Here is a 46630-nt window from a genome sequence, read left to right as displayed (position 1 = left end):
ATTCTAGTAAATATTAATCTAGGAAATTAGTTATAAAAACTAAGCATAGTATAATTGTCAATAGAAATACTTTCTAAAAATTAAACACTAGTGATGATAAATAAATCTTATAAAGAGTTCAAAACACACTATAGAACTAACCATAACAAACATTACTTAAATATTAAAATTAGCTTTGGTACATAAATAACTGCTTTAAAAAACATTCCTTAAAGTTATTTATTGTACCTTTTTTTATAATTTTACATAATTTTTTGAATATTTTCTGAAAACGGGGTTTATTTTGTTGAAATATATGTTAAAATAAACATAAGTGGTAATTTTTATACAAAAGGGGGATTAGAAATGAAAAGAAATTTAATTTCTAAGTTATTAATTACAAGTATGATAACTACAACTTCATTATTTTCTTTACCTATAATTACTCATGCAGGAACTATAGCACCATCAACTGATATTGAGGAACCAATAGTAGCTCAACATTTCCAAGGTACCACAAGAACTGCTTATAATTGGACTGTTCATAATCTAGGTGTAAGTGGATTTGAGAACTCACAAATCAGAGGACCTTTAGCTGATGGATGCTTCAATACTGAAGGTTTATTTGGTGCAAATAGAGATTTTATAATAAGATGGAGTGGAGCACCTTCAAGATCTCATTTTTTTGTAAGAGCTGATGGTCAAGAATCTCATAATAGACATACAATTATTTATGGTAATGCAACTTGTTATGGAAGATCTGGAACAACTAAAATAAGAATTCCTGATAATAAAGGTGGATTATACAAATTCTATGTATGTGAGAAAAGCGGTAAAGATACAAATATAGGTTCCATAACTGTAGACAGTAGATAAGATTATATAACTTTTAAATTTATTTAAGGTATGGTAATATTACCATACCTTAAATCTTTATTATAAACTTTAGGATTTACGTTTTAAACCTTTATAAATTATTTTATAAATTATAAAAAATACTAATACTAATAATCCTATGTTTATAATAACTATGGATTTATTAATGTTCATATATAAAAAATTTTTAGTAAGTGTTTTTATATCTATATTAAAAAATTTACATACAATTAATTTAAATAAGTAAAATCTATTAGGAAAAAGAAAATATAGTAAATTTAACAGTATACTGAAAAATAAAATAATTATATCTAAAATTGACATACTTATTTTATGCTTAAATTTCTTATTAGAACATACTGTTAATAATATGGTAAATATTATTATAAGTATATACATAGCTATATTCTTAATTTTAAATATATATATACTATAAATATTTATATATACTTTATTATAAATTGTTTTATATAAATAACTTATACTAATTATATTTATTTTTTCAAGAAAGAAGAAAGAAAAAGCTACTAACGTCATGTTTTTTACTATATCTTTTTTACTTTTAAAACTTATAGTTGCACATATATAATTTAACAATAAAATAAATGTAATTATACATATATAAATTATATTAAATTTTGAAACTTTTTTTACCAGCGAAAAACTAATAACATTTAAAAATAAATAAACAATAATTAGTATTAAATTAGTTCTGATAAAATAAGAAAGATTAAAACCATTTACTTGTTTATCATTAGAAAAATTATACTTGTTTTTAAAGTATCCTGATCCTTCAAATTCTTCTATGGCCTTTTGTATAGCTTCTCCTTCTAAAAAACCTTTATTTATATATTCACATTTTAAGCTTTTCAATTGTTCCATTAATTCTTTTTTTAATTTTTCTTGTTCCTTATGTTTAAGATTAGTGTCTTTTAATAAACTCACTACATATTCATTAAATTCATGCACATCTTAACCCCCTTAGCCTTTTCTCCAGACCTTAGTTTTTTATCTTTATATTTATATTCATTATATATATTTCTAATATTTTTATAAAATTTTTATAAAATTTTTCTTTATATTTGAAAAAAAAGTATTCTATGACAATATTATAAAATAATGTGTAATATATTTCAATATATGAATATTTTATTTAAACAAGAATTTTAATACCATTATATCTATAAAAAATATATTGCATTTGTATTATGTTTGTATTCTCAAATTAAAATAAATTCCATAAAATGGATAACCTTTAAAATCTTTTCTATAGACTATTTCTCTATTTATTATAAATTCACTAATACAAGGATTAACTGAGTAATAAAACCAGCAAAAATATTATATTGGTCTAGATTATTTTCATATTCATTTAATATGGTAAAATATAATAAAACTTAATTATTTTTGGGGGAGATATTTTGGACTTTAATTCTATAAATCAATTTATACGTGGCATTGAACTTAGACGAGATAAAATAGATTCTTTTTCGAAATATCCTTTCTGTATTCCTGTTATAAAAAACTTAAATTATTTAAACTTACATCCTAATGTTACATTTATAGTTGGGGAAAATGGTTCTGGAAAATCTACCATTTTAGAATCTATTGCTGTAGCTTATGGTTTTAATCCTGAGGGCGGTACTAAAAACTTTAATTTCTCCTCTGTAGATACTCATTCATCTTTACATAACTATATTAAAATTATTAAAGGTGTTAGAAAACCTAAGGATGGTTTCTTTCTAAGAGCTGAGAGTTTTTACAATGTAGAAAGTACTATAGATGAGTTAAATTTCGATGGAAGTCCTAGTTTCATTCAAGGTTATGGTGGAAAATCCTTACATGAGCGATCTCATGGTGAAGCTTTTTTAGCTTTAATCTTAAACAGATTTAATGGTAATAGTGTTTTCATATTAGATGAGCCTGAAGCTGCGCTATCCCCTTTAAGACAGATGACCTTAATTAGTAGAATACATCAATTAGCCTTAAAAGGATCTCAATTCATAATTGCAACACATTCTCCTATAATCATGGCCTATCCAAATGCAAGTATTTATGAAATTAGGGAAGGAAATCTTCAATTAGTTAATTATAAGGATACTGAAAGTTATAAAATCACAAGCTCTTTTATAAATAACACTAATAATATGTTGGATATCCTATTAAATAATAAGGAATAAAAGGACATACAAACATAATACAAATGTATTACATAAAAAACACCAAGTATCTATTTAATTATATACTTGGTGTTTTAATTATTTTAAATTCTAGATTTCCCTTACTAATATTGAAATTTTAAAAAATAAAGAAATAAGAATGATATATATTAAGCATTTTGCTATCATTGTAACATCTAAAAAAAATACACTACATCCAATAATAAATAATATTATAAAGGTACTTGTAAGAATAACTTTATTTTTTATAGATGGATTATCTAATTTTTTTATCTTCCCCCAAAAAACTTTGTTAAATAAGTTCTTTAAATCCTTTGATATTCCCATTATATTAATTACTTTATGTATTATATATATTGCCATAGGAATAAAGAATACTATAAAAAATATTACAAGTGCATTATGAATTACATCTATTGATTTAAATATCATATCCATTTTAATTTACCCCTTTGTATTTATAATAATTTCAATAATTACTATAATTTTATCTTGAAATTATAAAAACATCAATATCGTATTGTTAATTTCAATCAATGTATTTGTATTTATGTAAATTATTCTATTTTTTAGCAAAGCTTTAAAGATCCTTATAAATCACTTTTTATTATGATTCAACGGATATATGTTTTTTTAACCATTGTTTGAAATACTGTAACTGTTCCTCAGTATGGAAATAGTGTTCACCATTCTCCATTACTTCTAAGTTACAATCAAAACATTTAGCAAACTCGCATACAACATCAAACTCACATAAATTATCTTTAGAACCATAGAGAATTGAAGTAGACTTATTCCAGGTAACAATAGGATGCTCTTTTACATAACAATAGTAATCCCAATATAAAGTTTGTCCAATAGATGTTGAAATTTCTTTTTCTATTTTTAATCTACTTTCACTTATATTAAGCCATGTCATCATATTATTTATAATACGCTCCATATCTACCACAGGAGAAAGAAACAAACACTGATTTAATTGCTCATTACCATATTCTAATAAACTAAAATAAGCTCCCATACTACAAGCAAAAACACTTATATTACTTGATAAGGATTTTGCATAGTTCATAATTGTATTAAGATCCTGAACACAGTTTTGAACTTTACAAAGATAAGTAGTATCATTCTTACGATCACCATGTTCGGGCAAATCGAAACTAAGGACTTGGTACCCTAAGGCTGTTGATTCTTCTGCAAATACCCTAATGATATCATCTTCCTTATTTGACATATTACCATGTACTGCTATAAATAACCTATCTGATTTATCGCCCCATAAAATTGCTGGAATATTTGCTACCTTAAAATTATGTTTTATCATTTGACTTTATCCCCCATAAAATATAAACAATTTGTTATTTCTATTAAAAATCTTATTTTAAAAACTTCCTATGAATTTTTACAAAGCTATCATACTAGTATCATCACTTTAATGTATTGTACTTAGATTTTATTTTTAATTTTGATCCTTCTTATTTTAAATCTATCATTAACACAAATTATATTTTTGTTTTTTATTTTAATTATACCCAAAAAGGAAGATAAGTATACATTATAACCACTTAAAATAGTAATATTTACGTTTTATTATTTGATTTTACTATATAGTCTCAGTAATACCTATTAAAATATAGAATTAAAACTTAAATTAAATCTATTTTTTACTATTCTCATTCCTTTTTTGGTACCTTTAAAACATATTTTTATAAGAAAATTTATATAATATATTATTAAACTCCCTATAGATATTTTAAAAATTATTATTTTTAAGTAAACTTTAATTAAGATCTAAGTGTTTTTCTCTTTAAATTTAACTAAAACTCATAAAAAATCAGTATTAAAATTTTATATGTACCCAAAAAGGAATATAAACTGATTTTTTATCCTTAAACTGGAAATCTTTTTGATCTTAATTCTAAATGTACCTTAAAAGGAATGTAAATTTTATTTTTATTTCTCGTACTATTAAGATTCCTGTAAAATAAACTTATTTTTTACGATATTTTTTAATTTATACCTTATTTTAACTTCTTACATTCCTTTTTTGGTACCTTTACTTTATTTTATTCTTCACATGCATAGTTAAATTGCTGCTGAAGTAGCTTAGATTCATACTCTTTTAGCTTTTCTACTGTAAGATTAGATTCAATATTAGTAAAACTAGATTCCTTTTTATTAAGCTTCCAATTTTGTTTTAAACCGTTAATCAATGCTCCAACATAATTATCTATAACTTTTCCCTCAGACCAGTTATCTATAACTTTTTTTTCATATTTTATATAATCAAAACAACTCATATCTAAATCAAAGGTATCGATTCCTGATAAAGCAGCATCAAAGATTCTATTAGCTTCATAAGGCGTTATAGAAATGTTTTTAAATAGATCCTTTAATGTATAAAATGCAGATAGCTCTTGACTTGTCATATCCGTTTCACATATTTTAATTTGTTCAATTTGTTCACCTGAAGCTAGAGCTTTTTCTTTAACTTTTATAGTAAATACAAGTTTTTCAACGGCTCTTTTAACTTTAATTTCTTCAAAATCTACTGTAATATCACTGCTTTTATTTATAAGCTTTATAGATGGATTTAATATTTTTTGTTTAAAACTTGAATAACGACTATAACATTTATCCTCAATAGCCAATATATATCGAAGTTCTTCAAAGGAAAATAGTCTTTTACCTAGATTTGCATATTGTTTCAAAAGCTCATAAATTCTGTATGTATATGTGCTGCGTATATGAGATGATATATCAAATTCTAATGGTGTAAATTTCTTTGAAAATACAAGTAGTTCCATAATTAAATCTGGGTGAAATTGAAGAAAAACAGACTTTCTGTTCTCGTCATATTTGCATGTTATAACCCATCTTTTTTTAATTAAGTTATCATTTTCATCATATAAAATAACACTGCGATTATATAGCTTATTAGTTATCTTTGATAGATCTTCATATAAATTATTACTTTTTATATTAAAGGCCTTTTTAAATTCAAAAACATTAATTTCTATTAAATCGAACATATTAACCATTATCATCTTTCTCATTTCTTCTGGAGTTAAATTTGAATTAATAAAAATAGGTTTTAGCTTTCTAGCGCCAAGCCATATTAATCTTTGCTCATTTAAACTTAAATAATAACTTCCTTCAATTAAGGTATTAGATTTATAAATTATACTTTTAGAAAATTTAACTTCATATTTATTTTTTAAGTTATCCACAGCTTTTTTTCTCCTTAATTTTTTGCTTCCTTTTAGGGTACATATAAATTTTTTTTGCTTCCTTTTAGGGTACATTTTATTCCTTTTAAGGTACATTTACAACTTTCATTTTCCTTTTAGGGTACCTTTATTCCTTTTAAGGTACCTTCATCTGCCCTTAGCCCTTTATTTTCAATGCCTCTCATGTCAATAAAATATATATTTAAAATATATGTTTTAAATTATATAAATAATAATACGACAATGTTATTGTTTTTAGTAAAATTTTCTAGTTTTAATATTAAAAATTACGTTCTTTAAGTGAAAAAAATAGAGTATACTTTATTTAGAAATAAGAACCAATTTTGGCTATTATTATTTTAAACATACCTATTAAATAAATATCTAAAAAATACAAGGTTTATCTTTAGGAGGGTTTATATGAAGAATCAAAAGTTTAAGTATGTATTTATTACTTTTAATTTACATATTTTTGCCATGATACTAGTATTATTATTTTCTAGGATCTATTATCATTTAGATAAGCTAACAAGCACATATGCTAATAATCCTACCACATACATTTATAAATGTCCTATAATAATAATTGTACTATCTTTAATTATTAATTTAATCTTTATACTAGAAACAGATCAGAATTAAAAAGTTCTGGTCTGTTTTTTATTTTCTCTAAGTAAGGTACTTTTACTTATACCTGTAATTTTTTCTGTTTCATTGTAACTATACTTCCCACCATTTACAGAAAGAAGTTTTAGAGCTTCTTGTATTTTTTCATTATTATATTTTTTAGGTCTACCTTCCTTATAGTTAGGTAAATTTCTTGCTAAGGCTTTTCCAGTTTGTATTTTTTCCATTTTTATTGTTTTGTTAAATTGAAGTATAGAAGTAATAGCTTTTAAAATAGGCTCAGATTCCTTTTTGTAGTCAATTAAGCCTATATTGAGTATAATGATACCTATTTTTCTTTTTATAAGCTCTAAAATGAATTTATAAGCACAATTTAGATTATGAGAGATCCTATCTAGTTTAGTTACAACTAATATATCTCCTTCAACTAAATTTATCTTTAGTTCATTAAGTCTAATTCGAGGTTCCTTAAGTACGTATTTTTCTTCAATAACCTTAGTACATCCATTACAAAATAACATTCCTATTTGCTCGTTTAGTTTATCTTCTAAATTTTTATCATAAATGTTTACACTGGCATATCCATAAATCATTATACTTTTGATACCACCTTTGAATATAACTTTTGACACCATTAAATATATTAATTATACAGTTTTATTACATAAGTGTCAAAAATTACAAGAGTTATGATACCAAAAAAAGTAAATAGTATAGTTTTTAAAAACATTTATCTTAAGTATAATCTTAAGTTTATATTTAAAACAAAGAGTCATTACAATAAATTTATTTAAGAAGCATATTAATAGAAATCTATTGAAAAACCAATAAAAAGCAGACGTACATTAAAATTTTGTTTAGTACTCAATAGATATTCAATAGAATTTTATTGTATATCTATTGAGTTCATTTTCTTATTTTGCTCTTTATTAGAAACCTAATAGAAAATCAATAGTTCTCCAATAAAAAATAACTCAGCAAAGGAACTTAAAATTTAATCAATGGATATCTATTATAAATCCAATAGATATCCATTGAAAAACACAAAGAAAATTTCACCACAAGAAAATTTAATAGAAATCTATTATAAAAACATTAGAAAATCAATAAAAACCGAAAAGTAAATTAATGTAATTTAAAATTTTAATAGAAAACCATTGAAAAACTATTGAAAACTATTAAAAATTATTGTATAATTATTCCAGTATGGATTTTACGAGAAAATTATTAAAAATGAAATATAAACCCAAAGTAGGAGGAGTTTAAAATGGAAAACGATGTACAAATCATAGGTATGGACCTTGGTAGGGGTTACACTAAAGCTTATAGTGAATATAATGAGCAAAAGAAAAGTTGTTTATTTAAAAGTGTTATAGGACTTGGCAGAAATTTAGATTTTTCTTTATATGATCAACCTATTTTTATAGAACACAATAAGGAAAGTTACTTTGCTGGAATGCTTGCAGAAAAAGAAGGGTATACTCCAACTAGAAACAGTAAAGATAGTAAAACGACAACTACAGCAGAAAAGCTTTTATATGCTGCTTTAAATGAAGTTGCCATAGCCGATAAGGTTAAATTAATGTTAGGTGTTCCTTATAAAATATTTAAAAAATCAACTTTAAGTGAAGTTACAGAAAAATATAAAGATAAAGAAGTTACAATTAAGGATAAAATTAATGGTGGATATAAAAATATTAAAATAGTAGACGTTAAGATCTTCCGTGAAGGTGACGCTGCACTTATGTGGGAAGTTAAAGATAAATGTGCTACTGAAAAACCTACAGGAATTGTATCAGTAGGCTTTAGAACAACTGAAATTAGTTACTTTGATAAGGGCTTAAAATTTAATGATAAAAGATCTAAAACTATAGAACTTGGTAATAGAAGTGCCTTAGAGTTTGTCCAAAATAAATTAGAAGATCAAAACATAATGAAGGACTTAAACGAAATAGATACATCTAATGACTATGAGGCTTTAAAGAAAAATGCTTATGAATCTTTAAGTGAAAGAATAAGCCAAGAAATTGAAGATAACTGGATCAACCTTGATGAAATGGATGTATATATTTCAGGTGGTACAGCTTTAAACATGGAATTTGATAAGGATTTTAAACTTGTAGATGACCCTCAAATGGCAACTGCTAAAGGCTTATATCTAGTAGGAACTAGAATTTTTAAGTAGAAAAGGTGATAGTCTATGAAGAAAACTATTAGTTTTAATCTAGAAGAAGATATTATAGAAAAAATAGAGGAATATCAAGTTAAAAATAAATTAAGTTCAAGAAGTGCAGCACTTGAGAGAATGATATTAAAATTTGATGATTCCCATATGGATAAGTCTTATATAGAAGAAATGATTAAAAAACTTATGAATGAGTGTAGTGTTACAAGTAATGAATCTTCAATTGAGGAATCTCCTAAAAAAGTTGAGGATGTAAGAAATAAAGATTTAGATAATAGCATTCAAGATGCCTTTTTAGATATGCCAGAATAAATTAAAGATATCTTTAATACCATAGAAAGGAGGAACCTATGAGTAATTTATATCTTATGAATAAAGATATACCAGTATTAATATTTAGTGATGAATTAGATATAGATGGGAAATATCCTGTTATACACATATTTGATAAAAAAGCAATTCCATATATACTAAAACATAATATAGGTGATTTGAATACATGGTTTAAAAGTAGGGTAATTCCTACTAATAGAAACCATTTAGAAAAGTTAATAGAATCCTTAGATTTTAAAGAAAATCCAAGTGCACTTGATTATCTAAAGTTAAATAACGGATTTAGCTTAAATGATAGTTATTGGATAAAGCCTTTAGAGGGCAAGGATACATATCCTTTGGATCTATGTTGGACTAAATATAACTTATATGACAATAACTTTGAAGAAGCTTTAGGTATTATAACCTTCTTTGGTAATAATACAAGTCTGGGCGGTACAGTAAACACTCCAAAGGTATCTTCACCTGAACTTACAACTCAAGGAGTTATGAATAAGGCATGGAGAAGAATAGATAATAAACTTTTATTGTATAAAAGAGGCAATATAGGAGCCGCTAATTTAGATAAAGAACATTTTGCAGAAGCTATAGTAAGTGAGTTGGGAAGAATTTTAAAGGTAAATTGCATACCATATCTGACTGATAAATGGCATAATCAAAATTGCTCAGTGTGTGAGATCTTTACAAGCAAGGATAAGGGATATTTACCTGTTAGGTATTTTTTAGAATCTATAGAACCTAATAAAAATAAATGGAAGTTTACCAGTGTTATAAGTTGGATACCTAATGAATTTAGACAAGACTTTTTAGATATGATAGTTTTTGATTATATAATAGAAAATAGAGATAGACATCTAGGAAACTTTGGATTTATTATAGATAATGACTCCCAAGAGCTACTATGTTTTGCTCCATTATTTGACCATGGATATTCTTTAATGTCAAGTGCTATGCCTGATGACTTTAATAGGGATTTAGTAGAGTATTCAGAACCTCATCCAAGTTTTGTATCAAAGAATAATGTTTTAGCAAAGTATGTTATAGAGAATTATAAATCACGATATAAGCATTGGACTAAAATTTTAAGATTAAAATTAGATAATATAAATTGGTTTCACTGTCCTGAATGGTATAAAGAAGGTATAAAAAAACTGATTTTAAGTAGATGTGATGTTATAGATTCCTTATAAAGAAATAGAGAGCAGTTGTATTTGCAGATACAACTGCTTTTTTCTATGAGTGCCTTGATATTTTCCGTAATTTTTATAAATGTATTAAGTTAACCATAGTATACTTACAAAAGTAGGGATATATTGAATAATAATTTAATATAGTATGTATTTATATGGGTTATATAAAAATTATAAATATGGAGGATATAAGAATGTTTTTAGAACTATTAGTAGAGTCATTAAAAGGAATTATACTTTTCTTTATAATAAAATATGCTGTTAAATCAGCTATTGAAGATACAAAGTAAGATATAGTTAATCTTTATTCTAATCTAGTATTTTTTTCTGTTTACTGATGTTCTGATTTATATGAGAAAAATTTTAATAAAAGTAATCAATAAATAAGATTTTAGTGAATTTATAGTATATTGTATTTAGATAAATAGCTTATAAAAGTTAGATATATCAAAAACTACAGTTATTTTTTCTGCGAACTCCTTGATATTTTAGATAAATATACATATATAGATTAAATAAAGTGAAGTTATATAATGATAAAAGTATAGAAAGTTGTTATAAAGTTAGATATATCAATGGTTACAGACATTATCTTCTTTTCTGTTCCTTGATATTTTTTTTCTATTCCCTGTTATTTATATTTTGTTCCCTGATATTCTTAAGTATATTTTATTTAGGTTAATGTTTCATAGAAGTTAGGAGTATCAATGCTTATATGGTTTTTTATGATATTTTTAAATAAGCTTAGATTTTTCTATAGTATAAAAACAGTATAATATATAGTATAAATATAGTGTTGTTGTAAACATTTTTTCAAGGACAGTTGTACCAATGGCTACAGCTGTTTTTTTTCTGTGAACTCCTTGATATTTTCTGTGAACTCCTTGTTTTTTTCTGCGAACTCCCTGATATTTTCTGTGAACTCCTTGTTTTTTTCTGCGAACTCCTTGATATTTTCGTTGAACTCCCTGATAATATATGATAGGATTTTTATATAAGTTTACATACTTAAAATAAATTTATATAATTTGTGTACAAATGAGATAACGCTAGAAAAATCAATGATAAAGGGTGTGAATATTCTGTGGACAAGGGTGTGGATAACAAACCTAAAATGCTAAAATCGGCTACTATTGCAGATGTAAATATAGTAGAACAACCCTTATTTATATCTAGTAAAAAAGAAGTTGAAACCATTGAAAGTTTAGTTAGAACGAAAGAGTTAAGTGAAGAAGTGGAAGATGTATTAAGAAGAATTGTAGAAGATTTAAATAAAGGAAATCCTAAGTTAAATGCTATGCAGTTTCCTGTAGTTTATAGGATGTGGTATGATAGTAAAGGCATTAAAAGAGAACTTTTAATAGCAAATTCTATGCCAAATCTCCAAAGTTTAGATGTTTGGAATAGTTTAATAGGATTATACTTAGAAAAACTTGGACCTATATCCTTCGATAACATGAAACAATGTTATAAGATAGATTCAGATGAACTTAAATTTACTTTAAATGAGTTATTAGATTATATGGGAAAATCCCATGGAGGAGATGCTATTAAAAAATTAAAAGAAGAAATATCAAGACTAAGGAATGCTCAATATTATAGTTTTACTAATGGTGTTATTTATGATAAAAAGAATCAAGAGTATGTAATAAATAACGTAGATATGTTTTCGTTGTTAACGGATGTTAGATTTAGATCTAAGAAGAAAAAGAAAGATGAAGTATACAATGATAATAGATGTACTGTAAACTTTAACAAAATTATAATAAATAACATTAGATATCAATTCTTTAAATATTTTAATAAAGAGAAATATTATAATCTGCCTTCTAGGGGATTTTACAGAAGACTTTATTTATATGTCCAAGGAAATCAATACATAGGAGATAAAAAAGCTCAATACATTAAGAGAAGTTTTAAAGTTTTATCCCAAAAACTTCCCATATATCCATATCAACCTTCAAAAATTAAAGAGAAACTACTAAAACCATTAAGGAGTTTAAGAGAAATAGATGTAATAAAAGACTTTCTTTTTTCTGATGAGTTTCCAAATAATGATCAAGAACCACAATTATACATATTATTTTCAATTTCCAAAGAGGACTTTTTAAGAGAAGTAAATAAAAAGATAGGGAAAACATCGAGGGATAGTAAAAAAGCTCTTAAAAAGGCTAATAAAGGGCAAAATGACCTATTTATACCTGAGGACATGCATGCATATTTAGTTAATATAGTAGGATTTAGTGAAAATAAGGCAGAAAGTGTTCTAAAGGAACATGATATATGGGAAATTACTAAATATGTTTTATGGCTTCAAGAACAGGCTAATGATAATAAAATTAAGACAAGCTTTGGAGCAGTTCTAAATTGGGCATTAACTTCTGGTTTTCTTAATTTAGATGAAACTCATAAACATATAATAAAAATTGTGGAAAGTGCTAAAAATAAACAAAGTAAAACAGCGGAAGAATTAAATATGGAAATAGATAATGCCTATGAAAAATATCTAGAAAAGGCTATTAAAAAATATAAAAAAGAAGATCAATTTGGATATGAAATTATTCATAATTCTATTCTACAACAATTAAATGTGGAGTATGAAAGCAAAATTAGGGAATTTGGAATTATATTAAATCAACATATTTCAGATGATGAGAGAGAAAAGGTTATAGAAAAGCAGGAAGAATGGTTTCAACTTAAAGAAAAGCAAGTTAAATCCAAGTTATTTAAATACTTCTTATATAACAATCTTGCAATGGCTTTAGGACTGGATAATAGGGAAGATTTCAAGATAAAGTATTTAAAGAAAAATTCATAGTATAAAGAACATGAACTTTAAAAAAACAAGAAATAAAAGAGTAATTTTTTATTTCTTGTTTTTTATATTTAGGATACCTTTAAAATTTCATTTTAACTTTAGGATTTTTTTATTTTCAAATATAAGGATTAAACTAAACACAGTTTCTATTAATATCATCATAATTGCAAGAATATAGGGTTGAAAGTTTATACCGACTATGAGTGCTAGAATTGGTATTAAAATTGAGAAGATGAAGTATGCCTTAGATTTGTATAACCATCCATATGGTAATAAATGTGCACCAAAAATTATTGTTATTATCATTAGCATTTTATTAGGAATTGTAGGATAGATCCACATGGCTATTAATAAATATAGCATTTGATTTGCAGAAAAAAGGATACCTAAATTAGTTAGTGGGTTTTCTTTATTTTTAAAATCAATATTGATTATTTTTGATATGAGAAAAGATAATGGTATCAATGGTGCTGTAACACAAAATGTAAATAGATTCTTTGTTAAAATAGGTAATGATGTTAAATGAATAATTAATAAAGCACACCAAATAAGGATTGATGCTAGTATAAAATGTAGTCCCTTCTTTTGTTTAATTGCACAATCTATTCGTAATTCTTCTAAGTTCATGATTACCTCCACAATATATTTATAAAATTAATTCATTCAAACATTTATGATGTTTTCAAAGATGAATAAAGTGTAACGAATAATCCAATTAAAAGTCCAGATATTATATTATGTATCATCTGAGAAACATTTAACTTATTACTAAAATGTGAAAGTATAACAAGTAGAAAGGAATATGCAAACGTAATAATATTCTTCTTAGCAGAAGAAAGCTTTATCTTACTTAGTTTTTCTTTTAATACAAAAGTTCCAATTACATATGTTATCAGGGCAATTATTATAATAAATATATACTTCATATTTTGTCCCCCTAAATTAAATTTATGTTTAAATTATATCATAATATATAGTTAATATGAAATATTTAACTATATGAACAAATATATTACAAATGTATTTATAAAATAAAATTAATTCATTGAAACCTTTATGATGTTTTTAAAGATGAATAAACTATTCCAAACAATGCAAATAAAAATCCAAATATTATCTGATTTAAGGGTTTATAAACAATTAACTTATTATTTAATTTTAAAAGTCCATAAAGAACAATGAAATTTACAACAACAATAATTACTTTCTTAGAAGGAGAAACCTTTATTTTACTAAGTTTTTCTTTTAATAAAAATTTATGAAGTACAGATGCCAAAATAGAACCTATCAAGCAATGGATAAATAAATATAGAAAATTCATATCTTATCCTCCTAAACTAAATTTATCTTTAAATTATATCATAATATATAGTTAATATGGAATATTTAAGTTATAGAAACAAATATATTACAAATACATTTATTCATATATCAATGAATTGTTTTTAAGTTAAAAATAAAGGTAATTAAGTGTACCTGTATTTTTTATGTTATTTTCTTAATCCCTTATTTGAGAGATGGGAATATACATATATTTTATACAAATTTTAGTGGTGTATTTTTGTATAGTAAAAAGACAGTATAAATAACAATAGTAGTATATATATAGTGTTGTTGTAGTAAAATTTTTGGAAGTATTGATATAACTAGTCTGGATAGGTGAGCATTTGTAAAATACTACGAGAAAACTTGTAAAACTTTACGAGGAAGTTTGTCTAGATGAACGATATATGAGTTGTATAAATGAACGATAAAATTTGTAAACGCTGACGAGGAAGTTTTAATGATATTTTGAATAATAAATTGGTTTTGCAAAATACTACTAGGAAAATAACATAAAAAGATTTACAAGAGGTAAAAATACTCATATTATTAAAATATAACGAGGAAAAAGAAGATTTTTATATAAAAAATTTAATTTTATCGTAAACTAGGTCAAGGAGTTAAGAGAGTATAAGGATTTTCAGAGATATTGAAGGTATTGAGGAATTTACAAGAAAGTTTAAATTTTAAGTCATAATAATCCCAGTAATAAAAATTTTATTACTGGTTTTTTACTTTGTACATGTTTACATAATAATAAAAAAATAGTATTATCTAATTGATGTCAGAATATTATGACTATGTGTCGAAATATAGAAAATATAACTGATAAGTAAATTTAAAACAAGTTAAATAGAATAAGTTAAGTATTAAAGTGAGGAAGTTCATATGAAGATCAAAAGTAAAACTTATAATCAACTAGAATATATAAAAATACCCCTGAAAATTTCACCTATGTTAGCTATAGGTGAGATTGTACTTAGAACATTAATTGGATTTCTTCCCAGTATACAGGTGGTCACAACTAAAAAGTTTATTGATATGGCCATTGAGATTTTTAAAAATGGAGATATGGTTAGGATTTATAAACCCCTAATTACAATTCTGTTAGTTCTTATATTTTCTTTTTTAGCCCAATCTATTTTATCTTTTTTTAAACTAGAAATTAATCTTTGTTTAAATAAGAAATTTTTACCTGAAGTTATAAAAAAGCAGGGTATCTTAGAGTACAAGTATATTGAAAATGATGAATCTTGGAAGTTAATATCAAGAATTCGATGTACTATAGTAGAAAGTATACAAAATGGTTTTGAAAATTTACTTGATATAGTAGAAGTTACTATAAAAGTAGGAAGCATTTTTATATTAATAGGAAGTAAGGATTTAAGGGCAGCTATAGTTATTTTTGTTTTTTCACTATGTTTAATTTTGTTAGCTTTTAAAAGTGGGAAGGTTAATTATGATGCTTATATAGAAGCTGAAAAATATGGACGTAAGGCGGATTACTTAAAAAACATATTATGCTCAAGGGAGTCTTATTTAGAAAGATTTTTATTTGGGTATACAAGAGCTATAGACAAATTATGGGGAATATCATACGAAAAGGAATGTAAAATTAAATATAAGGCAGATAAACGAATTTTTATTAAGACAAAGCTTGCTAGTATAATTATTGCAATTTTATCTATGATAAATTCATGCATATTACTGTTTCCAGTGGTAGAAGGGAAAATTACTGTAGGAATGTATATAGGACTTGTTATTGCAACTTTAAACTTAGTAGAAGGGATGGCATGGGAGTTAACAGCTATAATTAAAAATTATCCTAAGTATAAATTATATTTAAAAGATTTTTCTACATTTTCTAAAATGAAAGATGTAAAAGGAGCAGATAAACTTAAGGATTTATCCATAAGAAATATGCCATTTGAAAGTATAGAATTTAAAAATGTATCTTTTGCTTATCCTGGAACTTCTCATAAGGTCTTAAATAACTTTTCTATGTATGTAGAAAAGAACAAGCATTATGCTATAGTTGGAAAAAATGGAGCAGGAAAGTCGACTTTTATAAAACTTCTAACAGGGTTGTATGATGATTATGAAGGTGAAATTTTAATTAATGGTAAAAATATCAAAACTTTTACTTATGAGCAATTGAAAGCTTATTTTTCTATTGTATATCAGGACTTTGCAAAATATTTTATAAGTATTAAGGATAATGTGTTATTAGGAAATTGTAAAGAAATATCTCATAGTATCATACAAGATCAAATAGTACAAAATGCTTTAATAGATATGGACATGGAATATAGTGTAAGTTTATTAGAAGATGGTATTTATACTTCTTTAGGAAACTTAGACAAAAATGGATTAGAATTATCAGGGGGGCAATGGCAGAAAGTCGCTCTTGCAAGAACTCTTATAAGTAATGCATCATTTTATATTTTAGACGAACCAACTGCTGTATTAGATCCAATTAGTGAAAATAGATTATATAAATTATTTATCAAAGCAAGTATAGGAAAGCCTATGTTTCTAATTACACATAGATTAGGTGCGGCTAGAATATGTGATGAGATATTTGTAATAGATAAAGGGTCTGTTGTAGAGCATGGTACTCATAAAGAATTAATTAATAAAAAAGGAGTATATGCAGAAATGTTTGAATCACAAAGGGGGTGGTACAATGAAAAAGTATAAAGACTTTATTATATATATTTTTAAGAAGATTTTTCCTAAAGTATTTTCAGTAGCCCCTATGCTATTTATATTCAATCATATGTTATTTTTACTTAATGGAATTTTATATATGTTAACTACCTTAAGTATGCAACTTTTATTTGATAAGGTGATTTATCTATCCTTAAATAAACAAGGGTTAAAGGAAGCTATTCTAGCCTTAAATATGCTTCTAGCTATAAAAATAGGTGTTGAGCTTATAAGTGGACTTGCTAATTTTCTAGCCCAGGTTTATAGCCCTAAAATTACTAAAAAATTATATCATATAATTAATTTAAAAATATCTAAATTAGATCCTATTTGTTTCGAGAATCCAGATACTTTAGATGTGATTAATAAGGCTTATTTAGGTACATGCTGTGCACTTAAATACATACATACAATAATGAATTGTTTTTTATTTTATTTTCCGTATTTTTTATTTATGGGAATATATCTGTTTAAATTAAATAAAATCTTAGTTATATCTTTAATTTTAGTATTTATACCAAGTGTTTATACAGCCTCTGTAAGAAGAAGGTTTTTTTCAGGTTTGGAAGACAGATTGATACCTCTTAGAAGAAAGGTAGATTATTACAGTGAATGCATAGTAGGGAGAAAATACACTAAAGAAACTAGAATTTTAGGTGTTCATAGTTATTTTATGAATCTACTAAAAGATTCTATTGCCAATATGAATAAATTAAAACGATCCACTACCATAAAACTAAACCTAGTAGAGCTTAGTACCAAGTTAATATCACTTCTAGCATATTTAGGAGTTTTTTTTCTTACATTCTATGCTTTAATGAATGAGGAAATCACTGTAGGTGCTTTTGCAGCTATTTTTGCATCTATCGATAATATGTTTAGTTTAATGGATGAATATGTTTATTATAAATTTCAGTATTATTCAGAGAATATCGGAAAGATAGAAAACTTTTTAAGATTTTTTCAACTGCCAGAAAGAGATTATAAAAAGAAAGATATAAAAGTTAAAAGAGAAAATATAAAATTAAAAAATGTATGCTTTTCTTATCCAGGGTCAAATAAAAATACACTTTATGATATTAATTTAGAAATAAATAAGGGGGAAACCCTAGCTATAGTAGGTGAAAATGGCGCAGGAAAGTCTACCTTGGTTAAATTAATTATAGGAATGTACCTTCCAACTAAAGGAGCAGTTTTATTTCAAGGGGAAGATTCAAAAGATTTTACTATGGAGAATATCTTTAACAATGTTAGTGCTGTTTTTCAGGATTTTCAAAAGTATCGGCTTACCTTAAAAGATAATATTGAAATTAGTGATTGTAATAATAGAGAAGATAATAAGAATAGATTAGAGTTTGCCTTAGAAGGTTCAGGTATTAATGTGAATCACAAGGATTTTAATTTAGGATATAACACTGTGTTATCTAGAGAATTTTCAGGAGTAGATCTATCAGAAGGTCAATGGCAAAGAATCGCCGTAGCAAGGGGACTTTATAGAACTTCTGATTTTATAGTCTTAGATGAGCCAACAGCAGCAATTGATCCAATATCAGAAGAAAAAATATATAAGCAATTTAATGAGGCATGTTCGGATAAAACAGCTATTATAGTAACTCATAGATTAGGTTCTATTAAATTTGCAGATCGTATTGTAGTTATGAAGGATGGTAAAATTTTAGATGTTGGAACTCATACAGAGCTTTTAGAAAGATGCGATTTCTATAAAATTATGTGGAGATTACAGGTTAAACTTTATGATAAGTCAGGTGAATATGAATGTAATACAAATGTATTCTAATAAAAATATAGGTATATTTTATATTCTTCTTATAGAAAATTAAAAAACTTTTATAAGAAGAATAATTGAGGTGAGTATTATGAAAATATTTAAGAATAAAAACTTTTTATTGCTTACAATCGCTAGATTAATCTATGATTTTTTCAGCAATATCAGTTATTGTAACAGCCATGTTTTATATTAAATGCAGTAAAATAAATACATTACCACATATTGATAATGTAAAGAGAATTGAAATTTATGAGTAATATAAAACTATTAAATGAGTTTTAAAAAGGATAGTTGTATAAATTATAGACTTTTTTAGAAAAAAATTTTATATTTAAATTGATTCATAGGTTAGTATATAATATAAGCAAGTAAACATAGAATTTAATGAAATTAAGGAGGTGATTCTATTGCCAGAAATAAGTTTATTTTTTGGAATTAGAGTTACTATAAATTATAATGATCATGTGCCACCACATTTTCATGCAGAATATAATGGGAATAAAGTTTTAGTAGATATTATAAATTGTAAGGTTTTAAAGGGATATCTACCTAAAAGACAATTAAAGCTAATATTAGCTTGGACTGAAATTCATAAAGATGAATTAATGCAAAACTGGGAACTTGCAAGAAATCAGCAACCATTATATAGAATTGCACCACTTTCTTAAGGAGGAATTTTTAAATGGAATATATGCCAGAAGTAATTCAAGTAATTCCAACTGATGATTTTAAAGTATATGTTTATTTTGATGATGGTTCTATTCATTTATATGATGCTAAGGAACTAATTTTAAAAGGAATTTTTAAAGTATTACAAGACATTAATATATTTAAAGAAAAATGTACCGTATTAAATGGGACTTTAGCATGGAGTTTAGATGATAGTTATGATGAATCAACTTGTTTAGATATTGATCCTTTTGTAATTTATGAAGATTATCCAGAAATTTCGGAGCCTATGGAGTTATTCAAGAATAATAAAAATGAATACAATTGTAATACAGATAGAAATACAGGTAATTAAGATTGCCTGTATTTTTTGTTAGATAATTATATTGTATATAAAAAGGATATAGCATATATTATTAAGAAAAATAAGGTAAAATAGTTATAATACAAGTGTAATACAAATATAGTAAAATTTTTAGAGGTATTTATATTTTTTCTATAATAAGTTTTATTGTATATAATCTTATTATATGTAGGATTAAATTATACAATAGTAAGTTTTAGAGAAAACTATAAAGGGAAATTAAATTTAACGAGCAAATCATGGATAAAGATTATAAAATTATGATAAATTCTTAAAAACATTAAAAGAAACTAAAGGATTACATAATTCATTAAATGAAATATTAAAATATGATTTTATATATAATTCAAATAAAATAGAAGGAAGTACCTTTACAACTGATGCATTACAAATGCTTATGGAAAAGAATATAGTAACTGGAACACATACCTTAGATGATGTTCGGGAAACAGTAAATTCTTTTTATACATTTGATTTAGTAATTGAAAGTATATATAGAGAACTTACTTTAGACATTTTAAAAGAATGGCATAGTTCTTTAATGTATCGTACAAGACTATATGACATGGGACTAACAGGAGTATTTAAAAAATACCCTAATAAGATACTAGGAGCTAATTTTGATACGGTAAATCCTTGGGAAGTTGAGGATAGATTAAACTTAATAATAAATACATTTAATTCATTAAAATCAGTTACATTACATGATATAGCAAGATTCCATTTAGAATTTGAGCGTATTCATCCATTTCAAGATGGTAATGGTAGAATAGGACGATTTGTATTTTTAAAACAACTACTAGATAATAGGTTTCCATTGCAATATATGAATGGAGAAAGTTCTATGGAATATAAAAAAGCATTAGGTCAATCTACTAGTGATAATATAGTTCCCCTAGTGAATTATTTAAAGGAACAAAGGGATTTTATTATGGAGAATAAAAATATGTTTTAATAATAAAAAAGTCACTTAAAATGTGACTGTTTTTATTTTATATAGTACTTTTCTGTAAGGTTATATTTTCTAGATTTAATAGGGTTGTGCAATTTTTTAATAGAGCTGGTCTATGTGTTATTAAAAGTACGGTTTTATTTTCAGTTAAGCTTTCTAAATTCTTTTGAATAGTTTCTTCTAATTTGCAATCTAGGGCTGAAGTTGGTTCATCTAAAATTAAGATTTCTGGATTTCTTAATAAAGCTCTAGCCATACATATTCTTTGCTTTTGCCCCACAGATAAAGTATTAAGGGATATTTTATCTAAGGAATTATTTATATCAGAAATTTGTATATCCTTAATTATTTTATCTATAAAGGGTTTTGGAATATTAGAACCTAATGTTAGATTTTCTTCTAAAGTACCTTCAAAAATAAAAGGAAGTTGTTCTTGTATTGCAAGGACAGAGTAAAAAGAGTTAAGATCCACTTCTCGTATATCAATATCATTAATTAGAATTTTCCCACTTGTTGGATAATACATTCCTAATAATAACTTTAAAAATGTACTTTTACCACAGCCACTTTTTCCAACGATTCCAATATGATCTCCCTTGTTTATTTTAAAGTTAAAATCTTTTAGCACATAGTTTTTATCCTTGTATGCAAAGGATACATCAACAAATTCTAAGGATTCAAAGGAATTTATAGTTTTTTTATTGGCATTCTTTGATGAGCTATCTAAATCTAAAAAACTTATAATTCTATAACCAATATATTAGGAAAATTAAAGTTGTACAAAGTTTGAAGAAAATATGGAAATTCACTGAGAAAGAATCAAACTTTCTAAATAATTATCAATAATTCCATAAGAAGTATTATTTAAACAATACCTTGTAATGCGAGGTATGTTATTTTATAATAGTCTCATAGGAGGTGTTGTATGGATATAGAGATATTTAAAGGATCTATAGACATATTAGTTCTATGCATTTTAAATGGTAAAATATCATACGGCTATGAAATAAGCAGAGAAATCAAAGAAAAAAGTAATGATACTTATGTAATTGGGGAAGGAACCTTATATACTTGTTTAAAAAGATTAGAAAACAAAAAGTTGATTGAATCTTTCTGGCAAGTTAAAGAGGATAGAAATAGAAAATACTATAATATTACGAAAGGGGGAAGGGAGTATTTAGAGGAAAAAATCTTAGGGATTAAAAACTTTAATGTTTTGTTGGATAAGTTAATGGGGGTATAAGCGGTGAGGGAATTTGAAATTTATATAACAAATTTATTAAAAAAGACTAATCTTCCAGTTGGGGAACGGGAAGAGTTAAAAATGGAACTAATACAGCATTTAAATGATTCTAAATATGATTATATGAATGAAGGATTATCAGAAAAACAAGCTATACAAAAGGCCATAGAGAACTTTAACAAAAGAGACTTTTTAACAGAAATAAATGGTTTTGTAGATAGTGAAAAGTTTAATGATTTTAATCTTAACTATTTTATAAAAATGAATTTAACTTTATTTATTAGTTATTTACTTATGATAGTTGTAAGTGTTGCACTAATAAAGAATACAATAGGATTTAATCTAAGTTATTTCTTTATAATGACTGTTATATTATTTTTAAACTATGAATGTGCCATTATGAATTTTCAAAGTAAAAAAGATATTATTAAAAATATGGGAATAGTGGCTTTTTCCTTCTTTTTTATTCAAAAGTTATTTATGATTATTTTAGCTTTTATGCATAAATTATTATTTGATAAAAGGACTGTAAATATAGAGTATATTCGCATATCTAAGCTTAATAATTTAGTTGTCTATTTAAGTATATTAGTAGTTACAATGCTACTGGCTAGATATGTTGATAGGGATGTAAAAAAGAAGGTAACACTATCAATCTTAGATATAGGTATATTATGTTTCAGTATATTATTAAATATAGTATATTTTCTTTTCCCAGATAGATTCTATTTACTTAATTTTACTATAAGCAAACTTCTAAATATAAACGTAAAAAGTTTTAGTAAGAATATTTTATATATGAATATTAATAACTCAATAGTTATTATTAATATTGGATTGTTAATGCTATTATTCTTTATAGTTTATAAGCTTTATCTTAGAATTATAAAAACTAGAATTCAGCACTTATAGTTTTGGTAATGAAGCAAGAAAAGGTAAATACTTGTGTTTAACTATTTATACATGTTAGGGAGCTATGCTCCCTTTTAAATTTTAATTATTTATATCTATTTTCTAAAAATGAGAGTAAATATAAAAAATTTTCTTTATATTCTGAATAAATATCGTGTATAATAAAATAAATTAGGGGGTGTATGTATGAAGAAAAAGAGAAATAAAATTGTTGTATTAATTCTAGTTATATGTTGTATCATAGGGGGTTATAAATTATATCCTCATATTTTTAAGGAAAAAGGTAATTTGTATTCATTGAAGATGAGTAAAGAGTTTAAGGATTGTCATTATGATGGGATTCAGGTTTTTAGAAGGAAGACAAGGGAAGTGAAGGAAGTCCGTAATGAAGTCTTTAAAGATTGTGAAAAACAAAGTAAGGAAATTTTAGATTATTTAAATACATTTAAGCTTATAGAGGTAAGTAGCAAAAAAGTCTTAGAAAATGAAAATCAAAATGAAAAATCTGAAATTTCTCAAGTTACTTTTACTCAATGCAATGAAGAATGTAAAAAAGATTATAAACATCGTAAGATAGTAACAATATATTTTTATAATAATTCTAATTTAAACATTATGACTTTTTATAAAGATTATACAAAGAAATATTTTAGGGTAGAGGGTAAAATTGATTTTAAATATATTAATAAAATTTTAAGTAGTATAAAGAACAGTTAGATACTAAATTATATATTTTTGATAATTAAGTAAATATGGGGTGAAAAAATGAAGAAAAAGAGAAATAAATTTGTTGTATTAATTCTAGTTATATGTTGTATCATAGGTGCATACAAATTATATCCCTATGTTTTTAGAGAAAAGGGAAATTTATATTCATTAAAGATGAGTAAATATTATAATGGATTCGATTTTGACACTATAATACTTTCTAAGTTAAAAAAAGGAAAAATTAAAGATGTATGGTACGAAGAATGCATTAAAGAAAGCAAGGAAGTTAGAGATTATTTAAATAAATTTCAACTTGTAGAAATAGGAAGAGAAGAAGCTTTTAAAAAAGAAAGTGAATTTGAAAAACAAGGATTAAAAAAGGATACAATTAGAGAAATTATTTTTCATCAAAGTTTGGACATGTGTAAGCATGATCATGATTTTAGTAGATTTTTAAAATTAGATTTCTTATCTGATTCAACTTTAGAAATTTGTTCTTATTGTGATGATATTATGGGACATAAGACTTATAGTAAACGAAGATATTATAAAATAAAAGATGGAAAGATTGATTTTGATCATATTTATAAGCTTTTAAGGAGTGTAAAGAATGTAAATATCTAAAGTATACAATATTTTTTTGGTTAATGTGAAGATAATTAAAAATACGAGGTGAGTATATGAAAAAAAACAGAAATAAAGTTATTATTATTGCTTTAGTTGTTTGTTGCATTATAGGTGGTTATAAAGTATATCCTTATGTTTTTAAAGAAAAGGGTAGTTTATATTCATTGAGAATGATTAAGAGTTATACTGACTGCAATTATGGCAAAATACAGGTTTCAAAAAACGGATCAAAGGACGAGAAAGAAGAAAATACTCAAAACTATAATAATGATAATGAAGAAAGTAAAAAAATTTTAGATTACTTAAATAAGTTCAAACTTAAAGAGATTGGTAATGAAGAAGCTTCTAAAAATGAAAAAAGCGAAGTCTTTTGTATTACATTCTATCAATGTTATGATGAACATAAAAACCAATTAAAAAGTAGTAAAAAATTAATAATAACTTTTTATAATAACAATATGATGCAAGTAACCACCTCTGATAAATATAAGTCATCTAAATATTATAAAATAACTGAAGGTAATGTTGATTTTAAGTATATTAATAAAATTTTAAGTAATACAGAAAAAATATAATAGTTGAGGTATTGAGTTAACTTTAATAAGAATAAAAAGCATGGCTAAAGCCAAGCTTTTTTATTATATAAATTTAAAAATTGAACTGCATATGCTATAACTTTTTTTATTATAGCAACAACATTATTCTCTATTTTTTAATACTTCCATAAAAGTAATTTTTCTTACTTTAAATTTTAATATAGTAAATATAAAATAGAAAACCAATAGTATAAACAAAATTAATATTACATAGAAGCTTGGCTTAATGTAAGTTGCCATTCCTGATCCCATTGTAGCATTTAATAAAGGAATCATGCTCCTCATTAGTAAAGCTGAAAGGGGAACAAATACTATTATATCCAATAAGACAACATATTTTAAATTGCCTAAATACATTCCTTCCACTTCTTTATTTGTATAACCAAGGATTTTCATAAGAGAAATATTAGATGCTGCATGCTCAATAATTGTTTTTACTAGCAAATACATTGTAATTATAAAGGTAACAACACCAACCCCTAAAAATAGTGGTAAATATGCTTTTGCTGATTTTAGCCAACTTTTTGCTGTTTCATAGATTGTATTTTTTGTTATTGTATTTATTAACATTGTATCTTTGATATCTGTTTTTTCATTAGAAAACAATGTGTTATAGTAAGTATCATCAACTTTAAAATATTTTCTCATTGCATCAATATCCATAAAGAAGTATATTCCATTTTTAAATGGAACAATTCCAGCTACAGTAAATGTATAATCTCGATTATTTAAGTGATCTGTAAATGTTATCTTGTCGCCAATACTATAACCATACTTTACTACAGCTGAATCTGATACATAGACTAAGTTATGGTCGTTTTTTAAATCAGAAGCAAAATCAAAATATTTACTTTTAGAATTAATTCCTTGGAGAATAACATCCATATCCGCTTTAGCTTGTTTACAATATATTGTAAATGGTTTTGTGTAGCTAACTTCTGTATTGTCTGGTTGTTTTTCTAAAGGGTTTTGTAATAAATACATATAGTTATATTTCATATCTACTGTAACTTTATCTGCATAGTTTTCAATGGTGCTATATAGTGATAGACCTAGCATCATAAAAATGATTGCAAAGCCAATTCCCATAAATAAGGTTATATAGCTACGTTTCTCACGTAAAAATTGTGTCTTTTTAAAAATTCTTTCAAAGCTTTTACCTTTTACTTTTGGTAGATTTATATTTTCTGTATACTTTTCTGGATGCATCATTTGAAGGGGTTTCATTGACAACTTTTTATTTAAAACTAAAAAATTAATTATCACTGTTAAAATTAGAGGCATTATAATACCATAAGCTAATAAGCTTGGGGATACACTTGGTATAAGAAGGGGATATGAATAATTTGAGGCCATAAACCAAGTAACACCGTTGATCCCTAATATAGTACCTGCAATAGAACCCAACATAACAATTAATATAGGCAAAATCATATAATGATATATTAGTTCTTTTTTAGTAATACCTAAAGAAAATAAAGTTCCTATTGAAACACTATCTTTTTTAATATTATTAACTGCGAAAACCGTTAGAATATAAGCAATAATAGTAGATAAAAGTATTCCAGCTATTACTGCATAGGATAGCATAGGTTCATTATATTGAATTATTCCAGTTATTCTAGAATTTCTACTTTTTTCTGTGAAAAATTTTAAAACAGGAAGATCGTACTTCATAGTTTTATCTAAATATTTTTCTACACCATTATAGACCTTTTGTACACCTGTTTCTAAGTTGCTATTATAAAGTTTTGAAGCATTTAATATATTTTCAAATCCATTTTCGATATTTGAACGAGTACTTTGCATTTTTTCCAATTGACTTTTAATATAAGTATCTGTAATTGAATCTTTGTCACATTGAATTTCGCACAACATGTCCTTTACTTTGGAATCTGTTATAGTGCCGTGATTAACATAGACATAATTATAAACAAGTTTATTTTTAAGCTTTTTATCCTTTAATAAATCTTTAAAGGTTTCAGCATCTACAAAACCAATTCCAAACTTTTCATCTGTTCCAACATCTGAAATATTTTGTACACGATGGGCATAATCAGGTACTGCACAAGTTCCCATAACCTTATAGTTAGAGTTTCCAACCTTAATTGTATCTCCAGTTTTATATTTAAAATTATCTGCAAAGGTATATTCTAAATTAATTTCATTACTTTGTTTTGCTAATTTCCCATTTCTCAACTGAATCTTATTAATTGTATCTCTATTTTTAAATATACGTACAGTTTTTCCTTCTTCTGATTCTATGTCCATATAGAACATTTTTTCTATTGTGACTGACTTGTCCTTTAATTTTTTTAAGTCCTTATTAGTTAATGGAACGTATGTGGTAAATTCACCATTTTCAACATTATTGACCTTCCAATTGTTTTCTACTGTTTTTCGTGCTGTATAGGTAGTTCCACCAAAAGCAACAACTAAAAAACTGCTCATAACAACCAATAGAAATATAGCTATATAATTTATAGTGTTTTTATAAAAAATTCGTTTTATTCTTTTATTTAATACCATATATTATTCCACCTTTACCACTTAATTTGAGAAGCAGAAAGAATATTTTTATTAGTATAATCCTGAACTATTTTGCCATCACGTAAAATAATCACTTTATGAGCCATATTTTTTATTGCTTCGTTATGTGTAACCATAAGTATTGTTGTACCATATTCTTTATTAACCTTCTCTAATAAAGCCAATATTTCACAGGAGGTTTTTGAATCTAAAGCACCTGTAGGTTCATCACATAAAAGTAGCTTAGGATTCTTTATTAATGCACGTGCAATTGCACATCTTTGTTGTTGTCCTCCTGATAATTGAGATGGATATTTATTTTTATGATCTGTTAATCCTAAGACATCTATTAAATCATCTAGATTTAATGGATCTTTCGTTAAGTTTTCACATACTCTTATATTTTCACGAACTGTTAAATCTGGTATTAAGTTATAAAACTGAAAAATAAATCCCAAGTTTTTTCTTCTATACATGGTAAGAGCATCAGCTTTTTGTGAGAGTACATCTATGCCATCCACTATTACTTGTCCTTTATCCGCAGTTTCTAATCCCCCTATAATGTTTAAAAAAGTTGATTTCCCGGAACCACTTGGACCTAATATTGTACATATTCTTCCTTCCTCAATTTCTGTGTTAATATCCTTTAATATTTTTACACTATTATCATTAGTTCCATAACTTTTGCAAAGACCATTAATTTTTATATACATAGTATTTCTCCTTTCTACTATATGAAATCTGTTTCCATTTCTACACTTAAAATTTCTTCCGAATTATAAGGAAGAAGAAGTTCTGTATAAATGCTATTTTCTAAAAGATATTGTTTTAATTCTGGTATATTATTTTTAACAATATCCATTGCCCAAAAGACTCCTGATGAAAGTTTTGCTTCTAATGTTCTTTTTACTGTTAATGCTGCTATTTTCCCACAAAATGTATTACTATCTTCTAATTCAATAACATAGCGTTTTCGTATATAAGTTCCTGCTTTAGAACCGAATACATCATATACAAGAGTTGACCATTGTTTTTGGTCAAAAATACTAGAGATCTCTTTTAACTTATCTTGTGCTTCTAAAATGGCAGTATTAATGTCAAATTGGGTGAATGATTGATAGGCTTCTTGTATCATATCTACCATTAATTTATCAGGAACTGCATTGTACCAATGTAGTTCTTCAATTTTCAATTCTTCACATACCTTTAATAATTCTGTACTAATATAAGGTTTTATAAAAACATTTTCTTTCATACCCGGTATATAATATTGTTTATTAGATTTAATATTATCCTCTATAATTTTTGCATTTTGTATATACGTATTTGCATAACCTGAATTTGCAATGGAATTTATCATTAGATCTGCAAATGCTATTTTGGAAAGATTTTGTCTACCTCCTTGAAAGCAATACATTTTTTCTATGTGGTTAAAATCATTAGCTATAAGAAATGGAATCATTCCAGAACTTCCAGGTACATAACCACTTCCCAAAATATATATCCCATTTTTTTTAAATTTTATTGTTTTATCGTTTAAAATAACATCTGAAACATCAATATAAATAGCTCCTTCTTCTATTGCTATGTTGGCAATTTTTTCTTTGATTTTATAAGAGGGTCCAGCACAATTTAGTACAACATCACATCCCTTACAAAATTCTCTGAGACTGCTTAATTGAAATAAGTCTGTTTTTTTCCATAAAAATCCTGGAACTTCAAGTAGCTTATCAGGTTGTTTCCTTTGACCTCCTTTTACAGAGTATCCTTTTAAAAGTTCTTTACAAGCAGAATATCCAATTATTCCACCACAACCTAAAACACCTATTAATCTTTTCATTAATTTTCCTTTCTATCCGGTGTATTTAAAAGTTTTGCTACTGGAAGAACATTCTGTTTTTTCATACATGTTATATGATTTCCGTGTAGGCTATGTTTTGTTATATTTCCTAAAATATATTTATAGGTAATATAGTCCTGATTTTTAGGGGAGTCCAAAAGAATAATTTTATTCGTTCTATTACATTCAAAAGAATATACATCTCCTATATAATTTTCTGGTGAATATTCAATAAAAGAATTAACACTTTTTTGAAATATATTATAAAGTTTACAAAACTCTGCTTTTGAAAAATTGTCTACTAAAGGTAAAGTATTATTCTTTAAGGTATCATAAATTTTATTTAATCTTTCATTTTCAGTCAGATGAATTAAATCTATATATGGATTTTTTTCTCCTAAAATGTTATTAAGTCCTTCTAATAATTGATCATCTGTAATTGATACTCCATAATCTTTAATTACTTTATATAGTATATCAGTTGATATACTATGTCCGCAGGATGTTAAATTTGCACCTACTATAAATGCAAAACCTCTCTCAAAAAGTAGTTTTGAATAAATTTGTGATACAAATTTTTTTGAATCAATAAGTATTACTTTTACTTGTTTAATTCCACGTTGTTTCAAAATCCTTGCTGTTTCTAGAGCAATGGCACCCCCAAAGCAGTGACCTGTTAATTCTAACAAGCCTGTTAAATTCATACTTTCTAATTTATTAGCACATTGTAAAGCTATAGTTTGTATTGCCATTTTATCTTGTAAAATAGTATATTTTTCATAATCAGTAAAACTAAAACCTATAATCCTCTTTTGGGTATTTTTTTGTTTCATAAGTTCTAAAAGATCATTATAAATTGTTAATCTTCCTGTTCCATCACTAAATAAAACTACAGTATTATTAGATGTATAACTATCATTTAATTCAGTCATAAAAACAAAATCATTAGATGATGTATGCTTAAAATCGGCAATTGCTGTAGCAAATTTATATATAGTATTATTTTGTAGCATTAAGCGCATTAAGGTTTCCCATTCAATATTTTTTGTTTCTTTTATACTATTCTTCATTTCTCCAACTGTTTGTGCTAGAAGGAGGGAGTCTCCACCTATTTCAAAAAAGTTATCGTGACGTCCAATAGGTTTCTCTAAATTCAGTACTTTTTGCCAGATATTAACGATGCCTTGTTCCAATTTTCCTTGTGGAATATTTTCTTTTGAAAGCACAGTATGATTTTGTATTTCCGCTATCTTTTTTAATCTTTTTTTATCTATTTTTCCATTATCAGTCTTTGGTAGTTCAAGTAACATACTAATTTCTTTTGGTATCATATAATAGGGAAGTCTATCTTTTAAATATTTTTTTACATCACTATCAGAGACAGTTATTCTATCTTCATTAAATCGTGCTATAAATACTTTCTGATGACAACAAGAAAGAAAATGATTAGGTTTTGGATATTCAAAAAGAAGTTCTGCCTGTCCATATTTAAAGTTACGATACCAATGATTGAGTTGAAAAAATATTTCTTCTTTCTCACTTCTTTCATCTGTAGCATCTACACGGTATAAAAAGCCCATAGAGGTTAATAACGAATTTAATTCTTTTATTGCATCAATAATACAAAGATAGCCGTTAGGAACTGTAATTGCTTTTAATGTATCAAAAGCCTCATAACCATTAACTGCTACGTGTAAAACATTTGCACACAGGATAATATCCATTGAACCTGCATTGATATTTTGTAATTTATAGTCTTTGTTAATATCAAATATTTTATAATGTATCCATGGATACTTGGCGTATTTTTCTTTTGCTTTATTAAGAAAAAATGTAGATACATCTGTAAAATAATATTCTACATTTTTCCCATTAAGATGTGGTAAAATTTCATCGCTTGTACCACCAGTTCCTGCACCAATTTCTAGAATTCTAAGAGTATGCTCAGGATGATTCTTTAATGATCTATCAACAATATAAAGTATTCCTTGTACTATTGTGTGATTCATAATTTCTGAAAAAATATTGTCATGATAAACCCTAAAGGCAGTTTCTGTTGATGCTTTAGGGAATAAGATTTCTTGTGCTTTTTTGGTTCCATCAATCACTAACTTAATATTCTTTACAGATTCTTCGAAATAACTTTGTGATATTTTACAGCCCATCTTTTCTATATAATCTGATTCCAAAACTTTTTGTGCTTGTTCAAGCTTCTTATTAATTGATATATTTTTCCCGCAATAACTTAGGTTTTCCTGATTTATACAATCAATATATCCTGCCGTATATAATGCATTTAACCATCTTTTTATTAATTTAAAATATTCTGGTCGTGCATTTATCTTTTTACATATTTCTGGATAATTATAAACTTTGTCTGGTATATTAAAAATGCCATTTTCCCTTAAAAATTCAAGAATCTGAAGCAAGGCCATGTCTTCCGCACTTTTCATGTAGTATTGAAATTGTTCTTCATCAATATCTTTAGTTAACATATTGGTAAATTTCAATAGTTTACTTTGTAAATTTTCAGCTTCTTCTTTATAAATTTCTTTTTTACCCTTATGTGCAGGTACTGCAAATCCATGTAATTGATATTCTTGAGGTATATATCCTTTTACTATAACAGCTGCATTTTCAATTAATTTATTTTGTTGCATTACTGCCTCAATTTCATTAAGTTCAATTCTATTACCATGAATCTTTACTTGGGAATCTTCTCGACCTAAAAATTCTATTACTCCATCTGGACGATATCTACCTATGTCACCAGTTTTATAAATTCGTTCTTTTGTAACAGGATGAATAAGAAATTTATTTTTTGTTAATTCAGGTTCATTTAAATAGGCTTCTGCAAGGCCAGTTCCTCCAATATATAGTTCTCCCTCAGTCCAATCAGGTACTTTGTGTAATCTGCTATTATACACATGGAATGTTTGATTTGCCAAGGGTTTTCCATAGGGAATACTTTTATACGTAGTGTCTTCTTCTTGTATTTCATGATAGATAGACCATATGGATGCCTCTGTTGCCCCACCGAGACTAATTACACGAATATCATTAATTAAATTTTTCAATTTATTATATAGTTCTACTGGTATCCAATCTCCTGAAAGTAAAGCTATTCTTAAATAAAAATCTTCCTTTTTATTAAATGTGTTCAAATAAGAAATTAACTGTTGCATTAAAGCCGGAACAGTATTCCAAATTGTTACTGGATATTTTTTTATTAACATTCCAATTTCATCTATATTTTGCTTTTCTGTTGGAATTAACAAACATCCACCAGCTGAAAGCATTCCAAAAATATCATAAACAGATAAATCAAATGATATATTGGATATACCAATTGCCATATCTTTTGAAGTAACATGAAATCTATGATTAATATCATCTATTGTATTCATAGCTGATTTATGACTAATAATAACTCCCTTTGGTGTTCCTGTACTTCCAGAGGTAAAAATTATATAGGCTGGTTTATTATAATCAATGTTTTTTTCATCCGGTACTTCTATATTTATTATTTCTGAAAGCATACTAACCGTTAGAATTGTTAATTCCTGATTTTTAAATGTTTCTTGAAAATCATTATCTACAATAACGTAACGAATCCTTGCTTGTTCTAATATTTTATCCATGCGATTTTTGGGTTGTTCTCTATATATTGGAACATACACACCCCCAGCCAGCAATGTTCCTAAAATAGCTGCTATTTGCTCAAAACTTTTCTTCATGATAATACCAACTAAATCTCCATTACAAAAATTACGTTTCTCCAATGCTATTTTATAGCGATAGGCTTCATCATATAGTTTTTGATAAGAATATGAATGATCCATAAAGATTACAGCAGTATTTTGGGGAGCTTTTTTAACATTTTTAAGAAAATCGTCTATTAAACTTTTATGATTATAGTGTATTTTAGTATTATTTACTATTCTACGTATTTCTCTCATTTTACTTGGAATGTCTAAATATTGTGGTTTGTTCCATAGGGTTTTATTTTCAGATAGTCCATAAATCATTTCAATATATGTTTCAAATAATTGTTCTGCAATATCCGCCACGAATACATTTTTTCTTATATCCCAACAAATTTCAAGACCATCTTTACAAGCTCTGATTTGACAATCCACAAACACTTGAGGTGTTTGACTTGCCCTATAAAAGATATCTATATTATCATTGTGGAGGTTATTTATTCCTAAAGTACTAGTAAAAACGTATGGTATTATTACATTTGTGCCTTGTACCTTGCTTAATTCTCTTAAAACTTCAATACCAGTATAAGTTCCATGTTCAAGATCCTCCCAAAGTCTCTTTTGAATATTTCTAGCTCTTTCTATAAAAGAATTACCATCATTTTTATACACTGATAATATTTCTATTGATGTGAAGTCTCCAACAATTTTATCAACTTGATCATTAGATTTATTTCGTTCCATTTTAGTTAAACTTATGGAAAAATCTTGATTTTTTGACCACAAAGCTAATACATCTGTATAAAGAGTCAAAAGAACGCAAGTTTCTGTTAGTTGATTTTGTTTTGCATATTCTTTTACATCATCCCAAATAGCTTGATTAATTACAGTTCTTTTATGTAAAAACTCTATATCTTCCGATGTATTTGATATATTATTTTTTGGCAATTTAGGCGATAAAGGCATTTGTGTAATTTTACTTAACCAATATTTTTTATCAATATCATATTTTTGAGTAATATCTGGATCGTTTTTGCGTTTTTCATTATACATAACAACATCTCGATAGGTGATATCAAGTTGACTTAAAGTATTTCCTTGATAACATTCAAGTAATTCTCTTAATATTATTCCTATACTTATAGAATCAGCAATTAGCATGGATATAGAAAAATGAAGCATAGCTTCTTCTTTTTGTTCTGTAATTGCTAACTCAAACATTGGCCATTGATTTGCTTGGAATATTCTTTTAGACATATCATTTCGAACTTTAATAACTATATCTTGAAAGTTCTCTCTTTTATCTACATTATATCTAAGAATATTTGGTGAATAATCTAGATGTTTATATACTTGTTGATATCCATCAGACCTGATGATTGTACGAAGCATATCATGACGGCTAACTATAGATTTCCAAGCAACTAATAATTGATTATATTTCATATTTTTTAGTGGTATTTCAAGATAAATATGACAGTCTGTTCCACCATATTCATAAGCATTTGTCATTCCAACTAAATAAGAAGACTGAATATCTGTTAATGGAAATTTATTATATCTAGTTTTTTCATCATGTTGGATTTCTTTTATCTTTGCTTGGTCTAACCATTCTAACAATTCAGTTTTGTATTTTTTCATTTCTGCTTTTATTTTATCATTCATTATTCCTGGAACTGCAGAATAATGAAGGTTTTTCTCATTATCACTCCAAAGTCGAATTCCCATTTGACTATATGTTTTTATTAAATTTGATACTTTCATATTATCTATCCTTTCATGATATATTAGAAGAATGTTATATATAAGATTTATACTAAATTATTCCATGGTCATCATATTTTGATAGTTCTTTATTTTTTTTAGTTAATAATATTGCTGCTGTTTCAATTGTGTTATGCTGATATAAATCTGCAATTGTTATGCTATGCCCTTCTTTTTGTAAAGTTGAAATAAGTTGAGCAGCTTTTAAAGAATCTCCTCCAGCACTAATAAAGTTTTCATCAGTACTAATAACATTACGTTCTAATATCTTACACCATAACTCATACAAATATTGTTCCATTTCTGTTTTAGGTTTCTTTTGAGTATCTACTTTTTTTTCAGGTGCTTTTAATTGAGTTTTATCTATTTTTCCATTAGATGTTATTGGAAATGTTTTCATAAAAATAATTTCAGCTGGTAGCATATATTCAGGTAGCTGTTCTTTCAATTTATTTTGGAAGTCTATCTTATCAATATCAGAGGCTTCTACAAATAAAACTATTGATGTTTTAGATTTATTTACCTTGACAACAGCTTTATTTACTTTAGGATATTTTTCTGCACAAGATTCAATATCACCTTTTTCAATTCGATATCCCCTAATTTTTATTTGGTCATCCATACGCCCTAATATTGATATATATCCTTCGGGTTCCATAATTCCGTAATCTCCAGTATGATATATTCTTCCTAGCTTAGAATTGTATACAAACGATTTATTTGTACGATCTTTATCATTTATATATCCTTCTGCTACTCCTATACCGCCTATACAGATTTCTCCTTTTACAGAGGTTGGACATAATTCTTCATTTTTATCTAGTACATAAATTCTTTGATTGGGTAGGGGATAACCATAGGGTATACTTCTCCAATTATCCTTTACTTTGTCAATAGGATAATATATAGACCATATAGAAGCTTCTGTTGCACCGCCTAAACTATATAATTTAGCATTTGGAAATACGGAGTTTAATTGTTCAGGTAATGATAATGGGATCCAATCACCACTCATCATAATACTTCTTACAGATTGTATTTTTGATTCAGTATTAATAAGTGGAAGTAACATGGCAAAAACTGATGGAACAGAATTCCAGATTGTTATATTTTGTTTTTTCAATATCTCAATAAGCTTTTCTGGGTTATTCATCTCATTTGCAATAATTAATTCTGCACCTGCATTTAATGTTCCAAAAATATCATATACAGATAAATCAAATGCAAATGAAGAAATACCAATGGTTTTATCGTTAAGGTTAATTTGATTTATTTTATTAATTGATAAGATTGTATTCATTGCTGCAGCATGTGTAACTGAAACACCTTTTGGATCTCCTGTACTCCCAGATGTAAAAATTACATAAGCAGTTATATCTATAGGTATATTTTTTTTAGGAAATGAATAATTTTTATTTAATATTTCTGTTGATAATTCAAACGGTTTTAAAGTTTTCTTGATATTGCATTTTTCTATAATAAAAAGTTTTCTTTTTTCTGGAAACATTTTATTGATTGGAATATATGCTGCACCAGTTTTTAAAATTCCAAGGATATTTACAATTGTAGAAATATCACGTTGAGTTTCAACGCCAATAAAGTCTCCATAACCGATATCTTCATTATCTAATGTTTTCGCAACCTTATTTGATAGCATATCTAATTCTTTATAAGTTAGATGCTTGTCTATAAACGTAATTGCTTTTTTGTTTGGGTGGGAATCCACAGATTCATAAAATAAATCAAGTAAATTTTTATCTTTATAATTTTCTTTTGTATTATTAAAATTTTGCCATTTAATTATTTCTTTTTCATCTATAGGTACTTCTATATAATTTTCTAAACTTTCACTAGACTGTATTAATATTTTTTTCATCTGATTACTCATTTTTTTTATTATATCTGGTTTTATTTCATGATCTAGGTAATCAAAAGTAATTTGTAACATTCCATTATTTTCTTCAACTTGGCAATCTAAAATTACCTGAGGGGTTCTACTAATACTTTTTACGATCTTTCCTAATTTATTGATAGAGCTATATAAGGAATCATCTTTAAAAAGCATACTTGTAAAAACAACTGGCATTATTATTGGAGTTCCTCTATAAGCGGACAATTCTCTTATTACCTCAACACCATGAAATTCACTATGCAAATAAGAATTCATAAATCCCTTCATAATCCCTTTAACATCATCTATAAATTTTTCTGATTCACAGCATTTTTTATATACAGGAAGAAGTAGGGTTTGAGTAAAATCACCTATTATATTTTCCATTTTATATTTACTACGTTCTGTAACAGTTACATTGATTGTAAACTCTTTGTTACTGCTCCAATATCTAAGTACTTTTGCATAAGCAGTTAAAACTAGGGCTGTCTTAGAGATATTTTGGCCTTTTATATTTTCTTTTATTTTTCCCCAGGTAGTGGACTTAATACATAAAATTTCACGTCTCATATGCCATTGTTTAATGTTTTTATTCTTCATTTGCTTTGGTAGTTCAGGAGCATCTGGGATAAATGGTATTTTTGATATCCAATATTTTTTATCTCTTTCATACCTCTTTTTTTGTTTATTTCCAAATAAATGTTCTTGTATATAATCTATATAGGTTTTATTTAAAACTGGCAATTTAAATTGTCCATTTGAAGAATAAAGCTGAGTAATTTCTTTTGCTAATATCATTAAACTGCTTCCATCGGCTATAAGTAAGTCAAAACTAACCAATAAATATTTTTGTTCATTTAATACTAAATATTCAAAAGCAAATAAAGGCCATTTATTTGATATGAAAGTTTTTTCACATGCCTCCTTATAGCTGCGTTCAAATATCTTTTTTTCTTCTTTTACATTTAGATTAGTGTACTGTTGAATTTTTATTTTATAGTAGGGGACTTGTTCCAGTATTTCTTGAGTTTCAGAATTTAAGATGATTGCTCTCATCATTGGTTGATGTTTTATTACCTGATTTAGAGCTAGTTCAAATTTTTTAGGATCTAATTCTGTTAAAAAAGCATATGTAATTTGAGCAGATGTTCCGCCAAAGATAAAATTTTTATTTTTACCTAAATAATATGCTTTTTGTATATCTGAGAGTTCAAACCGATTTTTATTTTCTTTTTTAGAATCTTCCATTTTTATACCTTTCTAATATTATTAAGATAAACTTTGTTAATTATTGATTATTAACAGTTACACTCAATTGATAGTCATTATCAATTAAAGAACTGAATAGGGTCCATGATTTTAATTTCACTTCATTTTTATATATTTTTTTATTTTTTACCTCAAAACTTTTTAAGTCCATTAGTAATCCATTTCCTAGTGCTTTCGCATAAGATTCTTTTGCAGTCCATACTTTGTAAAAAAGGTTTATATCATTAGTTTGCTGTATTGCATTGCTTTCAGAAGGATGAAAGTGTTTTGCTATTTCGTTAAAATTAGATAATCTTCTTTTTTTCTCAATATCAATTCCTACAGTCTGTTGATATGTGAATGCCAATGCTATATATTTGCCTGAATGGGAAATATTATATTGTAAGTGTTGTTTATTATTTATTACTAAGTAGGGTTTTCCATATTTAGTTCTATTTATTTGTACATTGTATACCGAACATTTTAAATAACGACTTGCCAGATATTTTGTTAAAATATTACTTGCTTTTCCTCTCATTCTATCTTCTATTAATGAATATCTTTCTAGTTGTCTTTGTTCTTGAGTACTCATACAGTGTGTGTACATTGTTAAGAAGTTAGATATTTTTTGCCATTCGATAATCCATATATGAACATGTTTTTTTTCTAAATCAATAATTTTTCCTAATTGATCTTCCTTATAATAATTAAATACTATATATTTTTTCATTAACTACTTTTTAGTATTTTAGTAATTTTACTTAAAACTTTTTCTTCTTGATTTTTTAGAAAAAAATGTCCACCTTCAAAAGCTTCATAGTCAAAGTTACTTTTGGTATATTCTTTCCACTTTGAAATAGTTTCATAGTTTGCATCTTCATCTTCTTTCCCATAAAATGATGTAATTGGACAAGAAAGCATTTCAATTTTATCATTATAATAAGTTTCATCTAAAATAAAGTCAGCCCTTAGCATTGGTAAAAAGAAATTAAATAAGTCTTCATTTTGGATAATTTCTTTTGGTGTTACACCAAAACTTGCTATTTTATTCTTGAATTTTTTGTCTGATAAATGAGAGATCGGATTTGTTTCAGGAATATGTGGCACACGACTACTTGAAACTATTAAATGATTAACTGTTATATTATGAGATTCTAATATTTTAGCTGCTTCATAAGCTATTTTAGCTCCCATACTGTGGCCAAAAATAAATATTTTATTATTTTTAAGTTGGATTATGTGGTTATTTAATTCTTTCAATAATTCTTTCATATGTGTATAAGGGGCTTCTATAATACGATCTTCTCTTCCAGGTAATTGAATTGAACATACAGTTACATCATTTTGAAGCTTTTTAATCCAATTACTATAAATCGAAGATCCTCCCCCAGCATAAGGAAAACATAAAAGGATATTTTTGCCTGATTGTATGTTCTCTATGTTTTTAATCAAATTCATGTTCATATCTTGTAGCTCCTAATTTGTAGTATAACTTATCTAAAGTTATACAAAAATTTTTAATGTTATATTATCTATTAATTTTTATTAATACACAATATAAGATATACCATATTTACAAAATTATCTCAATACACTATTTTAAAATTTTAATGTAATAATACGCAATATTAGGTTATTGGTAATATCTTATAATAAATTATAATTTTAATTCTTTTTTAATCATTACTCATGAACATTATAAGAGTCATTCTGTAAAGGTCGTATAATCTAGAGTGAAAAAAAAGCCTAGCTAAACGCTGGACTTTTTATTTGAAAAGTATATTGAAGAAAGAATCATGATAAAATTATACCTTTAATGGTAAAGAATAACTTTGAAAAAATCAACTTTTTTTGTTCTTAATATTATACAATATAAGGCATCCAAAAAATGTTATGATTCCACTTATATAAAGTAAAATGCATATTATCATAGATAAATATGAATTATCCCTTGAAGGATTTATAATTGAACTAAAAAAACTACATATATATAAACCTAAAAAACTTACTAATATTGATACCAAGAGTGCTTTTATAGTATTTTTGTTCATTGTTTTAATCTCCTTTTAATTACACTTTTTCATTTCCCTAAATTCTTTTGTATTACAAATGTATTCAAAGGGTCCTTTTTGAAGGATCTTACCATTATCCATAAGAATAACTTCATCAAATTTGTTCAAGTCATTTGAAAGCTTATGAGTAACCATAATAATAGTTTTATCATCCATATTTAAAAGAGTATTTTCTAATATTTCAGTTGTTTTTACATCAGTAGATGCAAAAGGTTCATCCATAAGAAGTATTTCTGTATTACTTGCAAGCATTCGTATAATTGCTAAAACTTGCTTTTCACCACCGCTTAATTTTTGTGAATTAGATTTAGATTTTACAACCTCAACTATATTCATTTTAAGACTATTTGTAATTTTATCTACTTCTGAATCATTGTAAGAAGAAAATACAGTGGCATTATTTATAAAGTTAGTAGAAAATATATGTTCATTTTGATTTACACAGTACATAATATTAGCTGTATCTAGGGAGTTTATATCTTGTCCATCAATTAAGATCTTTCCTGAATGTGGTTTCATATAGGACATAAGCATACTAATTAAAGTAGACTTTCCAGAACCACTATGTCCAATAAGTGCATATTTTTTTCCTTTTTCAAACTTACAATTAACTTTTTCTAATGAGAAGTTTTTATAATCAAAAGTTACATTTTCAAATAATATATCTTGATTAAAGTCTTTTTTTACAACTAGATTACTTTTAGGAACATCTTTTAAATAAGAAAGAACTTTCTCCTTTGTGCCTTTTAGGGAACTTAGAGAGTTAAAATCATACATCATATCATTAATTGGTCCTATAAAACTATTTATATAACCAAAGGTTGCAACACAGGTACCAAGGGTTATTTCACTCCTATATAGCAAAACTGCTGCAATTATAAAAGCAATTGCACTTACAAGATTTAATCCCAAGGCTTCTAAAGCCATTGATATGGATTTAAATTTTCCATATGCAAATCTTTTATTTTTAGTGCTTGTCAAAATTTCTTCATGTTCTCTATTTATATTTTTTCTAGTTCTACTTTGAATAACCTTAAATCCTTCAAGAAAGTCTTTGATTTTTGTTACATAAAGACCCATTTCATTTAAATAAGTATTTCTTTTAATAGCTAAAGGTTTTGATGATATTTTAGGAATTGCTATAGTAAGGGTAGATCCTATAAGAATTACTGTTGATATTCTCCAATCTACGTTTACAAATAAAAAGATACCAAAGATTAAAATTTTATTAGCGGCTTGTACCATGTCAATTAAAGGTGTTAAATAATCTTGATCAAGAGCTGTTATATCGTTTCCTTGAATTGAAATATATTCTCCCACATCCTTTGATGAGAATTTTTCATAGCTGTAGTTAAAAATTGATTTAAAGAAATCTCTTTTTAAAGATTGCTCAAAATTTAGAGTAGCTTTCCAAGTAAAAATCATTGAAAGATATTCGAAAACTACAGAAGCAAGCATTGATATAACATAAGCTATTATAATCATAGAAAGTGATTTAATTCTACCATTTTGGCTTGTTACTAAATCAAATAGTTGCTTTTGTAGGGCAGGTATAGCTGCAATTGATAAAGTCATAATTCCATCACATAAAATTCTCATAAATATAAAGAATTTTATTTCGTAAAAGTATTTTTTCAATTTTATTCCTCCATGTTAGTTCTAGATTTAAATAATATTTATAGCTAATTTATTATTATTTTTATGGTAACATCATATTGGTATTTCCACAATATGACTAAGAATAAAAATTCAAAAAATTATGAAAATAAGGAGATAAACCTTATTTTAAGTGAGTTTATTTTTGTATTTAAGAAGGGGAATATACCAACACAGAAGTTTTGGAGAAAGTTATTAGCGAATTATACTAACAACAATTATACTGAATTCATTAGCGAAATACCGGATGGAGATGAGAGAATAATTTTTAGATTTAGCAATAAATCTTAATGGTTATTCATACTTTTCTTATTCGGCGAACTAAAAATTAAAGTGGACAACATGATTTATTTACTTTAACTAAGTTGATTTATCAATATAAGTTTAAAACATATTGATAAAAAAACGAAGTACCTAGAAAAATCTCTAGGTACTTCTTAATTTAAAGTGGGAAAAGTTATGTAAGTCCCCGTATTCGATTGGAAAGTCTGAAAATTAATCATATATATATTATAACAGCTAAATTACAGTTAATATTTAAATAAAATGTAAATTTTAAGGAAATATTTTCTCGAAAAGAAATTAAACACTAATAGTTTGAGTATATTCAATATCTTTCATATCCTCGTGGGTAATTTTAAAGAAAATACAATCTTTCTTAGTTTTAATAATTTCTTGTTCAATTTTCAGTAATAGGTTTTTAGTTTCAATGTCTAATCCAGCCTCTATTTCGTCTAAAATTATAACTGAAGCTGATTTATATTTTAGCAATAATTTAATCATTAATAACTTTTTTCGTTGTCCGCCTGAAAGAGAATGACCGTTCTCAGATATTTTAGAAATATCTTTATCAAGTTGTACTACTTCTTGTAAATGCTTTAATTGGTCATGAGAAATTTTAGCTCCTGATATAGCTTTTAAATAACTTTTTATCTCATCATTTAATAAGATCTCATCTTGATCTATATATAAGATCTCATTTTTTAAGGAATCTATTGAAATATCTTTAGTTGATAATCCATTTAAAAGAACATCACCGTTTTTAGGATATAACAATCCTTTTACTAATTTTACAAAGGTGGATTTACCTCCACCATTTGACCCTGTAATCCTAACTACATCACCTTTTTTAATTACAACACTTTTATTATCTATAATTTTAGATGAGGTACCCTTATAATAAAAATCAACATTTTTAAATTCTATTGTTTCTATATTGGTAATATTTTTCGTAGCGGCACATTGATTCAAGGTAAGTATGTCATTGATGTTTTCAAAGGAAGGCATCATTTTAACTAAGGAATATATATATGACTCAAATTTTTGACTAGTGTCTAAAACCATATCAGAGACAAATAAATAAAATACTAAATTTCCTGCAGAAGAATTACCCATAGTCATAGATAGAATGGCTGCTAAGGCCATTGAAGTTACCTGATGAAAGTCTGTAACAAGATTTCTAAGGAAAACAAGCATATTATCTGCTTTGATAGAGGTGTTAATAAAGTTCCATAAACTTTTTTTCATTTTACAAAGAAAGTAATTATCTAAATCATTAGTTTTTGAGAGTTCTAGACTATCTACATATTCATTTAAAGTTTTATTATCCTCTTTCATTTTAAGGTTTACCTTCATAGATGCATTTGCAATAGGTTTACGTGAAAGCATTGAAATTAAAAAACCTACAATTGAAGCTATTAATAATACTGATGTTAATTTTAAATTTATATATGCTGAAATACATAAAAAAACTATTATTAAAAAACTATTTGCTATTATTTGAATGCTATAACATGCAATAGAACTAAAAATATTTAATGTATCCATGTATAAAATATTTTTTAGTTTTTCTTTTCCTATCATAATCAGGTCTTCATAATTGGCTAAATTAATAGAGTTATATAAGTCAGTTCTTATATCATCAATTATTTTTCCACCTAATTTATCTAGAAACTTCATCCATGCTACATCAAGAAAATTAGATATAATTAAAATTAATGCATAGCTTATAATAAATAATACTAGAAATGAAATTGATTGCTTAGCACTTACAGAATCAATGATCCATCTCATTGATATTGGTAATAAAGCTTGTATTCCTATAATAAAAAAGATAAATATAAGGCTTTTTAAAAATAAACTTTTATTATTAATAATAGTGTTTTTTATAAATTTTAAAAAGTTATTCATGATTTAGTTCCTTTCAAGAGTTTAAAGGATACTCTAAATTTTTGGGATATTTTTTATTTTATATTATATAAACTGTAAAAGTATCCTTTATCATTCATCAATTGATGAAAAGTTCCTCTTTCTTCTATAATTCCATTTCTTAAAGCTATGATTTCATCACATTTTAATAGAATATTTTTATTTAATTTATGTGTAATTATTATACAAGTTAGTTCTTTTATATTTATTGTTAGTTCTTTTATATTTATTATTTTTTCTTCTATACTATATGCCGTTTCATTATCTAAACTTGAAGTTGCCTCATCTAAAATTACTATTGGGGTGGATTTAATTAAAGCTCTTGCTATAGCTATTCTTTGCTTTTCTCCTCCTGAGAAGTTTTCACCATTTTCTCCTACAGAACTTTTTAATCCATTATCTAATTTATTAACTAACAAATTAAGTCCTGATTTTTCAATACTTTCTTGTAACATTTCATTTGAATAATTATTATAAAGTTTTATATTATTCTCTATAGAATCATCAAACATAAATACATTTTGATTTGTAACAGATATTAGGTTGTTTAAATCTTCTATTGAAATATTATTTATATCTACATTATCAATACTTATACTACCTTTAAAGTTGTTATATAGTTTTAAAAGTAATTTTATTAATGTACTCTTACCACTGCCGCTATTTCCTACTAAAACATACTTTTTCCCTTTTTCCATAGTTAAATTTATGTTTTTTAATATTTCTCTTTTTCCATCATAAGAAAAGTTAACATTACTAAATTTTATGCTACTTCTGAATGTATCTATATGAGTATAATTTTGATTTATTATTTTAGTGGTTTTTAGCTTTTTGAATTTATCATCTATAGCTTTTGCTGATTTAAGATTAGTAATAATTTCAGAAATAGATTGTAATGGCATGGCTATATATACCATTAACTGAGTTGCAGCAATCATAAGTCCTGGGGTAAATTTATGTGTAATTACTAAATAAGCTCCCACTACTAAGGTAGATAAATACATAATAGTACTTAATCCATAAGAAAGTGCTTCAATAAAATAATTAAATGTAATAGACTTACATTTTGCTTTTTCTACTCGGTTATTTTCAAATTTATATGTTTCCTTTACTTTATCTTCAACACCGAAACTCTTTATAACTTCAAAGCCTGAAAAAATATCTTTTATGCTAACATTATATTTTCCATTTGTATCAGAATAGACTTTATTATAGTGGGAAATTTTATTACCAAATATAAATGGTATGCTTATAGGGAATAATCCTAATACAAAAATAATAATTGCTAATAAAGGATCTAACATTATCATAGATATGCCAGAAAATAAGAAAGCAAAAATCTGATAATAAATGACACAGATATTCCTAAAAAAATATTCTTCATAAAGTCTAATATCATTATTTAATAGTGATATATATTCACCACTATTACTTCTATTAAAATCAGAGCTGTTTTTATAAAGAATTTCATTAAATAGATCTTGTTTTAGTTCAATAACAGATTCCTTTATAAGCGTTGCTCTAATTGCCCTATATGAAAAATACAGTATGGATTCTACAAGGATATATATAATACAAATTAAGATTAATTTTTTAAACTTATTTATATCTCCAGAAGTAGCTGTGTTCACTATTATCTTCATAACAAAGGCTAAGCCTACACTAGATAAAGCACTTATAGGCGCAGTAATAAGAAAGAGTATTAACTTTTTTTTGTTTTTTAATAAATACTTCATATGTTTCTCCTTAATATGAAATTTATGTCTAATTAACATATTAATATCAGTATACTACTAAAAATAAAATAATAGATAGAATATTTTTAATATTTAGAATGAAATTTGATTAAGCAATACTTTTGTTTTATTAGTGAGAATATTTTAAAATATATAGTATAATGTGTTTAACAATGATTTGATTTAATGGGGGTGATTATAATAGGAATTGAAGATATTATTATAAATAATTATATTAAGTTTATATCAATGATTATAATAAGTATAATTATTGATCTTTTGATTCTTAAGAAGATAAAACAAAAGAAAAGACCTAAAGATAGTATTCTAGGATTTCAGATAAGTATTATAGGAATATTTTTATTTTATATAGTATATAACAGAGAGTTTTATACTATGTATGCAGATATAATACCATTCTTTATGAGTGTATATTTAATTGTAACAGGGGTAGTATTTAATATTTATAATTACATAAATCAGTAAAGATACAGGCTATAGATTATGTAATAAAATTGCTTAATTAAATGAATATATAAAGAACTAAAGACAGAAAAAAACCTAGCTAAAAGCCAGGTTTTTTATTATAAATTATAAAGTTTTAAAATCAAAACTTTCAATTTCTGTCTTAACAAGATCTGCTTGTACTTTCTTAACTAGGGAAGCTGCTTT

The 46630-nt window shown here is 25.6% G+C and carries 37 protein-coding genes and 1 pseudogene; 19 read left to right on the top strand and 19 right to left on the bottom strand.

All coding sequences use genetic code 11. The annotated features are described in order from the left end of the window. Nucleotides 1-345: 345 nt before the first annotated feature. Nucleotides 346-855, top strand: coding sequence for a hypothetical protein (locus QOZ93_RS12195; protein WP_307356801.1), 510 nt, complete (start codon nucleotides 346-348; stop codon nucleotides 853-855). 69 nt (nucleotides 856-924) lie between these two features. Here QOZ93_RS12195 and QOZ93_RS12190 read toward each other — a convergent pair whose 3' ends face one another. Beyond that, nucleotides 925-1824, bottom strand: coding sequence for a hypothetical protein (locus QOZ93_RS12190; RefSeq protein ID WP_307356799.1), 900 nt, complete (start codon nucleotides 1822-1824; stop codon nucleotides 925-927). 452 nt (nucleotides 1825-2276) lie between these two features. Between QOZ93_RS12190 and QOZ93_RS12185 the strand changes: the two genes are divergently transcribed. Beyond that, nucleotides 2277-3035, top strand: a complete 759-nt coding sequence (locus tag QOZ93_RS12185) for an AAA family ATPase (protein ID WP_307356798.1) — start codon at nucleotides 2277-2279, stop codon at nucleotides 3033-3035. A gap of 90 nt (nucleotides 3036-3125) precedes the next feature. On the opposite strand, the gene QOZ93_RS12180 is transcribed toward QOZ93_RS12185, so the two are convergent. The 3 genes from QOZ93_RS12180 to QOZ93_RS12170 form a co-directional block, all read right to left on the bottom strand. Beyond that, nucleotides 3126-3473: a hypothetical protein gene (locus tag QOZ93_RS12180; protein WP_307356797.1), complete on the bottom strand. Its 348-nt coding sequence runs from the start codon at nucleotides 3471-3473 to the stop codon at nucleotides 3126-3128. Nucleotides 3474-3642: 169 nt separating this feature from the next. Further along, nucleotides 3643-4359 (bottom strand): alpha/beta hydrolase, encoded by a 717-nt coding sequence (locus QOZ93_RS12175; protein WP_307356795.1) that lies wholly within the window; start codon nucleotides 4357-4359, stop codon nucleotides 3643-3645. 742 nt (nucleotides 4360-5101) lie between these two features. Then, nucleotides 5102-6265, bottom strand: a complete 1164-nt coding sequence (locus QOZ93_RS12170; RefSeq protein WP_307356793.1) for a replication initiation protein — start codon at nucleotides 6263-6265, stop codon at nucleotides 5102-5104. 420 nt (nucleotides 6266-6685) lie between these two features. Here QOZ93_RS12170 and QOZ93_RS12165 point away from each other — a divergent pair, with 420 nt between their 5' ends. Beyond that, nucleotides 6686-6907: a hypothetical protein gene (locus tag QOZ93_RS12165; protein WP_307356792.1), complete on the top strand. Its 222-nt coding sequence runs from the start codon at nucleotides 6686-6688 to the stop codon at nucleotides 6905-6907. Here QOZ93_RS12165 and QOZ93_RS12160 read toward each other — a convergent pair. Then, nucleotides 6904-7485 (bottom strand): recombinase family protein, encoded by a 582-nt coding sequence (locus QOZ93_RS12160; RefSeq protein ID WP_307356791.1) that lies wholly within the window; start codon nucleotides 7483-7485, stop codon nucleotides 6904-6906. The two genes, QOZ93_RS12165 and QOZ93_RS12160, sit on opposite strands and share 4 nt — an antisense overlap. 674 nt (nucleotides 7486-8159) lie before the next feature. Here QOZ93_RS12160 and QOZ93_RS12155 point away from each other — a divergent pair. The 4 genes from QOZ93_RS12155 (at nucleotide 8160) to QOZ93_RS12140 (ending at nucleotide 13418) form a co-directional block, all read left to right on the top strand. Beyond that, the gene (locus tag QOZ93_RS12155) at nucleotides 8160-9077 is read left to right on the top strand and encodes a ParM/StbA family protein (RefSeq protein WP_307356788.1); all 918 of its coding nucleotides are present in this window, start codon (nucleotides 8160-8162) and stop codon (nucleotides 9075-9077) included. Between the two features lie 15 nt (nucleotides 9078-9092). Then, nucleotides 9093-9389, top strand: coding sequence for a hypothetical protein (locus QOZ93_RS12150; RefSeq protein ID WP_307356786.1), 297 nt, complete (start codon nucleotides 9093-9095; stop codon nucleotides 9387-9389). A gap of 38 nt (nucleotides 9390-9427) precedes the next feature. Next, complete coding sequence (locus QOZ93_RS12145) at nucleotides 9428-10600, top strand: hypothetical protein (protein ID WP_307356784.1); 1173 nt, start codon at nucleotides 9428-9430, stop codon at nucleotides 10598-10600. A 1084-nt stretch (nucleotides 10601-11684) separates the two neighbouring features. After that, on the top strand, nucleotides 11685-13418 hold the full coding sequence (locus QOZ93_RS12140; RefSeq protein ID WP_307356783.1) for a hypothetical protein: 1734 nt from the start codon (nucleotides 11685-11687) through the stop codon (nucleotides 13416-13418). An 87-nt stretch (nucleotides 13419-13505) separates the two neighbouring features. Here the strand turns inward: QOZ93_RS12140 and QOZ93_RS12135 are convergent, their stop codons facing one another. The 3 genes from QOZ93_RS12135 to QOZ93_RS12125 all read right to left on the bottom strand — a co-directional run bounded on the left by QOZ93_RS12135 (nucleotide 13506) and on the right by QOZ93_RS12125 (nucleotide 14739). Then, nucleotides 13506-14045 (bottom strand): DUF7010 family protein, encoded by a 540-nt coding sequence (locus QOZ93_RS12135; protein WP_307356781.1) that lies wholly within the window; start codon nucleotides 14043-14045, stop codon nucleotides 13506-13508. A gap of 44 nt (nucleotides 14046-14089) precedes the next feature. Then, nucleotides 14090-14344, bottom strand: coding sequence for a hypothetical protein (locus QOZ93_RS12130; RefSeq protein WP_307356779.1), 255 nt, complete (start codon nucleotides 14342-14344; stop codon nucleotides 14090-14092). A 128-nt stretch (nucleotides 14345-14472) separates the two neighbouring features. Next, on the bottom strand, nucleotides 14473-14739 hold the full coding sequence (locus QOZ93_RS12125; protein ID WP_307356778.1) for a hypothetical protein: 267 nt from the start codon (nucleotides 14737-14739) through the stop codon (nucleotides 14473-14475). Between the two features lie 890 nt (nucleotides 14740-15629). Here QOZ93_RS12125 and QOZ93_RS12120 point away from each other — a divergent pair. From QOZ93_RS12120 to QOZ93_RS12100, 5 genes and pseudogenes are all read left to right on the top strand, one after another. Next, a complete protein-coding gene (locus QOZ93_RS12120; RefSeq protein WP_307356776.1) occupies nucleotides 15630-17441 on the top strand; it encodes an ABC transporter ATP-binding protein in 1812 nt (603 codons plus the stop codon). Beyond that, complete coding sequence (locus tag QOZ93_RS12115; protein ID WP_307356773.1) at nucleotides 17428-19248, top strand: ABC transporter ATP-binding protein; 1821 nt, start codon at nucleotides 17428-17430, stop codon at nucleotides 19246-19248. Before QOZ93_RS12120 ends, QOZ93_RS12115 begins: the two co-directional genes overlap by 14 nt. Nucleotides 19249-19646: 398 nt before the next feature. Continuing rightward, the gene (locus QOZ93_RS12110; protein WP_111944460.1) at nucleotides 19647-19907 is read left to right on the top strand and encodes a DUF4160 domain-containing protein; all 261 of its coding nucleotides are present in this window, start codon (nucleotides 19647-19649) and stop codon (nucleotides 19905-19907) included. A gap of 14 nt (nucleotides 19908-19921) precedes the next feature. Next, nucleotides 19922-20263, top strand: a complete 342-nt coding sequence (locus QOZ93_RS12105) for a DUF2442 domain-containing protein (protein ID WP_307356771.1) — start codon at nucleotides 19922-19924, stop codon at nucleotides 20261-20263. Nucleotides 20264-20528: 265 nt separating this feature from the next. Next, nucleotides 20529-21227: pseudogene (locus QOZ93_RS12100) on the top strand (Fic family protein); the annotation flags it as partial. A gap of 37 nt (nucleotides 21228-21264) precedes the next feature. Here the strand turns inward: QOZ93_RS12100 and QOZ93_RS12095 are convergent. After that, nucleotides 21265-21852, bottom strand: a complete 588-nt coding sequence (locus QOZ93_RS12095) for an ABC transporter ATP-binding protein (protein WP_307356769.1) — start codon at nucleotides 21850-21852, stop codon at nucleotides 21265-21267. 297 nt (nucleotides 21853-22149) lie between these two features. On the opposite strand from QOZ93_RS12095, the gene QOZ93_RS12090 reads away from it, so the two are divergent. The 5 genes from QOZ93_RS12090 to QOZ93_RS12070 all read left to right on the top strand — a co-directional run bounded on the left by QOZ93_RS12090 (nucleotide 22150) and on the right by QOZ93_RS12070 (nucleotide 25289). Next, the gene (locus QOZ93_RS12090) at nucleotides 22150-22467 is read left to right on the top strand and encodes a PadR family transcriptional regulator (RefSeq protein ID WP_111944456.1); all 318 of its coding nucleotides are present in this window, start codon (nucleotides 22150-22152) and stop codon (nucleotides 22465-22467) included. A 3-nt stretch (nucleotides 22468-22470) separates the two neighbouring features. Beyond that, on the top strand, nucleotides 22471-23379 hold the full coding sequence (locus QOZ93_RS12085) for a permease prefix domain 1-containing protein (protein ID WP_307356766.1): 909 nt from the start codon (nucleotides 22471-22473) through the stop codon (nucleotides 23377-23379). Between the two features lie 186 nt (nucleotides 23380-23565). Continuing rightward, the gene (locus QOZ93_RS12080; protein ID WP_307356764.1) at nucleotides 23566-24096 is read left to right on the top strand and encodes a hypothetical protein; all 531 of its coding nucleotides are present in this window, start codon (nucleotides 23566-23568) and stop codon (nucleotides 24094-24096) included. Between the two features lie 48 nt (nucleotides 24097-24144). Continuing rightward, nucleotides 24145-24711: a hypothetical protein gene (locus QOZ93_RS12075; protein ID WP_307356762.1), complete on the top strand. Its 567-nt coding sequence runs from the start codon at nucleotides 24145-24147 to the stop codon at nucleotides 24709-24711. A 56-nt stretch (nucleotides 24712-24767) separates the two neighbouring features. Continuing rightward, nucleotides 24768-25289, top strand: coding sequence for a hypothetical protein (locus QOZ93_RS12070; RefSeq protein ID WP_307356760.1), 522 nt, complete (start codon nucleotides 24768-24770; stop codon nucleotides 25287-25289). Nucleotides 25290-25412: 123 nt separating this feature from the next. Here QOZ93_RS12070 and QOZ93_RS12065 read toward each other — a convergent pair whose 3' ends face one another. The 8 genes from QOZ93_RS12065 to QOZ93_RS12030 all read right to left on the bottom strand — a co-directional run bounded on the left by QOZ93_RS12065 (nucleotide 25413) and on the right by QOZ93_RS12030 (nucleotide 41996). Beyond that, entirely contained in the window at nucleotides 25413-27839 is a 2427-nt protein-coding gene (locus tag QOZ93_RS12065) for an ABC transporter permease (protein ID WP_307356758.1), read from the bottom strand. 14 nt (nucleotides 27840-27853) lie between these two features. Further along, complete coding sequence (locus QOZ93_RS12060; RefSeq protein ID WP_307356757.1) at nucleotides 27854-28552, bottom strand: ABC transporter ATP-binding protein; 699 nt, start codon at nucleotides 28550-28552, stop codon at nucleotides 27854-27856. A gap of 17 nt (nucleotides 28553-28569) precedes the next feature. Continuing rightward, the gene (locus QOZ93_RS12055; protein ID WP_307356755.1) at nucleotides 28570-29679 is read right to left on the bottom strand and encodes a saccharopine dehydrogenase family protein; all 1110 of its coding nucleotides are present in this window, start codon (nucleotides 29677-29679) and stop codon (nucleotides 28570-28572) included. After that, nucleotides 29679-35147 (bottom strand): non-ribosomal peptide synthetase, encoded by a 5469-nt coding sequence (locus tag QOZ93_RS12050; RefSeq protein WP_307356753.1) that lies wholly within the window; start codon nucleotides 35145-35147, stop codon nucleotides 29679-29681. Before QOZ93_RS12050 ends, QOZ93_RS12055 begins: the two co-directional genes overlap by 1 nt. A 52-nt stretch (nucleotides 35148-35199) precedes the next feature. Further along, nucleotides 35200-38286: an amino acid adenylation domain-containing protein gene (locus QOZ93_RS12045; protein WP_307356750.1), complete on the bottom strand. Its 3087-nt coding sequence runs from the start codon at nucleotides 38284-38286 to the stop codon at nucleotides 35200-35202. Between the two features lie 40 nt (nucleotides 38287-38326). Further along, a complete protein-coding gene (locus QOZ93_RS12040) occupies nucleotides 38327-39016 on the bottom strand; it encodes a 4'-phosphopantetheinyl transferase family protein (RefSeq protein WP_307356749.1) in 690 nt (229 codons plus the stop codon). Next, on the bottom strand, nucleotides 39016-39750 hold the full coding sequence (locus tag QOZ93_RS12035) for a thioesterase II family protein (RefSeq protein WP_111944445.1): 735 nt from the start codon (nucleotides 39748-39750) through the stop codon (nucleotides 39016-39018). Before QOZ93_RS12035 ends, QOZ93_RS12040 begins: the two co-directional genes overlap by 1 nt. A gap of 602 nt (nucleotides 39751-40352) precedes the next feature. Then, nucleotides 40353-41996: an ATP-binding cassette domain-containing protein gene (locus QOZ93_RS12030; protein ID WP_307356747.1), complete on the bottom strand. Its 1644-nt coding sequence runs from the start codon at nucleotides 41994-41996 to the stop codon at nucleotides 40353-40355. 93 nt (nucleotides 41997-42089) lie between these two features. Here QOZ93_RS12030 and QOZ93_RS12025 point away from each other — a divergent pair, with 93 nt between their 5' ends. Then, the gene (locus tag QOZ93_RS12025; RefSeq protein ID WP_307356745.1) at nucleotides 42090-42305 is read left to right on the top strand and encodes a hypothetical protein; all 216 of its coding nucleotides are present in this window, start codon (nucleotides 42090-42092) and stop codon (nucleotides 42303-42305) included. Nucleotides 42306-42596: 291 nt separating this feature from the next. Here the strand turns inward: QOZ93_RS12025 and QOZ93_RS12020 are convergent, their stop codons facing one another. Beyond that, on the bottom strand, nucleotides 42597-44204 hold the full coding sequence (locus QOZ93_RS12020) for an ATP-binding cassette domain-containing protein (RefSeq protein WP_307356743.1): 1608 nt from the start codon (nucleotides 44202-44204) through the stop codon (nucleotides 42597-42599). A 53-nt stretch (nucleotides 44205-44257) separates the two neighbouring features. Beyond that, on the bottom strand, nucleotides 44258-45958 hold the full coding sequence (locus tag QOZ93_RS12015) for an ABC transporter ATP-binding protein (protein WP_307356742.1): 1701 nt from the start codon (nucleotides 45956-45958) through the stop codon (nucleotides 44258-44260). A 249-nt stretch (nucleotides 45959-46207) separates the two neighbouring features. On the opposite strand from QOZ93_RS12015, the gene QOZ93_RS12010 reads away from it, so the two are divergent. Further along, nucleotides 46208-46444 (top strand): hypothetical protein, encoded by a 237-nt coding sequence (locus QOZ93_RS12010; RefSeq protein WP_307356741.1) that lies wholly within the window; start codon nucleotides 46208-46210, stop codon nucleotides 46442-46444. Nucleotides 46445-46630: the final 186 nt, after the last annotated feature.

The sequence above is a fragment of the Hathewaya limosa genome, from assembly GCF_030815255.1.
Lineage (GTDB): Bacteria > Bacillota > Clostridia > Clostridiales > Clostridiaceae > Hathewaya > Hathewaya limosa.
This window is presented reverse-complemented; position numbering and strand designations above follow the sequence as displayed.

Excerpts from the sequence above, each read along its gene's own strand:
- QOZ93_RS12075 (WP_307356762.1), top strand. The coding sequence starts at position 24,145 with ATGAAGAAAAAGAGAAATAAATTTGTTGTATTAATTCTAGTTATATGT.
- QOZ93_RS12135 (WP_307356781.1), bottom strand. The coding sequence starts at position 14,045 with ATGAACTTAGAAGAATTACGAATAGATTGTGCAATTAAACAAAAGAAG.
- QOZ93_RS12090 (WP_111944456.1), top strand. The coding sequence starts at position 22,150 with ATGGATATAGAGATATTTAAAGGATCTATAGACATATTAGTTCTATGC.
- QOZ93_RS12150 (WP_307356786.1), top strand. The coding sequence starts at position 9,093 with ATGAAGAAAACTATTAGTTTTAATCTAGAAGAAGATATTATAGAAAAA.
- QOZ93_RS12125 (WP_307356778.1), bottom strand. The coding sequence starts at position 14,739 with ATGAATTTTCTATATTTATTTATCCATTGCTTGATAGGTTCTATTTTG.
- QOZ93_RS12040 (WP_307356749.1), bottom strand. The coding sequence starts at position 39,016 with ATGAAAAAATATATAGTATTTAATTATTATAAGGAAGATCAATTAGGA.
- QOZ93_RS12080 (WP_307356764.1), top strand. The coding sequence starts at position 23,566 with ATGAAGAAAAAGAGAAATAAAATTGTTGTATTAATTCTAGTTATATGT.
- QOZ93_RS12055 (WP_307356755.1), bottom strand. The coding sequence starts at position 29,679 with ATGAAAAGATTAATAGGTGTTTTAGGTTGTGGTGGAATAATTGGATAT.
- QOZ93_RS12165 (WP_307356792.1), top strand. The coding sequence starts at position 6,686 with ATGAAGAATCAAAAGTTTAAGTATGTATTTATTACTTTTAATTTACAT.
- QOZ93_RS12160 (WP_307356791.1), bottom strand. The coding sequence starts at position 7,485 with ATGATTTATGGATATGCCAGTGTAAACATTTATGATAAAAATTTAGAA.
- QOZ93_RS12020 (WP_307356743.1), bottom strand. The coding sequence starts at position 44,204 with ATGAATAACTTTTTAAAATTTATAAAAAACACTATTATTAATAATAAA.
- QOZ93_RS12035 (WP_111944445.1), bottom strand. The coding sequence starts at position 39,750 with ATGAACATGAATTTGATTAAAAACATAGAGAACATACAATCAGGCAAA.
- QOZ93_RS12070 (WP_307356760.1), top strand. The coding sequence starts at position 24,768 with ATGAAAAAAAACAGAAATAAAGTTATTATTATTGCTTTAGTTGTTTGT.
- QOZ93_RS12120 (WP_307356776.1), top strand. The coding sequence starts at position 15,630 with ATGAAGATCAAAAGTAAAACTTATAATCAACTAGAATATATAAAAATA.
- QOZ93_RS12015 (WP_307356742.1), bottom strand. The coding sequence starts at position 45,958 with ATGAAGTATTTATTAAAAAACAAAAAAAAGTTAATACTCTTTCTTATT.
- QOZ93_RS12115 (WP_307356773.1), top strand. The coding sequence starts at position 17,428 with ATGAAAAAGTATAAAGACTTTATTATATATATTTTTAAGAAGATTTTT.
- QOZ93_RS12195 (WP_307356801.1), top strand. The coding sequence starts at position 346 with ATGAAAAGAAATTTAATTTCTAAGTTATTAATTACAAGTATGATAACT.
- QOZ93_RS12025 (WP_307356745.1), top strand. The coding sequence starts at position 42,090 with ATGACTAAGAATAAAAATTCAAAAAATTATGAAAATAAGGAGATAAAC.
- QOZ93_RS12060 (WP_307356757.1), bottom strand. The coding sequence starts at position 28,552 with ATGTATATAAAAATTAATGGTCTTTGCAAAAGTTATGGAACTAATGAT.
- QOZ93_RS12065 (WP_307356758.1), bottom strand. The coding sequence starts at position 27,839 with ATGGTATTAAATAAAAGAATAAAACGAATTTTTTATAAAAACACTATA.
- QOZ93_RS12180 (WP_307356797.1), bottom strand. The coding sequence starts at position 3,473 with ATGGATATGATATTTAAATCAATAGATGTAATTCATAATGCACTTGTA.
- QOZ93_RS12155 (WP_307356788.1), top strand. The coding sequence starts at position 8,160 with ATGGAAAACGATGTACAAATCATAGGTATGGACCTTGGTAGGGGTTAC.
- QOZ93_RS12130 (WP_307356779.1), bottom strand. The coding sequence starts at position 14,344 with ATGAAGTATATATTTATTATAATAATTGCCCTGATAACATATGTAATT.
- QOZ93_RS12145 (WP_307356784.1), top strand. The coding sequence starts at position 9,428 with ATGAGTAATTTATATCTTATGAATAAAGATATACCAGTATTAATATTT.
- QOZ93_RS12045 (WP_307356750.1), bottom strand. The coding sequence starts at position 38,286 with ATGGAAGATTCTAAAAAAGAAAATAAAAATCGGTTTGAACTCTCAGAT.
- QOZ93_RS12050 (WP_307356753.1), bottom strand. The coding sequence starts at position 35,147 with ATGAAAGTATCAAATTTAATAAAAACATATAGTCAAATGGGAATTCGA.
- QOZ93_RS12175 (WP_307356795.1), bottom strand. The coding sequence starts at position 4,359 with ATGATAAAACATAATTTTAAGGTAGCAAATATTCCAGCAATTTTATGG.
- QOZ93_RS12105 (WP_307356771.1), top strand. The coding sequence starts at position 19,922 with ATGGAATATATGCCAGAAGTAATTCAAGTAATTCCAACTGATGATTTT.
- QOZ93_RS12010 (WP_307356741.1), top strand. The coding sequence starts at position 46,208 with ATGATTATAATAAGTATAATTATTGATCTTTTGATTCTTAAGAAGATA.